Here is a 57,671-nt window from a genome sequence, read left to right as displayed (position 1 = left end):
AACCAAAAGTGGGCGGAGCGGAGCACGCAGGGGCGCGGGCCACGGAGTGCACCACCGGTAATGCCTCCGAGCGCGGGCACCACCTGACGGCGGAACGCGGCGAAAGTCGGCGAGAGTCGGCTTGAGACGTGCACAACGCGTCCAGACGCGGCGGGTCACGGTCGGGATCCGTCACGCGGCGACCGCGCACACGTAACCACCGCACACGCGACCCGTTGGAGGGGGCATGGGCTTCACGATCGGCGGCATCCGGGGGACCAAAGAGCCCCGGTCCGGTGTCCGGGGAACGAAGGACGTCCGGGGGACCAAGCGGACAGGCGCGCCCGACGAGACGGGTGCGAACGGCGCGACGGGCGCGACAGAGGCGGGCGCGGAGGCGCGGGTGCCGCGCGCGGCCAAGGAGGCGCGCGCCGCCAAAGAGGCGAAGGAGCCGCGCTCCGGGTCCCGTCGGCGCTGCCGCTCGGCCGCCGAGGAGTGCACGGCCGTCGCCGAGTACACGGGCCTGTGGGGCTGGGCCGTGGTGCCCGGCGCACGCGCCCAGGACGGCCGGTGCTCCTGCGGTCGTGCCGACTGCGCCGCCCCCGGCGCCCACCCGCTGGACTTCGCCCCGGAGATCGCCGCCGGCGCCACCCTCGACGAGGTGACCGAGGCCTGGTCGCAGGTCCCGGGCGCGTCGGTGATGCTGCCCGTGGGCCGCGCGTTCGACGTGATCGAGGTGGCCGAGGCCGCGGGGCGCCGCGCCCTGGTGCGCCTGGAGCGGATGGGTCTGCCGCTCGGCCCGGTGACGGCCACCCCGGACGGCCGCACGCACTTCTTCGTGGCCCCCGGCGCCGCCGCCGAACTGCCGCAGCTGCTCTACCGCATGGGCTGGGACGACACCGGCCTCGACCTGCACGGCCTGGGCCCCGGCGCGCACATCACCGCCCCGCCGTCCGACCGCGCGGGCCTCGGCCCGGTCCGCTGGCTGCGCTCCCCCGACCCCGAGTCCGTCACGGGCCCGCCGCACGCCCGGCTCCTCCTCGGCACGCTGGCGTACGTCGCCCATCGGTCACCCGCGTGACGCGCGCCCCGCGCGGGGACCACATGACGAAGTGCCCCGCTCCCGGCTGCACCCGGGAGTGGGGCACTTCTTCGCTTCTCCGCTGATCTCCGCCGATCCCCGCTGATCTCCGCTGATCTCCGCTGACGGAGCAGGCCACGCACGGGCGAGGCGCACACGAGCGGGCGGCCGTGCGTAAGCACACCACGACGCCCCGGCTCAGTCCCCGATCAGCGCGTCGACGAACGCCTCGGGCTCGAACGGCGCCAGGTCGTCCGCGCCCTCACCGAGGCCGATGAGCTTCACCGGCACGCCCAGCTCGCGCTGGACCGCGACCACGATGCCGCCCTTGGCGGTGCCGTCGAGCTTGGTGAGGACGATGCCGGTGATGTCGACCACCTCGGCGAAGACGCGGGCCTGCACCAGGCCGTTCTGACCGGTGGTGGCGTCGAGGACGAGCAGCACCTCGTCCAGGGGCGCGTGCTTCTCGACGACGCGCTTGACCTTGCCCAGCTCGTCCATGAGGCCGGTCTTGGTGTGCAGCCGGCCCGCGGTGTCGATGAGGACGACGTCGGCGCCCTCGGCGATGCCCTCCTTGACGGCGTCGAAGGCGATCGACGCCGGGTCGCCGCCCTCGGGTCCGCGGACCGTGCGGGCGCCGACGCGCTCGCCCCAGGTCTGGAGCTGGTCGGCGGCGGCGGCGCGGAAGGTGTCGGCGGCGCCGAGGACGACCGAGCGGCCGTCGGCGACCAGGACGCGGGCGAGCTTGCCGGTGGTGGTGGTCTTGCCGGTGCCGTTGACGCCGACGACCATCACGATGGCCGGGGTCTCCAGGCCCGAATCGGTCTTCACGGTGCGGTCGAAGTCCGTGCCGACCAGCGTGAGGAGTTCCTCACGGAGCAGGGCGCGCAGGTCCTCGGGGGTGCGCGTGCCGAGCACACGGACGCGCTCGCGCAGCCGCTCGACGAGCTCCTGGGTGGGGGCGACGCCGACGTCGGCGGTCAGGAGGGTGTCCTCGATCTCCTCCCAGGTGTCCTCGTCCAGGTGCTCGCGCGAGAGAAGCGTGAGCAGGCCCTTGCCGAGTGCGTTCTGGGAGCGCGAGAGGCGCGTGCGCAGGCGCACGAGGCGGCCCGCGGTGGGCTCGGGGGTCTCGATCTCGGGAGCCGGCGGGGCCGCGGGCTCCTCGGTCGTGACGGGTGCGGACGCCGAGGGTTCGGCGACCGGCAGGTCCACCTCCTCGATCGTGCGGCGCGCTTCGTCGCGCGGCGTCTCGGCCTCGTCGCCGACGTGCGGTTCGGCCGGAGGGGCGGTGATGGTGGGCGTCGCGGAGGGGGCCTTCGCCTCGGGCAGCTGCTTCTTCTTGCGGCTGCCGACGACGAGCCCGCCGATCGCACCGACCACGACCACGGCGATGACTACAGCAAGGATGACGATTTCCATAACTCACCCAGTATCAGTCATGGGCCCTTCGGGCAGGCTCCTTGTGTTTTCCTCCAAAGGACATACGCCACTAGCCGCCATCACTCGGACTAAAGTACGATGGAAGAGGCTGCGTCAACGCGCGTAGAGTCCCATCTGCTGATTCACCCAGCTCACCCCCACCGGCCGGCGACGACGTCGACGCAAGCCGAGCGAGAGGCACGGAACCACCCCTCATGAGCACCACCGCCGAAACGGCCGAACACGAAGGCGCCCTGGAGACCCGAGGCCTTGAGCCCGTCCCGGACTCCGAGCGGCACGGCAGGACCCGCGAGCTGTTCCCCACCTGGGTCGCCGCCAACATCAGCGTTCTGCTCCTGACGATGGGCGCCGGCCTGATCGTCTCGAACAAGCTGAACTTCTGGCAGGTCCTGGTCGTCGCCCTCGTCTCCCCCGTACTGAGCTACGGCCTGGTGGGCCTCGTCTCCATCGCGGGCAAGCGCGGCGGCTCCCCGGGCATGACGCTCTCGCGCGCGGTCTTCGGCCAGCGCGGCAACCTCTTCCCCGGCTCGCTGATCTGGGTCGCCCGCTGGGGCTGGGAGACGATCAACGCGGTCACGGGTGCGTACGCGATCCTCACCGTGCTCGACATCTGCTTCGGGGTGAAGGCGAACACCGCCCTGAAGGTCGTGACGCTGCTCCTCTTCGTCGCCGCGACCTTCCTCATCTCGGGCCTCGGCCGCAAGGTGCTGCACGTCTGCAGCCAGTGGTCGACGTACCTCTTCGGCGCGTTCAGCGTCCTGGTCCTGATCTATCTCCTGACGGACACCGACTGGTCGAACGTCTTCGACAAGCCCGCCGGCTCCACCGCGATGATGATCGCGGGCATCGGCACCATCGCCGCGGGCGGCATCAGCTGGGTGCCCACGGGGCCGGACTTCACCCGCTACCTGCCGCGCAACGCCCCGAACAAGCCGCTGGTCGGCCACGCCGTCGGCGGCGCCGCCATCGTCGTGGTCCCCATGGTCCTGATGGGCGCCGTCATGGCCGTCTCCACGCCGAGCCTGTCCTCGGCGAACGACCCGGTCGCCTTCCTCGGCGACCTGCTGCCGACCTGGATCGCCGTGCCGTACCTGATCATGGCCCTGATCGGCATGCTGCTGATCAACTCGATGTCGATGTACTCCGCGGGCTTCACCGCCATGACGCTCGGCATCAAGGTCCCGCGCGCCTGGGCGGTCAGCGTGAACGCGATCATCAGCCTGATCTTCGGCTACCTCCTGATGAACGTCGCCACCAGCTTCATGGGCTCCTTCATCTCCTTCCTGACCCTGCTCGCGGTCGCGTTCTCCGCCTGGATCGGCGTCTTCGGCGTCGACATGTTCCGCAGGAAGACCTACGACGGCGAAGCGCTGATGGACACCAAGCGCACCAGTGCGTACTGGTACAAGGCGGGCTTCGCCTGGCAGGCCATGGCGGCCTGGGCCCTCGCGCTCGTCGTGGGCCTGCTCTTCACCAAGGTCGACTGGTTCAGCGGCCCGCTCGCCACCTCCTGGATCGGGCGCAACGGCCTCGGCTGGCTCGTCACGATCGTGGTCGCGGGTGCGATGTACGCCCTCCTCCCGCGCCGGCCGCTGCCCGAGACGGCGACGGCCGAGCCCGCTCCCGCCGCCGAGGCCAAGCCCGCCACGGCCAAGGCGTAGCCGCCACCGACCCCGGCCCGCCCCTGGCCATCTGACGAAGCGTCAGCTAACGTCCCCCTTCGCCGCACCCGGCCCGCTGCCCGCGGCTCGCCGTCCCGGTGAAGGGGGACGTTCCGCATGCCCGTCACAGTCGTACGTGTCAACCTCGTCGATCCCGCGGCCACTCCCGACACCCTCAGCGCCCGCTACCGCGCCGCCCTGGAGATGGCCGCGTACGCCGACGACCGCGGCGTGTCCACGATCCAGACCGAGGAGCACCACGGCGTCGCCAACAACTGGCTGCCCTCGCCGTTCGCCTTCGCGGGCGCGGTGTTCGGGGCCACGCGGCGCATCGCGGTGACCGTCTCGGCGATCATCGGGCCGCTGCACGATCCGCTGCGCCTGGCCGAGGACATCGCCGTGCTCGACCTGCTGAGCGGCGGCCGTCTCGTCACGGTCGCGGGGATCGGCTACCGGCCCGAGGAGTACGCGGCGTTCGGCGTCGAGTGGACCCGGCGCGGCAAGCTCCAGGACGAACTGCTCGAGACCCTGCTCAAGGCCTGGACCGGCGAGGAGTTCAGCCACCGCGGCCGCACCGTGCGCGTCACCCCGCGCCCGTACACCCGGCCGCACCCGATGCTCCTGGTCGGCGGATCGTCCCGGGCGGCGGCCCGTCGCGCCGCCCGGTTCGGCCTGCCGTTCTTCCCCAGCGCCCATCTGCCGGAGCTCCAGGCGTACTACGACGGCAAGCGCGCCGAGTACGGCACCGAGGGCTGGACGATGATGCCCGCGCCCGAGACCCCGCTGCTGCACCTCAGCGAGGACCCCGACCGCACCTGGGCCGCGTACGGCGAGCACTTCCTGCACGAGGCCCGCACCTATGCCTCCTGGCAGTCCGACGACATCCGCTCGGCGGTGCGCTCGGCGGCGACGACGGTCGACGAACTGCGTGCCGAGGGCGTGTACCGGATCCTCACGCCCGACGCGTGCGTGGCGCTCGCGGGGTCGGGGGCGAACCTCGTCCTGCATCCGCTCGCCGGCGGGATGCCGGTGGACGAGGGGTGGCGGAGCCTGCATCTGTTCGGCGAGAACGTACTGCCCCGGCTCAAGGACTGACCTTGCGGTCCTCGGGCCGGGGCAGCTTCCTCAAGAGGAGCGGGGCAGCGGGGTTTAGCCCATCTCCTCCAGGGTCTTGCCCTTCGTCTCCTTGACGAACTTGGCGACGAAGGGGATCGAGAGCGCGGCGAACGCGCCGTAGATGATGTACGAGCCGGTCAGGCTCCACTCCGACATGCTCGGGAAGGTCTTGGTGATCGCGAAGTTGGCGAGCCACTGCGCGGAGGCGGCCACGCCGAGCGCGGCGGCGCGGATCTTGTTCGGGAAGATCTCGCCGAGCAGCACCCAGACCACCACGCCCCAGGAGAGCGCGAAGAAGAGCACGAAGGCGTTGGCGGCGATGATCGCGGTCAGGCCCTGGCCCTGCGGCAGCGAGACGTCGTCACCGGAGCCGGTCCGGTAGGAGAACGCCCAGGCCATGGTGAACAGGGCGACGGCCATGCCGGCGGAGCCGATGAGGGCGAGCGGCTTGCGGCCGATCCGGTCGACGAAGATCATCGCGATGACCGTGCCGACGATGTTCACGATCGACGTCTCGAAGGAGTACAGGAACGAGCTGCTCGGGTCGTGGCCGATCGACTGCCAGAGCTGGTTCGAGTAGTAGAAGATCACGTTGATGCCGACGAGCTGCTGGAAGACCGACAGGAAGATGCCGATCCAGACGATCGGCAGGAAGCCGAACTTGCCGCCGAGCAGGTCCTTGAACGTCGACTTGTGCTCGCGGTGCATGGCCAGCTCGATCTCCGCGGCGCGCGCCTCGACATCGACGGAGGTGCCCTCGACCTCGGCGAGCACCTTCTTGGCCTCGGCCTGACGGCCGACGGAGAGCAGGAAGCGCGGGGACTCGGGGATCACGAAGGACAGCAGGCCGTAGAGGACGGCCGGGACGACCATGACGCCGAGCATCCACTGCCAGGCCTCGAGGCCGGCCAGCTTGCCGCGCTGGTCGCCGTCCGCCATGTTCAGGATGCCCCAGTTGACGAGCTGGGAGACGGCGATGCCGACCACGATCGCGGCCTGCTGGAAGGAGGCGAGGCGGCCGCGGTAGGCGGGCGGCGCGACCTCGGCGATGTAGGCCGGGCCGATCACGGAGGCCATGCCGATGCCGATGCCGCCGATGAAGCGCCACACGGTGAGGTCCCACGCGGCGAACGGCAGCGCGGAGCCGACGGCACTGGCCGCGAAGAGGACCGAGGCGATCTGCATGCAGCGGATGCGGCCGATGCGGTCGGCGATGCGGCCCGCGACAGCGGCACCGACGGCACAGCCGAGCAGCGCGGTGGCGATGATCCAGCCCAGCATGTCCGCGTTGACGTCGAACCGGTCCTGGATCGCGACGGTCGCGCCGTTGATCACGGAACTGTCGTAGCCGAAGAGGAACCCGCCCATCGCGGCGGCTGCCGTGATGAAGATGACATGGCCGAGATGGTCCGGATGGGCCTCCCTGGCCCCGGGCTGCGGCGGCTGCGCTGTGCTGGTCACGTGTACTCCTCGGGCCACCGGCTGCGTTGCCGGGGGTGGGGGTGAGAGCCCTTCAAGTGGCGCACAACTTCACGCCGCCCACCACCTGAAGGTAAAAGCAACGTTGCAGAGACTATTCCTTCAAGTTGCGAAGTCAATAGTTCGCTAACTGTGAATCTGAGCCACACGAGACGACACCCCGCGTTCAAGCTCTGAACACGGGGTGGGCCGCTGGAGTGAACCGGGCGAGGGCTAGCGCAGCCGCTGGCTGATCACCTTCGAGACGCCGTCGCCCTGCATGGACACGCCGTACAGCGCGTCCGCGACCTCCATCGTCCGCTTCTGGTGCGTGATCACGATGAGCTGCGAGGCCTCCTGCAGCTCCTGCATGATCCGGATGAGCCGCTGCAGGTTGGTGTCGTCGAGCGCCGCCTCGACCTCGTCCATCACGTAGAACGGGCTGGGCCGCGCCTTGAAGATCGACACGAGCAGCGCCACGGCGGTCAGGGACCGCTCGCCGCCGGAGAGCAGCGAGAGCCGCTTGACCTTCTTGCCGGGCGGCCTGGCCTCGACGTCGACACCGGTGGTGAGCATGTTGTCGGGATCGGTCAGGATCAGCCGCCCCTCACCGCCCGGGAACAGCCTGCTGAAGACCCCCTCGAACTCCCGGGCCGTGTCCCGGTAGGCCTCGGTGAAGACCTGCTCGACGCGCTCGTCGACCTCCTTGACCACCTGGAGGAGGTCGGCCCGGGTCTTCTTGAGGTCCTCCAGCTGCTCGCTGAGGAACTTGTGGCGTTCCTCCAGGGCCGCGAACTCCTCCAGGGCCAGCGGGTTGACCTTCCCGAGCTGCTGGTACGCCCGTTCGGCTGACCTGAGGCGCTTCTCCTGCTCGGCGCGGACGTAGGGCACCGGCCTGTTGCGCGGGTGCTCGGGGTCCTCGGGCAGTTCCTCGCCCTCGGCGGCGGGCGAGGGCGGCACGAGCTGGTCGGGCCCGTACTCGGAGACGAGCCCCGCGGGTTCCACACCGAGTTCCTCCAGCGCCTTGGTCTCCAGCTGCTCGATCCGCAGCCGCTTCTCCGCGCCGAGTACCTCGCCCCGGTGGACTGAATCCGTCAACTTGTCCAGCTCGTCCTTCAGCTCGCGCCCCTGGTTCCGCTCGGCGACCAGGTCCCGCTCCCGCACCTCCTTGGCGCGCTCGGCGGCGGCCCGCTCCTGCTCGGCGCGGACCAGGGAGACCTCGACGTGGGCGAGCAGCTGGCGGGCGCCGGAGGCGACGGACTCGGCGACGGCGGCCTCGTGGCGCAGCCGTGCCCTGCGCTGCTCGGCACGCGCGCGTGCCTCGCGTTCGGCGCGGGCGGCGCGGTCGAGTCCTTCGGCGCGCCCGGCGAGGCCCTTGACCCGCTCCTCGTGCGTGCGCACCTGGAGCCGGGCCTCCATCTCCGTCTGGCGTGCGTTGGCGCCGTCGGCGGCGAGCCGGTCGCGCACGGCGGTGTCGGGCTCCTCGTCGGCCGGCGCCTCCTCGGCGACGGCGAGCCGCTCGGCCAGCTCCTCGACCTCCGCCGCGGCCCGCTCCAGTGCCTCCTGGGCCTTGGCGGCCGCGGCGGCCGACCGCTCCGCCTCCCCGGCGGCGCCGCGCGCCTGCCCGGCGAGGGATCCGAGGCGCTGGGCGACGGCCGACTTCTCCCGGTCGGCGGCGCGCCGCCGCTCCCCCAGCTCCTCGACCAGCGCGGCACACTCCGCGCGCGACTCCCCCGCCCGCTGCTGCGCCCCGGCCAACTCCTCGCACCGCACGTCGAGGTCGGCGAGCTCGGCCGCCGCCTCGTCGACGGACGCCTGCACCTCCAGGAGGCTCGGCGCACCCGCGGACCCGCCCTGCGCGAAGTGCGCCCCGAGCAGATCCCCCTCGGCGGTGACGGCCGTCAGCTCCGGGTGCGCGTAGACCAGGTCCTCGGCGTCCTCCAGCGTCCCGACCACGACGACGTCCCGCAGCAGCCGCCGCACGGCGGGCATCAACTCGGCGGGGCCGCGGACGAGTTCGGCGGCGTACGGAGGGCCGTCGCCCCGCGTTTCCGGCGGTACGACACCGGGGATCTCGTCGGCTCGACCGGCACCCACACCGGTCTCGGCCTCGCCCCTCTCCGTCAAGCCACCGGAAGCGGCGCCCGCCGCCTCGCCGTCCCCCCGGCCGACGGCACCGTCATGTCGCCCGCCCGCGCCGCCGCCGACCGGGCGCCCGGCGCTGCTCCCGGCGCCCCGGCTGACGTCAGGCGCCCCCGCCAGCAACAGCGCGGCCCGCCCCCCGTCCTGCTTGCGCAGCAGGCGGATCGCTTCTGCAGCCGATGCGGGCGTCGACACGGCGATGGCGTCGGCGGCCGCGCCGAACGCGGCCGCCACCGGCACCTCGAAGCCCGGTGCCACGCTGAGGAGTTCGGCGGCGGGGCCGAGCAGCCCGGTGAGCCGGTCGCGGGCGGCGAGCAGCGCGCCCGAGCCGTCCTTGCGGCGCAGGCCGAGGGCGAGGGCGTCGTGCCGGGCGGCGACGGCGGCCCGCTTCCGCTCGGCCGCGGTGACCGCCTCGCGGGCCGCGCCCGCCTCGGCCTCGGCGGCGGCGAGGGCGCGGCGGGCCTCCTCGTGCCGCTCCCCCAGCTCGGCGTCGCCCGCGTCCAGGCCGTCGACCTCCGCCTTGAGCTGTTCGTACTCCTCCTGTGCGGTGACCGCCCGCTCCCGTGCCTCGTCGCGGGCGAGCGCGAGCCGGTCGATCTCGGCCTGCGCGGACGCCGCCCGCGACCGGGCCGCGTTGACCTGGCCGCCGAGCCGCGCGAGCCCTTCGCGCCGATCGGCGATGGCCCGCGCCACGTCCTTCAGGCGCCGCTCCTCGGCGGCGAGGTCGCGCTCCAGCTCCGCGCGGTGGGTGACGGTGTCGTCGAGGGCGTACTGCGCGGCTTCGAGGGCCGCTTCGAGCTCCGCCTCCTGTTCGCGGATGCGGGCGGCCTCGCGCTCCATGTCCTCGGGCTCGCGTCCGCGCCGCTCCTCGGCGGGCGCCGAGCGGGCGCTCTTGATCCGGGCGTCGGCGAGCGAGATCGTCCCGCGCACCCGCTCGGCCAGCTGCGACAGTTCGTACCAGGTCTGCTGGGCCCGCTGCAGGCGCGGGCTGAGCCGCCGCACCTCGTCCTCAAGGACCGCCTCGCGCTGGAGGGCCGTCTTCAGCTCGGCCTCGGCGGCGTCCTTGCGGGCCTTGAGCGCGGCCTCGTCGGCGACCTCGGCGTTCAGGGCCTGCCGCATGCCCACGAGGTCGTCGGCGAGCAGCCGCAGGCGGGCGTCGCGCAGGTCGGCCTGGATGACGGCGGCGCGCCGGGCGACGGCGGCCTGGCGTCCCAGGGGCTTGAGCTGGCGCCGCAGCTCGTCGGTGAGGTCCTGCACGCGCGCGAGGTTGGCCTGCATCGCGTCCAGCTTCCGCAGCGCCTTCTCCTTGCGCTTGCGGTGCTTGAGGACGCCTGCGGCCTCCTCGATGAAGGCGCGGCGGCCCATGGGGTCTGCGTGCAGGACGGAGTCGAGCTGGCCCTGGCCGACGATGACGTGCATCTCGCGGCCGATGCCGGAGTCGGAGAGCAGTTCCTGGATGTCGAGCAGGCGGCAGGTGTCACCGTTGATCTGGTATTCGCTGCCGCCGTTGCGGAACATGATCCGCGTGATGGTGACCTCGGCGTACTCGATCGGCAGGGCGCCGTCGGAGTTGTCGATCGTGAGGGACACCTCGGCGCGGCCGAGCGGGGGCCTGCCGGTCGTCCCGGCGAAGATGACGTCCTCCATCTTGCCGCCGCGCAGCGATTTGGCGCCCTGTTCGCCCATGACCCAGCTCAGCGCGTCCACGACGTTGGACTTGCCGGATCCGTTCGGTCCGACGACGCAGGTGATGCCCGGTTCGAATTTCAGCGTCGTCGCCGACGCGAAGGACTTGAAACCGCGCAGTGTCATGGCCTTGAGGTGCACGCCGCGTGACTCTACCTTTCTCCGTGAGTTCACCGAGGAACGTGCGAGCAGTTTCACGGCGGAAGGTGCAGGGCACATCAGGTGTAAGGCCCCACGGGGGCACGGCGACGGGCAGGGCCCGGGCAGCAGGAGCGGCAAAGCCCGGGGACGGGAGCCACAAAGAAAGAAGGGACGCCGAAGCGTCCCTTGCAGATCTCTCGGATCTATCGCGGATCTCCAGGATCTATTCGATCAAGCAGATCTCTACTTGTTCAGCGGCTTATGACGGGCGGCCCGACCACGCGTGGCAGGAAAGTCCGTTGCCGTGTGCTCGAAGTGGCGTGGGTCAGGTGAGCGCAGGCTCCGCCTGGGGTACGTCGATGCTCTCCAGGAGCGCGTCGTGAGAAGCGGCAGCCGCCAGCGTGTCGTTCTCCGCCTGGATCCTGACGAGCTCGGATTCCAGGTCCTGGACGCGCTGCTGAAGCCGTCGCATCTCGGCGAGGAGTCGCGGGTCGCTGCCGCCGACGTAACCGAGAAGCGCCTTTGCCATGATGAGTGGTCCTCCACACTGAGTGACCGACCGAATCGGTGTGGGTCGTGAGGGAATCGCACCCGCGGTGCCTGGCACTCTTCTGTTCTTGCTGGGTGTTACTTGGCCGTTCTCACATGCCAAACAGCTAGGGTGCGCGGGGCTTCCAGAGTCTCACCAAAAAGTTTGACGGTCAACACGATCACGCCCCGTATTGACGGGCAACCCGGGGGCGCGCGGCCGTGGAACTACGGCGCTGCCTCTGCGGCGGGGCCCTGGGGGCGTCGAGATCATCCTTACCCGCGGAGCCTGCCACGGCAAGCCCTTCTTGGCAATCACCAGGTCTTTCCTGCCTCAGGCAGGTGCCACGGCCACACCCGCCGGGGCACGCCGGAGCGCGTCGGCCGGACCCGCGTCAGCGAATGGCGAACGACTCGTAGCCGCCCCGCGGCGTGTCCCAGATCTCAGTCACACCGTCGACGCGGCCGGGAGTGTCGCCCGCGCGGAGCCAGTCGAGGAGCCGTTGGCAACGCTCGCGTGAACCTTCGGCGACCACTTGCACACGGCCGTCGTCGAGATTGAGAGCAAAACCACTCACGGCTCCGATCTCGAGCGCCTTGGCCCGCGTGAACCAGCGGAAACCCACTCCCTGTACACGGCCGCGCACCCAGGCGGTGAGCCGGACTTCTTCGTTCATAAGGTGCACGCTAACCGGCCAATTGCCCAGGGAGCACTTCGCCCCCTTGCGCCATCGCGTACAGTCGCGACTCGACGAGCCTCACCCGTATGGGTGAGTCACGTCGACGGTCAGAACGACGCCCCGGGCAAGCGCCGGGCGTCAGGACGAAAGGCCAGGAGATGGGACGCCACCGACGCTCCGCCGCCGGCCGCGCCGCCACCGGCCGCGCCGATCATTCCCCCTCTTCCGATCACTCCGAACTTCCCGATCATTCCGCCGGATCCGCCGACCTCACGGGTTCCGACGTTTCGGGCACCGCCGGTGCGGGCTCTTATGAGAACTCTTCCGGCGCGTACGGCTTTTACCGGGGGCACGCGGAATACGACGGATACGCGGGACGCGGGGGAAACGGCGGATTCGACACGTCCTCCTCCGACGCCTATCTCTTCGGCACCTCGACCGCCGAGACGGCCGCGAGCGCCCTGCCCGGCGGCGAGGGCCGTCGGCGCGGCCCCTCTCAGCACCGGCGCAGGCGCCGCGCCTCCGCGCCCGTGCGCACCGGACTGCTCGGCGTCTCCGCGGCGGTCGCGATGGGCGCCGTAGCGGTCGCCTCCGGCCTGGTGCCCGGCGGTGACACCTATTCGCTGGGCGGTGGCGACACCCCCGGCGCGGTCAGGACCGCGGGCTCCCCCTCCGGAATCGACCCCCAGGGCGGCGCCGACGGCACCGCCGAGGGCAACCGCAGCACCCCGGGCCCCGCCTCCGACACCCCGGCCCCGTCGGAGTCGAGCGCCGAGCCGTCGCAGAAGCCGTCCGGCAAGCCCTCGACCACCCCGTCCAAGCCGCAGCACGACGCCGGCGGCAAGGCCGACGGGGGTGACAAGGCCGGGAAGGGCGAGAAGGGCAAGGGGCCCGACAAGGACCGCAAGGACCCGGGCAGGGGCGCCGGCGCGGACAAACCGGACCGGACACCCGCACCGAGCCGTACGACGCCCCAGAAGCCCGCCGCCCCGCCCGCGCCCGCGAAGCCGTCGGCCGACGAGACCGCGGCCGAGGCCGAGGTGCTCGCCCTGGTCAACCAGGAGCGGGCCAACGTGGGCTGCCGGCCGGTGACCGCCGACCCCGGGCTCGCCACGCTGGCCGGGAACTTCAGCGCCGACATGGCCGAGCGGGACTTCTTCGCGCACACCGACCCGGACGGCGCGACCCCGTGGGACCGCGCCGAGAAGGCCGGCATCCAGGACCTGGGGGGCGAGAACATCGCCCGGGGCCAGGCCAACGCCCAGTCCGTCATGGACGCCTGGATGAACAGCCCCGGCCACCGCGCCAACATCCTCAACTGCGACTACAAGACCCTGGGCGTCGGCGCGCACTTCGCGCCGGGCGGCCCGTGGTGGACGCAGGACTTCGGCTTCTGAGCCACGGCTCCGCCGCGCTCGGACCGCTGAGCGCGCCCGGCGCCCTCGAAAGACCGGGTGCCCCGGGCAGCGTCAGGCCGCCACGGCCGCGCGGCCCGCGAGGACGATCCGCGCGGTCTCGGTGACGCGACGGCCGAGGTGCTCGGCCGTGGCGATGTCCGCCTTGTGCACGGCCTCCGGGCCCTCGTCGGAGTTGGTCTGGGCGGCGGCGCCGGAGAAGAAGCCGAGGCGGTTGAGGTCGTTCTCGGAGCCCTCGGTGGAGTTCCAGCCGGGGAGCAGGCCGAGGCTCACCCAGTGCATGCCCTGCTGGGCGGCGAGCGTCTGGAAGTACTGCAGGGTGTGCAGCTTGTCGCCGCTCTTGGACGCGGAGTTGGTGAAGCCCGCGGCGATCTTGTCCTGCCAGGCACGGGTGAACCAGCGCTTCGACGAGGCCTCCGCGAAGACGTGGAAGGCGCCCGATGCGGTGCCCATGTAGGTGGGCGAGCCGAAGACGATGGCGTCCGCCGCGTCCAGGAGCTCCCAGTCGGCCTCGGTGATCTCGTCGACCTTGATCAGGTGCGTGTTCGCACCGGCGTCCTCGGCACCGGCGCGGACGGCCTCCGCGACGACGGCGGTGTGCCCGAATCCGGAGTGGTAGGCGATGGCGACAACGGGGCTGGTCATGGCGGAGTACTCCTCGATGGGGACGGGGGTGGGGAGGCGGCGGCCCGTGGACCGGCCGACAAACGAAAGGAAAGCACTAACTTTTGGTTAGCGCAACCTCATGGTTAGCGCTGCGGGAGAGTACGCTGTCGGTATGGACCCCCTCGTACGCCCCGAGAGCGCCTCCGACGCGGACCTTGCCTACAACGTGTTCGCCCGCGCCTGCCCGTCGCGGACCACGCTGGAGCACGTCACGGGCCGCTGGGGCGCGCTCACGCTGGGCGCGCTGCACGACGGGACGTTCCGGTTCAACGAGCTGCGCCGCCGGGTCGACGGCGTGAGCGAGAAGATGCTGTCGCAGACGCTGCACGCGCTGGAGCGCGACGGTCTGGTGCACCGCGACGCGCAGCCGACGAACCCGCCGCGCGTGGACTACCGCCTCACCCCGCTGGGCGAGCAGATCGCCGAGCGCCTGCTGACCCTGATCCACTTCGTGGAGGGCAACCAGGACGACGTGCTGGCGGCCCAGCGGCGCTACGACGAGAGCCAGGCCGGGCGCTGAGCCGTCACGACTGTCTCAGCGGGCGCCGAGCCGTGCCCGCGGCCTCGGTGGGCGTGAACGCTACGGGAGCCTCGGCGGGCGCTGGCAGCGCGGGCAGAAGTAGCTGGACCTGTTCATCCAGGGTCGCCGCCGCATCGGCGTCCCGCAGCGCCGGCAGGGCTCGTCCTCGCGGCCGTACGCGTCCAGGGAGCGGTCGAAGTAGCCCGACTCGCCGTTCACGTTGACGTAGAGGCTGTCGAAGCTGGTGCCGCCGACGGCGAGGGCCTCGTTCATCACGTCCCGTACGTGGCCGAGGAGTTCGGCGGTGCGGGGCCGGGTGAAGGTGGCCGTCGGGCGTTCGTAGTGCAGCCGGGTGCGCCACAGCGCCTCGTCGGCGTAGATGTTGCCGACGCCGCTGATCAGGGACTGGTTGAGCAGGGCGCGCTTGATGGTGCTGCGGCTGCGGCGCAGGGCCTGGTGGAAGGCCTCGTCGTCGAAGAGCGGGTCGAGCGGGTCGCGGGCGATGTGCGCGATGACGTCCGGCAGGCCGTCCGGGGTGTTCTCGTGCAGGGAGAGGCCGCCGAAGGTCCGCTGGTCGACGAAGCGCAGCTCGGTGCCTGCCGCGTCCGGGGCGGCGGCGCCGAGGTCGTCCGTGAAGCGCACCCGGATCCGCAAGTGCTTCTCGTCCGGGGTCTGTTCGGTCTTGACCAGGAGCTGGCCGCTCATGCCCAGGTGCGCGAGGACGGAGGTGCCGCTGTCCGCGAGGGGCAGCCACAGGTACTTGCCGCGGCGCATGGGGGCGCCGAAGCGGTGGCCCTTGAGGCCGAGCGCGAAGTCCTCGGCGCCCGCGAGGTGCCGTCGGACGGCGCGCGGGTGCAGGACCTCCACGTCGGTGACGGTCCGGCCGCCCACCCAGCGTTCGAGGCCGCGCCGGACCACCTCTACCTCGGGCAGTTCAGGCACGGGGGTCCTCCGGACGGGGTGCGGGGTGGGGGCGTCGGCAGTTTATCGTCCGGCGTGCGCCGGGGCTGAGGCCCTGTCGGCGCTCCGCGCCTCGTCCTCAAACGCCGGACGGGCTATAGACAGCCCCTCCGGCCTCAGAGGCGGCGGAAGAGCCGGGATCAGCCCGCCCCGACAGCAGAACGCCCGTCCGTGGGCCGGAGTACCGGTCACGGGCGGGCGTTCGACTTGCTGTGGGGATCAAGCGGATTCGGCTTCGCCGAACGGCGAATCCGGTGGCGTCGATTCGGCTTCCGCCGCTTCCGCCGCCTTGGCCCGCTCGTCCGCCGCCGCGCGAATGGCGCGCCAGGCGGATTCCGCGGCCTGCTGCTCCGCTTCCTTCTTGCTGCGGCCGGTGCCGGTGCCGTACGAGACGCCTCCGACGCGGGCGGCAGCAGTAAAGGTCTTCTCGTGGTCCGGGCCGCTCTCCGAGACGAGGTACTCGGGCACGCCGAGGTTCTCCGTCGCGGTGAGCTCCTGGAGACTGGTCTTCCAGTCCAGGCCCGCGCCGAGGTTCGAGGACTTCTCGATCAGCGGGTCGAAGAGCCGGTGCACCAGCTCGCTCGCCGCTTCCAGACCCCGGTCCAGATAGACCGCGCCGATCACCGCTTCCAGGGTGTCGGCGAGGATGGAGGCCTTGTCCCGGCCGCCCGTGCCCTCTTCGCCCCGGCCGAGCCGGATGAAGGAGCCCAGTTCGAGCCCGCGGCCCACCTCCGCCAGCGCACGCGAGTTGACCACCGCGGCCCGCAACTTGGCCAGCTGGCCTTCGGGCAGGTCGGGGTGGGTGCGATACAGCGTGTCCGTGACCACGAGGCCGAGCACGGAGTCCCCGAGGAACTCCAGGCGCTCGTTGGTGGGCAGACCGCCGTTCTCGTACGCGTACGAACGGTGGGTGAGCGCGCGCACCAGAAGGGCGGACTCGAGCTGATACCCGAGCCGCCCTTCCAGAAGCGTGTGGGACGAGGCCGCGTTGTTGCTGTCTGCCATCTTGGCGTCTTCCGCCTTCTTCGGGCTAGACACAGCGCCTCTCACCAGCCGCTCAGACCTCGAGGACCTGGCGCTTGTTGTAGGTGCCGCAAGCGGGGCACGCGATGTGCTGCAGCTTGGGCTCCTGGCAACGCTCACACGAAACCAGGGTGGGGACCGCAGCCTTCCACTGCGACCGGCGGTGGCGCGTGTTGCTGCGCGACATCTTCCGCTTCGGAACAGCCACGGCTACTTCTCCTGCTTCTCGTCGACGTGCGCCGTTCGAGGCGCGTCGCCGCTCATCTCGTCCTTCTCGCCGTCCTGGATGGTGCCAGCGAGTCCTTGCAAAGCCGCCCAACGGATGTCGACGGCGTCGTGGTGGTGGTCCGGGTCGTCCGTGAGCCGCACTCCGCACTCGGAGCACAGGCCCTGGCAGTCGTCCTGGCACACCGGCTGCATCGGCAGTGCGAGCACCACCGCGTCCCGCAGCACGGGCTCGAGGTCGAACATGCCGTCCTCGAGGAAAAGCCGGTCCTCGTCGTCCTCGGCGTCGTCGGCCGGTTCCGCGGTGCGGCCCCGGTCGTCGGCGTCAGGGTACGAGAACATCTCCTGGAAGTCCGCGTCGAGCGCGAGCTCGACCGGCTCCAGACACCTTACGCACTCCCCCTTGGCCGATGCACGGGCGGTGCCTGTGACAAGCACCCCTTCCATGACCGACTCCAAGCGGATGTCCAGCTCCACCGGGGCGCCGTCCGGCACTCCGATGACCCCTTCGACACCGAACGGAGCCGGTGAACCGGGGGCTTCGATGGTGCGGGTCACCCGCTGCATGGCACCGGGACGCCGACCCAGCTCGTGTGTGTCGAACACAAGCGGGTTTCGGTGGTCGAGGCGCGTGCTCAGGGGGTTTCCTGCTTTCGAATCCTGGGGGCTTGGCAAGGAGGCCACCGCGCCGGGGCCGCGAGAACGCGGTGTGAGCGGGCAGCTCGGACCGCGGACATACGCGCGACCGAAGAGCCAGGATACTGGACCTTTCGCTCTCGGCCCAATCGGCCGACGCCCGGCCCCGGTGCCCGCGCCTAGCGCCCCTGCTCGTACTGGCGCAGCTGCTCCGCGCTGATCATGGTGGTGTCGAAGAGGCTGGTCTCGTCGAGCACGGCCGGCGCGGGGCCCTGCTGGCCGTAGCCCTGCGGCTGCGGGGCCTGCTGCTGGTTCTGGTCGTAGCCCTGCTGCTGGTACGCGTAGGGGTCCTGCTGGCCATACCCCTGCTGGTACGGATCCGGCTGGCCGTACCCCTGCTGGTAGGCGTACGGATCCTGGCCCGCGTACGGGGCCTGGCCGCCGTACTGGTCCCCGCCCCCGGTGTAGGGGTCCTGGGCGGCCTGTGCGTACGGGGCCTGGACCGGCTGTCCGTACTGGTCCTGCTGGTACGCGTACGGGTCCGGCTCGTGCTGGGGCGGGGCGGGCGCGTAGGGCTGCTGTGCCGGGATCGGCGGCGGGCTCTGGGGCGGGGTCTGCGGGGCGGCCGGGCGGGCGGGGGTCTCGGCCAGGTCCGCCAGGTAGTCCGCGTCGGAGCTGTGCGTCTTGGCGCCGGCCTCGTCCAGCTCGCTGAGCTCGTCCGCCGGGGCACGGCCGTGCAGGGTCTGGCGGCCGCGGCCGACGGCCTCCAGGGTCTTGGCGAGGACCGCCTCGAAGGCGCCGAGCTTCACGTCCACGTACACGTCGGCGTTGCGGCGCAGGGTGTCCGGGTCGTGGCTGCGCTCGGGGGCGTCCTCGTCCTCGTAGCCCTGCTCGTCGACGCCGGGGCCGGTGCCGAGGAGCTTCTCGCGGCCGCGGCCGACGGAGCCGAGGGTCTTGGTGAGGACGACCTCGAAGTTGGCGAGCTTGCTGTCCACGTAGTCGTCCGCCTCCTGGCGGACCTCGGTGGCCTCCTGGCGGGCCTCGGCCAGGATGCGGTCGGCCTCCGCCTGGGAGCGGCGCGCGACCTCCGTGTCGGAGATCAGCGAGCCGCGCTCGGCGTGCGCGCCCTCGATGATCCGCTCGGCCTCCTGGCGGGCCTGCTCGACCAGCTGCTCCCGGCCGCCGATCAGCTCCTGGGCCTGGGCGAGGGAGCCGGGCAGGGCCTGGCGCACCTCTTCGAGCAGCGCCAGGAGCTCGGCGCGGTTGACCACGCACGAGGCGGACATCGGCATGGACTTGGCGCTGCCGACCGTCTCGACGATCTGGTCGATCTTCTTCTGCACGTCCACCGCGGGCTCGCCACTCTCTACAGCTGGTTGGGAGACGGACGGGACGACTGTAGCCCCTGATCAGCCCTTGGCGAGGCGCTTGTTGAGGCCTTCGAGCACGACCGGGGGAACCAGGTGCGCGATGTCGCCACCCCAGGACGCGACCTCCTTGACCAGCGAGGAGGACAGGAAGCTGTAGGCGGGGTTGGTGGGCACGAACAGCGTCTCGACACCCGTGAGGCCGTTGTTCATCTGGGCCATCTGGAGTTCGTAGTCGAAGTCGCTGACCGCGCGCAGGCCCTTGACGATGGCCGGAATGTCGCGTTCCTTGCAGAAGTCGACCAACAGGCCCTGGAACGACTCGACTTCCACGTTGCCGAACTCGGCGGTGACCTGGCGGATCAGCTCGATCCGCTCGTCGATCTCGAACAGGCCCTTCTTCGACTTGTTGATCATCACTGCGACGTGCACGACGTCGTACAGCTTGGAGGCGCGGGCGATGATGTCGAGGTGCCCATTGGTGATGGGGTCGAACGACCCCGGACAGACGGCGCGGCGCAACGGAAGTCCCTCGCTCTCCGGTCGGGTCATGGCGCGATCTCAGACTCTTCGTACGAAGGCTCTTGGTACGAGGAGGCGGCGCGACCGTACCAAAACGTTCCCTCGCCGTAGCGACGGGACCTCAAGGCCTCGAAGCCGTCCGGCCAGGCGAATTCTCCGCCCCTCGTACTGCGTTCAACGGTGACGAGCGCGTCGTCCGTGAGCCACCCTCCCGAGCGGAGTGTGAGCAGGATCTCCCGAAGATCGTCGTCACCGACGGCGTAGGGGGGGTCGAGAAATACCAGGTCATAGGGGGTGGCAGGGGTTGACTCACGGATGATGTGGGCCGCCTTGCCCGCCCTGGCCTCGGCGCCGGGCAGGCCGAGCGCCTTGATGTTCTCGCGGATGGTGCGCGCGGCGCGGGCGTCGGCCTCGACGAGCAGGGCGTGCGCGGCGCCGCGGGACAGGGCCTCCAGGCCGACGGCGCCGGAGCCCGCGTACAGGTCGAGGACGCGGGCGCCGTCGAGGGTGCCCTGGAAGGCCTGCCAGGTGGAGAACAGGCCCTCGCGGGCGCGGTCCGATGTGGGCCGGGTGCCGTTCCCCGGCGGGACGGCGAGGCGGCGTCCGCCGGCCACACCGGCGATCACGCGGGTCATGGGGTCTCTGCGTCCTTCGGCTGGGGGCGGGGGCTCGCCCTCGGGGGTGGGGCTTGTCCTCACGATATGCCGTGCGGGCGCCTCAGCCCTTGTCAGCCCTTCGTCAGCCCTTCGTCAGCCCTTGTCGAGGTACTGCTCGCGTTCCGCGTCCAGGAGGGCGTCCAGGGCGGTGCGCAGCTCCGGCAGGTGCTCCAGGTCGGGGTCGCGGGAGACCACGGCGGTCGCCTCCTCGCGGGCCGCGGCGATGATCTCCTCGTCGTCGATGACGGCGAGCATGCGCAGCGAGGAGCGGACCCCGGACTGGGCCTGACCGAGGACGTCGCCCTCGCGGCGCTGCTCCAGGTCGACGCGGGAGAGCTCGAAGCCGTCGAGGGTGGCCGCGACGGCGTTCAGGCGGGCGCGGGCGGGGCTCGCCTCCGGCATGTCGGTGACCAGGAGGCACAGGCCGGGCGCGGAGCCACGGCCGACGCGGCCGCGGAGCTGGTGCAGCTGCGAGACGCCGAAACGGTCGGCGTCCATGATCACCATGGCGGTTGCGTTCGGGACGTTCACCCCGACCTCGATCACCGTCGTGGCGACCAGGACGTGCGTCTCGCCCGCGGCGAAGCGGCGCATCACGGCGTCCTTGTCGTCGGGCTGCATGCGGCCGTGCAGGACCTCGACGCCGAGGCCGCGCAGGGGGCCGTGGGCGAGCTCTTCGGCGACGTCGAGGACGGCGAGCGGGGGGCGCTTGTCGGCGTCGTCCGCCGCGGCTTCCTCCTTGGCCGCCTTGCCCTTCTTGCCGCCCTTCTTGCTGCCCTCCTTGCCCTTCTTGGGCTCGTCCGCGCCTTCGTCGTCCAGATCGCCGATGCGGGGGCAGACCACGTACGCCTGGTGGCCGTTGTCCACCTCCTCGCGCACGCGCTCCCACGCGCGGGCGAGGAAGTGCGGCTTGTCCTGGGACGGGACGACGTGCGTGGAGATCGGCGAGCGGCCGGCCGGGAGCTGGTCGAGGACGGAGGTCTCCAGATCGCCGAAGACCGTCATCGCGACCGTGCGAGGGATGGGGGTCGCCGTCATCACGAGGAGGTGGGGCGGCTGCTTTCCCTTGCCGCGCAGGGCGTCGCGCTGCTCGACGCCGAAACGGTGCTGCTCGTCGACCACGACCAGGCCGAGGTCGTGGAACTGCACCTTGTCCTCGATCAGGGCGTGCGTCCCGATGACGATGCCCGCCTCGCCCGTGACCAGGTCGAGCAGGGCCTGACGGCGGGCGGCCGTGCCCATGGAGCCGGTGAGCAGCGTGACCTTCGTGGCGTGCTCGGCGCCCCCGAGCATGCCGCCTTCCGCGAGCTCGCCCATCATCTCGGTGATCGAGCGGTGGTGCTGCTGGGCCAGGACCTCGGTGGGCGCGAGCATCGCGGCCTGCCCGCCCGCGTCGACGACGGCGAGCATGGCGCGCAGGGCCACCATGGTTTTTCCCGATCCGACCTCTCCCTGGAGCAGGCGGTGCATCGGGTGTTCGGTGGCGAGGTCGTCGAAGATCTCCTTGGAGACCGTGCGCTGGCCGTCGGTGAGGGTGAAGGGGAGCTTCGCGTCGAAGGCGTCGAGGAGGCCGTCCGGCCGCGGTCTGCGGGCCACCGCGGGGAGCTGGGCGTCGGCGAAGCGGCGGCGGGCCAGGGCGACCTGGAGCACGAACGCCTCGTCCCACTTCAGCCGGTCCCTGGCGGTGGCGATGTCCGCCTTCGCGTGCGGGCGGTGGATCTTCAGGAGGGCTTCGGGGAGCGGGATCAGGCCCCGGCCCTCGCGCAGGGCGGGCGGCAGCGGGTCCAGGGCCTCCTGGGCGCTGGGCAGCACCGCGTCGACGGACTTGGCGATCTTCCAGGACTCCAGCTTGGCGGTGGCCGGGTAGATCGGGATGAGCGCGCCGGCCCAGGAGTCCACCGCGTCCGCGGCCGATTCGCCGTCGCCCCGCAGCAGTTCGTACGCCGGGTGGGCCAGCTGCATCTTGCGGTTGAAGACGGAGACCTTGCCCGCGAACATCGCGCGCGTGCCCGGGAGGAGGTCCTTGTGCGGCTTGTGGATGCCTCGGCCGAAGAAGACCAGCTGGAGCTGGCCGCTGCCGTCCGTGATGGTCACCTCCAGGCGCTGGCCGCTGCCGCCGTTGAACCGCAGCACGCGGGCCGTCGCCACTTGGGCCACGACCGTGACGTGCTCGTCCAGCGGGAGGTCGGAGAGACGGGTCAGCTCGCCCCGCTCCGCGTATCTCCGTGGGTAGTGGTGCAGGAGGTCGCCGACCGTGTGCAGGCCGAGGTGCTCGGCCATCACCTTCGCGGTGGCCTGGCCGAGCGCGTTCTTCAATGGTTCCTGGAGCGCGTGCACGAGATCCATTGCACACCACGGCACTGACATTCGGGGGCAGGGGGCGGGGGCCCTCGCGGGGCGCCCCAGTCCCACCCCTTCTCCGAAACCGGGGGCTGCGCCCCCTGGACCCCGCTGATCGGCGCTTCGCGCCTCGTCCTCAAACGCCGGACAGGCTAGATGGGGGTGGGGGTCTCGGGCGGGAGGCGGTGGGGGTCTCGTGCCGGTGGGACGGGCCTCCGCTGGATCGGCGCTTCGCGCCTCGGCTGCGGACTCGCCCAAACGTTCAGTCAAGGAGCAGGGGGTCCCCACCACGGCTGCGAACTTCGCTGATGTGGGGCAGAAGGTGCCGGGCTGTTGGTCTGCTGGTGCAAGTTTGGGCGGGTGGGTGGGAGATAGCCCGTCCGGCGTTTGAGGACGAGGCGCGGAGCGCCGATCGGCGGGGCCCCGGCCGAGGGGTCACTCCACGCCGATGAGGAGGAGGGCCGACTGGGGCCCGCCCCGGTACAGCACCGTGTCAACGGCCAGGTGGCCGTCGCGTACGTGCTTCTCCAGGAACTCGGCGACCGCGTCGGACACCGCGTCCCCGAGGACGAGCGTCACCATCTCGCCGCCCGCCGCCAGCATCCGGTCGAGCACGGCCGCCGCGGTCCGCGCGACCTCCGGGCCGATCACCGCCACGTCGCCGTCGATGAGGCCGAGCACGTCCCCGGCCTGGCAGATGCCCGCCGTCGTCCAGGACTGCCGCTCGGCGACGGCCAGTTCGGCGTACCGGGTCGCCCCGGCCGCCGAGGTCATCGCGACGACGTCCTCGTCGAACCGGCGGTCCGGCTCGTGCACGGCGAGCGCCGCGATGCCCTGCACGGCCGAGCGGGTGGGGATCAGGGCGACCCGTACGCCTTCGGAGCGGGCCTGTTCGGCGGCCGCCGCCGCGGTGTGGCGCAGCCCGGCGTCGTTGGGCAGCAGCACCACCTCGCGCGCGTGGGCGCGCCGGATCGCCTCGACCAGCTCACCGCTGCCGGGCGGCTCCCCCGCGCGCGCGGGCACCGTGGTCGCCCCGGCCTCGGCGTACAGGGCGGCGAGGCCGTCCCCCGGGACGACGGCGACGATGCCTCGCTGGACCCGCTCCCTGGGCGGCTGCGTCCGTACGGTGTGGGCGTCACCGGCGCCGAAGTGCGTGATCCGGATGCGGTACGGACGGCCCGCCTCCACGCCCGCCTCGACGGCCGCGCCCGCGTCGTCGACATGCACGTGGACGTTCCACAGGCCGTCGCCACCGACGACCACGAGCGAGTCGCCGAGCCCGTCCAGCCTGGCCCGCAGCCGGTCGACGGCCGCGTCGTCGGCTTCCAGGAGGTAGATCACCTCGAAGGCGGGGCCGGCCCCGTCGGCGGCGGCGTCGACGCATGTGGCGGGCTCGGCGGTCGGGGCGGCCGGGGCGGTCCCGGCGGCCTCCCCACGCGCCTGGCCGCCCGCCGCCGCCCGCGGCCGCACGGTCTCCCCCGACAGCGCCCCCACCAGCGCGCCGAGAACCGCCACGAGGCCCCGTCCGCCCGCGTCCACCACGCCCGCGCGCCCCAGCACCGCGAGCTGTCCCGGAGTCGCGTCCAGGGCCGCGCAGGCCCCTTCGTACGCCGCCCGTGCCACCGCGGCGCAGTCCCGCGAGTCCGTCGCGGCGGCGTCGGCCGCCTCGGCCGCGGCCTTGGCCACGGTCAGGACCGTGCCCTCCACGGGGTGCGCGACGGCGCGGTACGCGGACCGGGACGCGCGGCCCAGTGCGAGTGCGAGGCGCACGGCGTCAGCCTCGGCTCCAGCTCCAGCTCCAGCTCCAGCTCCAGCTCCAGCTCCAGCTCCAGCTCCAGCGTGATGTGCGTCACCGGCCCGGTCGGCCCCGTCGGCGCCGCCGCCCTCACCACCCGCTCGACGGCCGTCACCGCTGCCGCCACCATCCGCCGCAAGCACCTGCGCCATCCCCCGCAGCAACTGCGCCAGAATCGTCCCGGAGTTGCCGCGGGCCCCGATCAGCGCGCCGTGCGCCATCGCGCGCACCGCCTCCGCGAGCGCGGGCCTGGCCGGCTCCAGGCCGGTGAAGACCGCGTCGACCGCCTGGGAGGCCGACTCCATCGTCAGATAGAGGTTGGTCCCGGTGTCCCCGTCCGCGACCGGATAGACGTTGATCGCGTCGATCTCCTCGCGGGCCTGCCCCAGCGCGTCCAGAGCGAGTGCGCTCCAGGCGCGGACTGCGACAGCGTCGAGGTACTGCGGCAACTGTCGCCTCCTAGGAGCGTCACGCGACGCGTGTGTCTCGCGTACGGAACGCCTCGTCCTGCGTGCGGGACGCCTCCGTCGTGCGTCTCGGCTGGGACGCAGCGTAGACCTGGGACGGAGGGGAGGCCGGGGCGGGGCCGGGGCGAGACATGGTAGTTTCGTTGTACCGAAGCAGTCGTTGTATGCTGCTCCGGTTGCCCGATACGCATCGGGCCATTCCTCCTGGCAACGCCACTCCGATCATTGCACTGATCCCGGCATGCCGGGTTTAACCGTAAGTGCATCTGAAGTCTTTGGAGTGACCCGTGGCTGCCAACTGCGACGTCTGCGGCAAGGGGCCGGGCTTCGGCAACAACATCTCGCACTCGCACCGCCGTACGCCCCGTCGCTGGAACCCGAACATCCAGCGCGTGCGTGCCGTGGTCGGCGGGACGCCGAAGCGCCTCAACGCCTGCACCTCGTGCATCAAGGCCGGCAAGGTCTCGCGCTGACGCTTCATTGCGCGGCCACCTAGCCGGTTGCTGAAAAGCCGGTCCCCCTTCGGGAGGGCCGGCTTTTTCGTGTGCCCGGACGCTGTCGTACCGCCACACACGTCCGTGTGCCCGCGCGGCCGCCTGCCAGAATCTGGCGGATGCGCTTCGGCATCCTCGGGCCCCTCGACATCCGCACCCCCGACGGCTCCCCCGTCGACCCCGGCGGCCCCCGCCCCCGGGCCCTGCTCACCCTGCTCCTGCTCGACGCCGGCCGGAGCGTCTCCGCCGAGCGCCTGACCGACGGGCTGTACGGGGAGCGGCCGCCCGCCGGTGCCGCGAACGCGCTCCAGTCCCAGGTGTCCCGGCTGCGCAAGCGCATCGGCGTCGGCATCGAGACCACCGCCACGGGCTACCGCCTGGCCGTCTCCCCCGACGACGTCGACGCCCACCTCTTCGCACGCCTGACCCGCGAAGGGCGCCGAGCCCTGTCCTCGGGAGACCACCCCCGGGCCGCCGCCCTCCTCACCGAGGCGCTCGGCCTGTGGCGCGGGCCCGCGCTCGCCGACCTGCCCGGGGCGCACGCCCCCCGCACCCGCCTCGACGAGCTCCGGCTCGCCGCCGTACAGGACCGGGTGGACGCCGACCTGGCGACCGGCGGCGCCCCCGGCCTCGTACCGGAACTGCGGGAACTGGTCGCCGCCCATCCGCTGAGCGAGCGGCTCCACGGGCAGCTCATGCGGGCGCTGCACGCCACCGGGCGGTCCGCGGAGGCCCTCGCGGTGTTCGACGAGGCGCGTGGCGTCCTCGCGCGGCAGCTGGGCGCCGACCCGTCGGCGGAGCTCGCCGCGCTCCACCTGGAGCTGCTGCGCGGCACCGAGCCGCCGCGCACGCCGGCCGTGCCCACGCCGCTCACCCCGCTCGTCGGCCGCACCGCGGAGCTGGCGCGCGTCCACGCCCTCCTCGACGACACCCGCCTCGTGACGCTCACAGGACCGGGCGGCACCGGCAAGACCCGGCTCGCCCTGGAGGCCGCGCGGGAGCGGCAGAGCGGGACTGAGGGCGCACGGGGCGGCGGGCCGGGGAGCGTGTGCTTCGTGGAGCTCGCGCCGCTGGCCGACGGGGAGCGGGTGACGTACGCGATCCTCGGCGCCCTCGGTGTGCGTGACGGGTTCCACGCGCGCGGGGGTGACGCCACCGAGCGGCTGCTCGCCGCGCTGGAGGGGCGTGAGCTGCTGCTCGTGCTCGACAACTGCGAGCACGTGGTCGACGACGCGGCACGGGTCGCGGGGCTGCTGCTCGGCGCCTGCCCCGGTGTCCGTGTCCTCGCCACCAGCCGGGAGGCGCTCGGCATCACCGGGGAGGCGCTGTGCCCGGTGCCGCCGCTGGCCGCCGGGCCCGCCGACCGGCTCTTCCTGGAGCGCGCGGCGGCCGTGCGCCCGGACCTCGCGGGGCGAGCGGGCGGAGCGGAGGGGCGGGCCGACCTCGTGCGTTCCCTGTGCGCCGCGCTCGACGGGCTTCCGCTGGCCATCGAGCTGGCCGCCGCACGCCTTCGCACCCTCACGCTCGACGAGCTGGCCGCGCGCCTCGACGACCGGTTCCGGCTCCTGTCGCGCGGCGACCGCACGAAGGCGCCGCGCCACCGCACCCTGCGCGCCGTCGTCGAGTGGAGCTGGGACCTGCTCGACGAGGAGGAGCGGGAGCTGGCCGCACGGCTCACCGTGTTTCCCGCCGGGGCCACGCCGGCCGCCGTCGAGGCCGTCTGTGAGCTCCCGTACCCGGAGGACCTGCTGGCCTCGCTCGTGGAGAAGTCGTTCGTCGAGGCGGTGGGCGGGCGCTACCGGATGCTGGAGACCATCCGCGCCTTCTGTGCCCTCCGGCTCGCCGAGGCGGGCGACGCGGACAGGCTGCGAGCCGCGCACGCCGCGTACTTCCTGCGCCTCGCCGAGCGGGGCGCGCCGCTGCTGCACGGCGCCGGGCAGCTCCCCTGGCTGGACCGGCTCGCCGCCGACCACGGCAACCTGGACGCCGCCCTGCGCCACCTGGCGCGCACCGACCCGCACGCGGGCCTGCGCATGCTGGCCGCGCTGTCCTGGTACTGGCGGCTGCGCGGCCACTACGGAGAGCGCGTCTCGCTCGCGTCGGGTCTCCTGGCGGCCGTCGGGCCGCGCCCTCCGGAGGGGCTCGCCGAGGAGTACGTCCTGTGTCTGGTCAACACGGTCGTGGGCGACGGCGACGACCCCGCCGAGCCGGAGCGCCTCGCGCGCGCCGACGCCCTCCTGACGTCCCTGGAGGGGCCGTTGCGGCTGCCGTTCCTGATCGTGCTCTGGTCGCTGGTGGGCGGGCCTCGGCGGGCCATGGAGGAGCGGGTGCGCGACCAGGTCGGCGACCACCCCTGGGGGCGCGCCCTCCTTGACCTCGGGCGGGGCTTCCAGGAGCTGTTCGCGGGGCGGCCGCGGGACTCCGAGGCGGCCTTCGCGCGGGCGCTCGCGGCCTTCCGGGAGAACGGCGACCGCTGGGGCACGGCCAACTGCCTGGACCCGCTCGCGATGTTCGCCGACTGGCGCGGGGAACGGGCACGCGCCCTGGAGCTCCTGGACGAGGGCCTCGCCCACGTCGTCGAGCTCGGCGCCCCCGAGGAGACCGGCGACCTGTTGCACCAGCGCGGCACGGTCCTGCTGCACGGCGGCGCCCTGGAGGACGCGGCGGACCACTTCCGGCGGGCGGAGGAGCGGGCCCGCGCCGTCGGCGTGCGCGACAAGGTGGCGACGGCCCGGCGCGGCCTGGGGGACGTGGCCCGGCTGCGCGGCGACACGGCACGCGCGCGTGCGTACTACGAAGACGCCCTCCAGGCGTGCGCCGCCAACTGGTACAGCGTGGCGGAGACCACACGCGTCTTCACCGGCCTCGGCCGCGTCGCGCTCGCCGAGTCCCGCCCGGAGGAGGCCGCCGACTGGTTCGAGCAGGCCCGCGTGCTGGCCGTCGACGCCCCCGGGGTGGGCGAGCTCGCCGAGGTGGCGGAGGCGTTGGCGGCGGCCGCGGCGCTCCCCCGGGACGCCGCCCGGCTCCTGGGCGCCGCCGCGGGCATCCGGGGCACGCTGATCGAGGGTCACCCCGACGTCGTACCGGTCCAGGAGGCGGCTCGCGCGCGCCTCGGCCCGGCGGCGTACGAGGAGGCGTTCGCGGCGGGCCGCGGGGAGGGGGCGAGGGCGGTCGGCCGCGGCTGAAGGACATCGGTGGTCAGGCGCTGTCAGCCGACGGTACGCCCCCGGTAAGCGCCCCCGCCGAGGCTCGGGGCATGACGAACACGACGCACACGACGCACACCCCGCGGCCCGCCGGCCCGCTCGCCCGCCTCGACGTCCTCATCTCCGGCGCCAGCGTCGCCGGGCCCTCGCTCGCCCTGTGGCTGTCCCGGTACGGCGCCCGGGTCACCGTCGTGGAGAAGGCGCCCGCCCTGCGCGAGGGCGGCTTCGCGGTGGACTTCCGGGGCCATGCCCATCGCACCGTCCTGGAGCGCATGGGCATCCGGGACGAGGTGCACCGCCGCCAGACCCACATGGGACGCCAGATCATCGTCGACGCCGACGACCGGGAGCGGGTGGACCTGCCCGCCTTCCTGATGAGCGGCGACGTGGAGATCTTCCGCGGCGAGCTCTCCAAGATCCTGTACGAGCGCACCCGCGACCAGGTGTCGTACGTCTTCGGGGACTCGGTGGCGAGCCTCTCCGAGGCCCCCGAGGACACAGGCGGCGTCGACGTCACCTTCGAGCGCGGCGCGCCCCGCCGCTTCGACCTCGTCGTCGGCGCGGACGGCCTGCACTCGCACACCCGCCGTCTCGTCTTCGGCGACGAGTCGCAGTACCTGCGCTTCCTCGGCCACTACGTGGCGGGCTTCAGCATGCCCAACCACCTGGGCCTGGACCGCACGGCGCGGATCCACAGCGAGCCCGGCCGCATGATCGACATCTGCAACTACGACGGCGATCCACAGCGGGCGGGCGTGGGCCTCGTCTTCCGGTCCGAGCAGCTGGACGACGTGCGCCACGACGTCGCGCGGCAGAAGCGGATCCTCGCCGAGACGTACGCCGGCTCGCGCTGGCGGCACGCGCCGCTCGTCCTGAAAGCCCTGGAGGAGGCCGACGACCTGTACTTCGACGCGATCGCCCAGATCCACATCGACCGCCTGTCCAAGGGCCGCGTCGTGCTCCTCGGCGACGCCGGGTACGGCGCCACGATGGGCGGGATCGGCACGGGCACGGCACTCGTGTGCGCGTACGTGCTCGCCGGCGAGCTGGCCCTCGCGCGCGGGGACCACCGGACGGCCTTCGCGGCGTACGAGACGGAGGTCCGGGACTTCGCGAAGGGCTGCCAGAAGACCTCCGGCAACGCGGGCCCCTTCCTCGCGCCGGCCACGGAGAAGAAGATCCGCAGCCGCGACCGGGCCTACCGGATGCTGAGCTCCCGCTTCCTCGCGGGCTTCTTCAAGCGCCTCACGGAGAAGGCCGCCAACGGAATCGACCTCAAGGACTACGGGGCGCTCGTGCCGTCCCCGAACCGCCAGCCGTGATCCACGGGCCCGATCCCGCCGCCGAGCGCGAACCCTGCGGCGATGGCCCCGGTGACGTACTCCTTGGCGGCCGCCACGGCCTCCGGGACGGGCTGCCCCTTCGCGAGCTGCGCCGCGACGGCGCTGGCGAGGGTGCAGCCCGTGCCGTGCGTATGGCGGTTGTCGTGGCGCGGGGCGCGCAGCCAGTGCTCCTCGGAGCCGTCGGTGAGCAGGTCCACGGCGTCGCCGCTGAGGTGGCCGCCCTTGATGAGCGCCCACCGCGGCCCGTACGCGAGGACGGCGGCGGCCGCGCGCCGCATGTCGTCCTCCGATCCGACGTCGACGCCGGTGAGTTGGGCGACCTCGTCGAGGTTGGGGGTCGCGACCGTGGCGACCGGAAGCAGCTTCGTGCGCACCGAGTCCAGGGCGGACGCCGCGAGCAGCGCGTCCCCGTGCTTGGAGACGCCGACCGGGTCGACGACGGCGGGGGCGTCCGTGCCGGCGATCAACTCCGCGACCGCCTCGACCAGTTCGGCGGAGGCCAGCATCCCCGTCTTGACGGCCTGGACGCCGATGTCGTCGACGACGCTGCGGTACTGCGCCCGCACCGCCGCCACCGGCAGCTCCCAAGCGCCCTGCACGCCGAGGGAGTTCTGCGCGGTGACGGCCGTGACGACGCTCATGCCGTGCGTGCCGAGGGCGAGCATCGTCTTCAGGTCGGCCTGGATCCCGGCCCCGCCCCCGGAGTCGGAGCCCGCGACGGTGAGCACCCGCGGCGGCGCCGTCCCGGCCGCCCGGGCCGTGCGCGCTGTGCCCGCCGCGCTCACGCGTCGCCGCCGTTCTCCCCGAAGTGGTCCCAGCCCTTGCTGGTCCAGGGCGCGCCGTCGACCGTGACCTGCGGCTGCGCGGAGGGGTTGAGGACCTCGCCGATGACCTTCCAGCGGGCGGGCAGCTTCACGTCCGACGGGAACGTCGCCACGATCGCGTGGTCCTCGCCGCCGTTGAGCACCCACTGCAGCGGGTCGACGCCGACGGCCTGCCCGATGTCGTTCATCTGCGAGGGCACGTCGACGTCGCCGGAGCGGATGTCGATGCGCACCTTGCTGGCCTCGGCGATGTGGCCGAGGTCGGCGATCAGGCCGTCGCTCACGTCGGTCATGGCGGTCGCGCCGAGCCCGGCGGCGGCGGGGCCGGCGTGGTAGGGCGGCTCGGGCCTGCGGTGGGCCTCCACGAAGGCGCGCGGCGAGCGGAAGCCGCGGGAGAGCACGGCGTGCCCGGCGGCGGACCAGCCGAGCCAGCCGGTGACGGCGACGGCGTCGCCGGGCTGGGCGCCCGCGCGCGTGACGGGTTCGTGGTTGCGCAGGTCGCCGAGCGCGGTGATCGAGACGGTGATCGTGTCGCCGCGTACGACATCGCCGCCGACCACGGCCGCGCCCGCGACCTGGCACTCGTCGCGCAGCCCGTCCATCAGCTCGATGGGCCAGCTCGCGGGGAGCTCGGCGGGCACCACGAGGCCGAGCAGGATCGCGGTGGGCACGGCGCCCATGGCGGCGATGTCGGCGAGGTTCTGGGCGGCGGCCTTGCGGCCGACGTCGTAGGCCGTGGACCAGTCGCGGCGGAAGTGCCTGCCCTCCAGGAGGATGTCGGTGCTGGCCACGACCCTGCGGTCCGGGGCGGCCACGACGGCGGCGTCGTCGCCGGGGCCGAGGCGTACGGCCGGGGTGGAGGTGAGCCGCGAGGTGAGCTCCTTGATGAGCCCGAACTCGCCCAACTCGCCGACGGTGCCCTTCATGCGCGTGCTGCTCCTTCTGCCACGGTCGCCGCGGTCCGCTTGCGGTCGCGAGCCGTCCCTGTCGTCGGTACGGTCGACGGAGCCGTCAACCTGTGTTGTCCGTCCGCCGCGATGTGTGCGCCACAGCTCCCCCGGGTCTCCCCGTGGCGAGCGGCGACGCGGTACCGTGGCGTCCCTTCTCCCCACATGATCCTCGTGGCCGCCCTGGAGGTTCCGTGGTACAGGCGTACATCCTGATCCAGACCGAGGTCGGCAAGGCGTCGACCGTCGCCGAGCTGATCGGCAAGATCCCGGGAGTGATCCAGGCCGAGGACGTGACCGGTCCCTACGATGTCATCGTGCGCGCGCAAGCGGACACGGTCGACGAACTCGGCCGCATGGTGGTTGCCAAGGTCCAGCAGGTGGACGGCATCACCAGAACGCTGACCTGCCCGGTCGTGCACTTGTAGCCCCCGTCTACCCTGGCCCGGTGAACATCCCCCGTCTCCGGCGCCGCTGCCTCATCAGTGCGGCCGCTTGCGCGACGCTGATCGCGTCAACGGCCTGCTCATCAACGGACGACACAGCGTCGGTGGTGGTTCCGTCCCCGGCCGCGAAGGCCGCGGGGCTCTGCCGGGATCTGCGCGCGCAGCTCCCGAAGAAGGTCGACGGTCTCGAGCGCACCGACCCCGGACCGAAGTCGGAGTTGACCGCCGGGTGGGGAGACCCGGCGATCATACTGCGCTGCGGTGTGGAGCGGCCCCCCGAGATGTCCGATCCCGAGGTGGCCAAGTCGGACGGCGTGAAGGTCAACGACGTGGCCTGGCTCCTGCAGAAGCGCGACGACGGCAGTTACGTCTTCACCACCGCGCTGCGTCTCGCCTACGTGGAGGTGACGCTGCCGAAGGAGCGGACGGGGGGCGGCCTGGGTCCGCTCACGGACTTCGCGGCCCCCATCAAGAAGGCCATCCCCAAGGGCGTGGCCTAGCCCCCGCCCCGAAAGGGGCGCGGGGAACCGCGCGACCAGCCACAGCGGGCCCGCAGTTCCCGGAGAGACAGAAGCCCCGCAGCCGGCGCGTCAGCGCAACCCGGTGGACCGGGAGAGCGCCGCCTGAATCAGGCGGTCCACCAGCTCCGCGTACCCGACGCCGCTCTTCTCCCACATCTGCGGGTACATGGAGATCGGCGTGAAGCCCGGCATCGTGTTGATCTCGTTGATGACGAACCGGCCGTCCTCGGTGAGGAAGAAGTCCGCGCGCACCAGGCCCTCGCAGGACGTCGCCTCGAAGGCCTCGACGGCGAGCCGCTGCACCTCGGCGGTCTCCTCCGGCGTCAGCGGGGCGGGGACCAGGCCGGGCGTCGAGTCGATGTACTTCGCCTCGAAGTCGTAGTAGTCGTGCGCCTGCACCGGCGGGATCTCGGCGGGCACGCTGGCGCGCGGGCCGTCCTCGAACTCCAGGACGCCGCACTCGATCTCGCGGCCGCGCAGCAGCGCCTCCACGATGATCTTCGGGTCGTGGCGCTGCGCCTCCTCGATGGCCTCGTCGAGGCCGTCGAAGGAGTCGACCTTGGTGATGCCGATCGAGGAGCCCGCGCGCGCGGGCTTGATGAACAGCGGCCAGCCGTGCTCGCCGGCGAAGTCCGCGACGCGCTGCCGGGCCTTCTTCTCCTCGCGCTGCCACTCGCGGGGCCTGATCACCAGGTACGGACCGACGGGCAGCCCGAAGGAGGTGAAGACCCGCTTCATGTACTCCTTGTCCTGGCCGACGGCCGAGGCGAGCACGCCCGCGCCCACGTACGGCACGCCGGACAGCTCCAGGAGGCCCTGGAGGGTGCCGTCCTCGCCGTAGGGGCCGTGCAGCATCGGGAAGACCACGTCGACCTCGCCGAGCGCCTTGGGCACCGCGCCGGGCTCGCTGTAGACGACCTCGCGGTTGCCCGGGTCGACGGGCAGGACGACGCCGCCGTCGGCGGAGTCGGCGAGCTCGGCGACGCTCGGGACCTTGCGGTCGGCGATGGCCATCCGGTCGGGGTCGTCCGCGGTCAGCGCCCAGCGCCCGTCCGTCGTGATGCCGATCGGCAGCACGTCGTACTTGGTCCGGTCGATGGCGCGCAGTACGGCACCGGCGGTGACGACGGAGATGCCGTGCTCCGAGCTGCGGCCGCCGAACACGACGGCCACACGCGGCTTGCGGGGGCTCTGGGGGAGGTTCTCGCTGCTCATATCGCGTTGAGCGTACCCGCTGGCCCCAGCGGAGTCAGTGTGCCGCCCGTGACCTGGGGTCAGCGGCGTTCCGGCTTGGCGCTGCGGGACATCAGCTCCTTGAGCGCCACCAGCGGCGGTGTGCCCTCGTGCACGATGCCGACGACCGTCTCGGTGATCGGCATGTCGACGCCGTGCCTGCGGGCCAGGTCGAGGACGGACTCGCAGGACTTGACGCCCTCCGCGGTCTGCTTGGTGACCGCGATGGTCTCCTGCAGGGTCATGCCCTTGCCGAGGTTGGTGCCGAAGGTGTGGTTGCGCGAGAGCGGCGAGGAGCAGGTGGCCACCAGGTCGCCGAGGCCCGCGAGCCCCGAGAACGTCAGCGGGTCGGCGCCCATGGCGAGGCCGAGCCGGGTGGTCTCGGCGAGCCCGCGGGTGATGAGCGAGCCCTTGGTGTTGTCGCCGAGCCCCATGCCGTCCGCGATGCCGACGGCGAGCCCGATGACGTTCTTCACGGCACCGCCCAGCTCGCAGCCGACGACGTCGGTGTTGGTGTACGGCCGGAAGTACGGCGTGTGGCAGGCGGCCTGGAGGCGCTGGGCGACCGTCTCGTCGGTGCAGGCGACCACGGACGCGGCGGGCTGGCGGGCGGCGATCTCGCGGGCCAGGTTGGGCCCGGTGACGACGGCGATCCGCTCGGCGGGGGCCTTGGTGACGTCCTCGATGACCTCGCTCATGCGCATGGCGGAGCCCAGCTCGACGCCCTTCATCAGTGAGACGAGCACCGTGTCGGGGGCGAGCAGCGGGGTCCAGGCGGCGAGGTTGCCGCGCAGGGTCTGCGAGGGCACGGCGAGCACGGTGAAGTCGGCGCCGGCCGCGGCGGCGGCCGGGTCGGTGGTGGCGGTCAGGTTCCGCGGCAGCCCGACGCCCGGCAGGTAGTCCGGGTTGGTGTGGGTGGAGTTGACCGCGTCGGCGAGTTCTTCGCGGCGGGCCCACAGGGTGACGTCGCAGCCGGCGTCGGCGAGGACCATCCCGAAGGCCGTCCCCCACGAGCCGGTTCCGAAGACGGCGGCCTTCAGGGATCGGGTCACTTGCTCTCCTCCGAACTGCCTTGCTCTGTACGGCTGCTGGCGGCGGAGCCCTCGTCGGCGGAGATCTCCTTGGCCTTGCGGCGCTGCGCGAGACGAACCTCACGCGGGTCGTAACGCTTCTGCGGGGCCTGCTCGCCGCGCAGCTCCTGCAGGAGCTCGGTGATGGCCGCCATGATGGCCTCGGTCGCCTCCTTCAGGAGGTCCGGGGTCATCTCCTTGTCGTAGAAGCGCGCCAGGTCCACCGGCTCGCCGGCGAGCACGTGGTGCGTCTTGCGGGGCAGCACGTCGGGCTTCTTCGCGTACGGCGGCAGGACGTGGTTGGCGCCCCACTGGGCCACCGGGATGACCGGGCACTTGGTCTGCAGGGCCACGCGCGCGACGCCCGTCTTGGCCGTCATGGGCCACAGGTCGGGGTCGCGGGTGAGGGTGCCCTCGGGGTAGAACGCCACGCATTCGCCGCGCTCGACGGCCTCGATGGCGGCCCGGAAGGCGCTCAGCGCGTTGGTGGTCTCGCGGTAGACCGGGATCTGTCCCGTGCCCCGCATGAACGCCCCGACGAAGCCCTTCTTGAAGAGCCCGTGCTTGGCGAGGAAACGCGGGACCCGCCCGGTGTTGTACTGAAAGTGGGCGTACGCGAACGGGTCGAGATGGGAATTGTGGTTCACGGCGGTGATAAAACCGCCGTCGGCCGGAATGTTCTCCATTCCCCGCCAGTCCCGCTTGATCAGAACCAACAGCGGCGGTTTAGCGATGACCGCCGCCAAGCGGTACCAGAAGCCGATTCTGCGGCGGGACACTCGGACACCTTCCTCCATGAGCCTGGTCGGCCGCACAAGTGTCGCCCCGGGCTGCCGTCCTGTCGAGAACACCGTACGCCCACCCGTCCGCCACCTCGCCGTCACGCCCCGCCTGGCCCGTCCGCGCCGGGCACCGGCCCGCCGCACCGGCGGCCACCCCCGCACCCCACCTCCCTTCCGTCCCCTTCCCCCAGGTCACAATGGGCTCACGCGAAGGACGGAGCCGGGCGTGCAGTGGACCGTGGTGATACCGCTCAAGCCCCTGGAGCGGGCCAAGAGCCGTCTCGCGCCCGCCGCCGGGGACGGTCTGCGGCCCGCACTCGCCCTCGCGTTCGCGCAGGACACCGTGGCCGCGACGGTGGCCTGCCCGTCGGTGCGGGATGTGGTGGTCGTCACGGACGACGTCCGCGCGGGCCGCGAACTGGCCGCGCTCGGCGCCCACGTCGTCCCCGACACCCCGGGGGACGGCCTCAACGCCGCGCTGGCGCACGCGGCCCGCCAGGTGCGCTCCCGGCGCCCCGAGGCGCCCGTGGCGGCTCTCAACGCCGATCTGCCCGCGCTGCGCCCCGGCGAATTGGCCCGCGTCCTCGATGCCGCGGTGCCATTCCCGCGCGCTTTCCTGCCGGACGCGGCGGGAATCGGCACGACGCTGCTCACCGCGGGTCCCGGCACGGAATTGCGCCCTCAATTCGGCGGGCCGTCCCGGGCCCGGCACCGGGACTCGGGCGCGGTGGAACTCGACGACATCGGGTACGCCGGTTCCGTACGCCAGGACGTGGACACCGGCGACGACCTGCGGGCCGCGCTCGCCCTGGGCGTGGGCCCGCACACGGCGGCGGCCGCGGCGGGGCTGCTGATCCCGGACTGAGTACGCTTCCCCCATGCAGGCCACCGCGTACACGTACGACTCCGACACCCGCACCGGCAGTGTGCTCCTCGACGACGGCACCCCGGTGCCCTTCGACGCCCCGGCGTTCGACGCCGGCGGCCTGCGGCTGCTCAGGCCCGGCCAGCGGGTGCGCATCGAGGTCGCCGGGGAGGGCGAGGGGCGCCGGATCACGCTGGTGACGCTGCAGACGTTCTGATCCCCCCGAGTCCCCTGGGCCTTCTGAGTCCCCTGAGTACCTCGGGTCCCCTGAGCCCCCCCCCGGGTCCCCGAACACGCCGCGGGCCGGGCTCCCCCTAGGGAGCCCGGCCCGGCGCGTGAGTGCCCTCTGCCCTTACTTCTTGCGGGCGGTGGCCTTCTTGGCGGTGGTCTTGCGCGCCGTGGACTTCTTGGCGGGCGCCTTCTTGGCCGTGGCCTTCTTGGCGGGCGCCTTCTTGGCGGCGGCCTTCTTGGCGGTGGTCTTCTTCGCCGTGGCGGCCTTGGCCGTCTTCTTGGCCGTGGTCTTCTTGGCCGTGGCCGTCTTCGCCGCCTTCTTGGCGGTGGTGGCCTTCTTGGCCGTCGTCGCCTTCTTGGCGGTGGTGGCCTTCTTGGCGGCGGTGGTCTTCTTCGCCGTCGTCTTCTTCGCCGTGGCCTTCTTGGCGGTGGCCTTCTTGGTGGCCGCCTTGGCGGTGGTCTTGGTGCCGCCCGAAAGGCTGCCCTTGGGCGCCTTCTTGACCGCCACGTCGTTCTTCGGGAGCTTCTTCGAGCCGCTCACCAGGTCCTTGAAGCCCTGGCCCGCGCGGAAGCGCGGCACCGAGGTCTTCTTGACCCGAACGCGCTCCCCGGTCTGCGGGTTGCGGGCGTACCGAGCCGGGCGGTCGACCTTCTCGAACGAGCCGAAGCCGGTGACCGAAACACGGTCTCCACTGACGACGGCACGGACGATGGCGTCCAGAACCGCGTCCACGGCGTCGGCGGCCTGCTGACGGCCACCGACCTTGTCGGCAATCGCTTCTACGAGCTGCGCCTTGTTCACGTCTTCCCCTTCGGAGACATTGCCTGAGCGAATGTGCCAGGCTTTTTCGCACGTTAGGCAGATATATACCGCAAATCAAACACGAAACGGGCTAATCACCCTTGTGCCGCAACGACCTGGGCTCTCGAGGAGTTCCTCGAAGGTCCGTTGAGGCCCGTCGCGGCCCAGCAGGCCCGTTCAGGCCTGCCACTCAGTCGTCTTCAGGGATTCGGCCCTCGTCGCCGTCGTCGAGGTACGCCATCAACCGCTCCAGACGCCTTGCCGCATCGGCGAGATCGTGTTTGGCCGCGGCCGTAATGACCAGCAGCTTCCGGGTCAGCGCCATCCGTACGCCCTCCGGGACTTGCAGTGCGCGCACTCGGGAGTGCGCTTCCTTCAACTGGTCCGCCACGAGTCCGTAGAGCTCGAGTTGGTCGTCGCGTCCCATGCACCGATTGTGCCATCTGGGGCGAGTTGTCGCCTCCGCAGGGGGTAACTACCCTCCTCCGGCGCCCATCTGAGGATAACCGCAACCTCGGGGTGCAAGTGGATTTCCGGCCTCTTCTTCCCTTCAGATCAAGGCAGTTGAGACCACCCGTTCAGGTCATCGGGGGGCATACGGGGGCCGGACACAGATGTACCCCCAACCGTCCACGATTGGGGGTACATCGGGTGCCGGGGCACTCCCGGGCAACTCGCGAAGGCGCGCTGGGCCGCCCGGGGGAAGCGGGTCAGACGGCCTGCACGGTGCGCGGCTTGTGCGCGGGGCGCCGGGACTCGTAGACGGCGATGTCCTGCTCGTTCTGGAGGGTGATGCTGATGTCGTCCAGGCCGTTCAGGAGCCGCCAGCGGGCGTTCTCGTCCAGCTCGAAGGAGGCGGTGACGCCGGGGGCGCGGACCTGGCGTTCGTGCAGGTCGACGGTGATCTCGACGGTCGGTTCTGCCTCCGTCAGGGCCCACAGCTCGTCCACGGTCGACTGCTCCAGAACCACCGTGAGCAGGCCGTTCTTGAGCGAGTTCCCACGGAAGATGTCGGCGAAGCGGGACGAGATGACGGCCTTGAAGCCGTAGTTCTGCAGCGCCCAGACGGCGTGCTCGCGGGAGGATCCGGTGCCGAAGTCGGGCCCGGCGACCAGGACCGTGGCGCCCTGTCGCTCCTGCTTGTTGAGCACGAAGTCGGCGTCCTTGCGCCAGGCCTCGAAGAGCCCGTCCTCGAACCCGTCCCTGGTGACCTTCTTCAGCCAGTGGGCGGGGATGATCTGGTCGGTGTCGACGTTGCTGCGGCGCAGCGGCACGGCCCGGCCGGTGTGGGTGGTGAAGGCTTCCATGGCTGATCAGACTCCGGCGGTCGTGGGGGCGTCGGCGAGGTCGGCGGGCGACGCCAGGTGGCCGGTGACCGCGGTGGCGGCGGCGACCTGCGGCGACACCAGGTGGGTGCGTCCGCCCTTGCCCTGGCGGCCCTCGAAGTTGCGGTTGGACGTGGACGCGGAGCGCTCGCCGGGGGCGAGTTGGTCGGGGTTCATGCCCAGGCACATCGAGCAACCCGCGTGCCGCCATTCGGCGCCGGCCGCGGTGAACACCTTGTCCAGGCCCTCCTCGACCGCCTGCAGGGCGACCCGCACCGAGCCCGGCACGACCAGCATCCGTACGCCGTCGGCGACTTTGCGCCCGCCGAGGACGGCGGCGGCCGATCGGAGGTCTTCGATACGGCCGTTGGTGCAGGAGCCTACGAAGACGGTGTCCACCTTGATGTCCCGCAGCCGCTGTCCGGCGCTCAACCCCATGTACTCCAGGGCCTTTTCGGCGGCGAGCCGCTCCGAAGCGTCTTCGTACGAAGCCGGGTCGGGGACGTGTCCCGACAGGGGCAGACCCTGGCCCGGGTTGGTGCCCCAGGTGACGAACGGCGAGAGCTCGGCGGCGTCGATGTAGACCTCGGCGTCGAAGACGGCGTCGTCGTCGGTGCGCAGCGTCTTCCAGTACGCGACGGCCTCGTCCCAGTCCGCGCCCTGCGGGGCGTGGACGCGGTCCTTGATGTACGCGAAGGTCGTCTCGTCGGGGGCGATCATGCCCGCGCGGGCGCCGGCCTCGATGGACATGTTGCAGATGGTCATGCGGGCCTCCATCGAGAGCTTCTCGATGGCCGGGCCGCGGTACTCCAGGATGTAGCCCTGGCCGCCGCCGGTGCCGATCCGGGCGATGATGGCGAGGATCAGGTCCTTGGCGGTCACGCCGTCGGGCAGTTCGCCGTCGATGGTGATGGCCATGGTCTTCGGGCGGGCCAGCGGCAGTGTCTGGGTCGCGAGGACGTGCTCGACCTGGGAGGTGCCGATGCCGAAGGCCAGCGCGCCGAAGGCGCCGTGCGTGGAGGTGTGGGAGTCGCCGCAGACCACCGTGGTGCCGGGCTGGGTCAGTCCCAGCTGCGGTCCCACCACGTGGACGACGCCCTGCTCGACGTCGCCGAGCGGGTGCAGCCGGACGCCGAACTCGGCGCAGTTCTTGCGCAGGGTCTCCAGCTGGGCGCGCGACACGGGGTCGGCGATCGGCTTGTCGATGTCGAGGGTCGGGGTGTTGTGGTCCTCGGTGGCGATGGTGAGATCGAGGCGCCGCACCTGGCGCCCGGCCTGCCGGAGGCCGTCGAACGCCTGCGGGCTGGTCACCTCGTGCAGCAGGTGCAGATCGATGAAGAGGAGGTCGGGCTCGCCTTCGGCGCGCCGGACGACGTGGTCGTCCCAGACCTTCTCCGCGAGAGTCCTACCCATCGCTTTCCCTCCGACCGGCGTCGTGCGCCGGCCCAACTAGAGAATCGGTTCGCCGACGCCGTACCCCTCGTGACTGCGTGCCGGACGACGGCTGCGAATCCGTTGGTCTGCGGACCGCTCCTACAGAGTGGCGGGTTCCCGGATTTTTTGAACTTGCGTTTCACAGAGTGAGACGCGAGTATCGTTGCATGGACAACTCTAGCGGCGTAGGCGTTCTCGACAAGGCAGCCCTTGTCCTGAGCGCCCTGGAGTCCGGTCCCGCCACCCTTGCCGGGTTGGTCGCGGCCACCGGGCTCGCACGACCCACGGCCCATCGCCTGGCCGTGGCTCTGGAACACCACCGGATGGTGGCGCGGGACATGCAGGGCCGTTTCATCCTGGGCCCGCGCCTGGCCGAGCTGGCCGCGGCGGCGGGCGAGGACCGGCTGCTCGCGACGGCCGGCCCGGTGCTCACGCATCTGCGGGACGTGACGGGCGAGAGCGCGCAGCTGTATCGCCGCCAGGGCGACATGCGGATCTGCGTGGCCGCGGCGGAGCGTCTCTCGGGTCTTCGGGACACGGTTCCGGTCGGTTCGACGCTCACGATGAAGGCGGGTTCGTCGGCGCAGATCCTGATGGCCTGGGAGGAGCCGGAGCGACTGCACCGGGGCCTGCAGGGGGCGCGGTTCACGGCGACGGCTCTGTCGGGTGTGCGCCGCCGGGGCTGGGCGCAGTCGATCGGTGAGCGGGAGCCGGGGGTGGCGTCGGTGTCGGCGCCGGTGCGCGGTCCTTCGAACCGGGTGGTGGCGGCCGTCTCGGTCTCCGGGCCGATCGAGCGTCTGACGCGGCACCCGGGCCGGATGCACGCCCAGGCCGTCATCGACGCGGCCGGCCGTCTGTCCGAGGCGCTGCGCCGCACCAGCTGAGACGTCCCACCCCTCATCTCCGGCCCGCGACTCCAACGCCGCAGCGGCGGGCGGGAGTTGGGGGGTGTCGTATGTCCGCGCACCCGCGCACACAAGAAGAAGCCCTCCCCGACCGGGAAGGGCTTCTTCTTCGCTGTACCCCCGACCGGATTCGAACCGGCGCTACCGCCTTGAGAGGGCGGCGTGCTAGGCCGCTACACAACGGGGGCTAGCTGGTGCTGCTGTACTGCGCTGGGCTACCAGGACTCGAACCTAGAACAAAGGAACCAGAAACCTTCGTGTTGCCAATTACACCATAGCCCATAGGTGGTCTATACCAGACCACAGTACCCCCGACCGGATTCGAACCGGCGCTACCGCCTTGAGAGGGCGGCGTGCTAGGCCGCTACACAACGGGGGCCCTAGCGATCCTGCATTGAAGTCAGTGGGTGCGACCCGAACTGTCCTCACGGGAAGGATCTGTACCCCCGACCGGATTCGAACCGGCGCTACTGCCTTGAGAGGGCAGCGTGCTAGGCCGCTACACAACGGGGGCTTTGCGGATCGTGATCCGCGGTTGCAGATGAGCTCTGCGAGCTGGCCTACCAGGACTCGAACCTAGACTAACGGAACCAGAAACCGTCGTGCTGCCAATTACACCATAGGCCATCAAAGCGCAACCCCCGACGGGGGCTTTGTTTGACTTGCGCTTCCCGGGCCGGACCTTTCGGCCCTCTCGGGCGGCGCAGGAAGAACATTACCCGAAGGTGGACGGCGCTCCAAAACGGGTATCGGCCAGCAACAGCGCGGGCAGCTCGGCGAGGCCGGCGATGCGGTGGACGCCCGACGGGCCTTCCTGGGCCGAGCCGTTGCGGTCGAGCCAGATGCCGAGCAGACCCGCGTCACGGGCGCCGCGGGCGTCGATCTCCGGCTGGTCCCCGACATAGGCGATCTCCCCGGGAGCGAGGCCGAGCTCCGCGCACACGGCGTGGAACGCCTCCGCCGCGGGCTTGGAAACGCCCAGGTCGGCGGCGCACAGGACGGCCTCGAAGCGGTCGCGCACGCCGAGGGTGCGGAGCTTGTGGTCCTGCACGACGTGGGCGGAGTTGGACAGGACCGCGTGCCGGTAGCGGTCGGTGAGGGCGTCCAGGGTCGGCAGGGTGTCCGGGAAGAGGGTCCAGGCGGCCTCGTAGTGCGCGCGGTAGCGGGCGAACCAGGCGTCGGCCTCGGCGTCGTCGAGCGCCGCGCCCACGAAGTCACGCACGCGGTCGCGGCGCTGCGTCTCGAAGTCCACCTCGCCCGCGCCGAAGCGGGCCCAGTGGCGCTCGGTGGTCCGCTTCCACAGCGCGAGGGCGTCCTCGGCGGTCCCGTACCCGGCCAGGAGGTCCTCGGCGACGAGGTGGGCGCGTATGCCCTCGGTGTCGGCGTGCGCGTAGTCGAAGATCGTGTCGTCGATGTCCCAGACGACGGCCTTGATGGTCGTGCCGCGCGTGATCGTCATGCTGTGAACGTACGGGAAGGGCCCGGGAGCCGTGTCGGCTTCCGGGCCCTTCCCGTGTGACGTACCCGTGCGGTTACGCGGCGAGCTTCGCCAGGGCCGCGTCCACGCGGGCCAGTGCCTTGTCCTTGCCCAGGATCTCCAGGGACTCGAAGAGCGGCAGGCCGATCGTGCGGCCGGTGACGGCGACGCGGACCGGGGCCTGCGCCTTGCCGAGCTTCAGGCCGTGCGCCTCACCGGCGGCGAGGACGGCCTCCTTGAGGGACTCCGCCGAGGTCCAGTCGGCCGCGTCCAGCTTCTCGCGGGCCGTGCGGAGCAGGGCGTCGCTGCCCTCCTTCATCGCCTTCGTCCAGGACGCCTCGTCGAAGACCGGCTCCGGCAGGAACAGGAAGTCGACGTTGTCCGTGATCTCGGAGAGGACCTTGATGCGGGTCTGGGCGTGCGGCGCGATCGCGTCCCACTTCTCCTGGTCGAAGGCGTCCGGCGCCCAGGGCGCGTGCGGGGCCTTGAGCCAGGGGGCGCAGGCCTCGGCGAAGGCCTTCACGTCCAGCATCCGGATGTGGTCGGCGTTGATCGCCTCGGCCTTCTTCAGGTCGAAGCGGGCCGGGTTGGCGTTCACGTCCGCGAGGTCGAACTTCGCGACCATGTCGGGGATCGAGAAGACGTCCTGGTCGGCGGAGAACGACCAGCCGAGGAGGGACAGGTAGTTCAGCAGGCCCTCGGGCAGGAAGCCGCGCTCGCGGTACAGGTTCAGGGACGCCTGCGGGTCGCGCTTGGAGAGCTTCTTGTTGCCCTCGCCCATCACGTACGGGAGGTGGCCGAACTCGGGGATCGCCTTGGCGACGCCCAGGTCGATCAGCGCCTTGTAGAGGGCGATCTGGCGCGGCGTCGAGGACAGCAGGTCCTCGCCGCGCAGCACGTGGGTGATCTCCATCAGGGCGTCGTCGACCGGGTTGACCAGCGTGTACAGCGGGGCGCCGTTGGCGCGCACGATGCCGTAGTCGGTGACGTTCTCGGCCTGGACGGTGATCTCGCCGCGCACCAGGTCGGTGAAGGTGGTGGCCTCGTCGGGCATCCGGAAACGCACGATGTGGCTGCGGCCCTCGGCCTCGTACGCCTGCTTCTGCTCGGCGGAGAGGTCGCGGCAGTGGCCGTCGTAGCCCGACGGCTTGCCGGCGGCGCGGGCCGCCTCGCGGCGGACGTCCAGCTCCTCGGTGGTGCAGTAGCAGGGGTAGGCGTAGCCGCCGTCGAGGAGCTTGGCCGCGATGTCGCGGTAGATGTCCATGCGCTGCGACTGCCGGTACGGCGCGTGCGGGCCGCCGATCTCGGGGCCCTCGTCCCAGTCGAAGCCCAGCCAGCGCATCGAGTCGAGCAGCTGCTCGTAGGACTCCTCGGAGTCACGGGCCGCGTCGGTGTCCTCGATGCGGAAGACCAGGGTGCCCTCGTTGTGCCGGGCGTAGGCCCAGTTGAACAGGGCGGTGCGGACCAGGCCCACGTGGGGGTTGCCGGTCGGCGATGGACAGAAACGTACGCGTACCGCGTTAGCCACGCTTGATCACCTTGTTGGTGAGAGTGCCGATGCCTTCGATGGTGACGGCGACCTCGTCGCCGACGTTGAGGGGGCCGACCCCTGCCGGGGTGCCCGTGAGGATCACGTCGCCGGGGAGCAGCGTCATGGCCTCGGTGATGTGGACGATGAGGTCCTCGATGGGACGGATCATGTCCGCGGTGCGGCCCAGCTGGCGCTGTTCGCCGTTGACCGTGCACTGCACGGTCAGGTCGGCGGCGCGGGCCAGGTCCATGCCGGTCTCCACCCAGGGGCCGAGCGGGCAGGAGGTGTCGAAGCCCTTGGCCCGCGACCACTGGTTCTCGCGCTGCTGGATGTCCCGCGCGGTGACGTCGTTGGCGCAGGTGTAGCCGAGGATGACGTCGGCGACGCGCTCGCGCGGCACCTCGCGGCACATCCGGCCGATGACCACGGCCAGCTCGGCCTCGTAGTGCACTTCCTGCGAGAACGAGGGGTACTCGACGGGGTCGCCGGGGCCGCACACGGAGGTGGACGGCTTGAAGAAGGCGACCGGGGTGTCGGGGATCTCGTTGCCGAGTTCCTTGGCGTGGTCCGCGTAGTTGCGGCCGATGCCCACGATCTTGTTGGGAAGGACCGGCGGGAGCAGGCGCACCTTGTTCAGCGGGACCTTCGTGCCGGAGAGCTCGAAGTCGGCGAACGGGATGCCTTTGATGATGTCGAGGACGAGCCCCTCGGTGCTCCCGGGGGGAGCTTCGCCCTCGACCGCGCCGAAGGCGACATTGCCGTCGATGGAGAATCTGGCGATGCGCAACGGGGCCCCTTGCGTGTGGGTGGAGTGTGACGCGTCGAGTCTATGGGGCTTCGCCGCTGTCCTCTTTGTTACTGCGGCACGTCCATGAGGGTGGTGCGCTTGGGGTTGGCCGTCTGGGCCGGCAGTTCCGCGGTGTGCTCCGGCTGCTCCGTCGCGGCCTGCACCTCGTCGGCGTCCTTGAGGTGCGCGAGGGTGGTGCGGCGCGGGTTGGCTATGTTGCGGAACATCAACGTGGACTTCATCTGCCGTTTCGACCCTGTCGGTTGGGGCGTCGCTCGGTGGACGCCGGTTGTCGGTTTCGCCATCCCTGTAAAGCGTCAGGCTAAACATGCAATTCCCGACCAAAGTCCAGAAGAGGCCATGATCTTCATGTGAGTTTGCTCACTTAGTAGTGGGCAAAAGGGTCAATTCCGGCTCGCGGTCCAACCATTGAAAACGGACATTGCCCGCCTGAAGCGCCCATTCCGCTCCTGATCATGAAGACTGGGACACCTGCTGCGCCCGGCGTTCTCGTATGGAAAAGTCCGTTATGGGAGACTTCACTTTCTACGTCTCGTAACGCGCCAATCACGTGGTGTCACGGAGTTCATGGGCTGACCCACGGGCCTTGTTGGAGATCCTGCACTGTGCTGGAATTCCCGGGACCGCCGCGGGATCGAACCGGCGCACAGGGGCGCAACGCAGCGCCGAGTGGCGGCGGGAAGGGGGAGAGCAGCGCCGGTCTCACGACCACCAAGGGGTGCCTGGCGCCCCGAGACGCCGACACCGTCCCGCCGTCCACGCGGCAGGACGCCTGGTCCAGAGGTTGCGACGCTAGTGCAGGGACGTTTCAAGAGGGATGGCAAGGGGTCTCCCCAGGCCGGTCGCGGCCGAGGGGATGCTTCGGCGGAGCCGGAGCGCGGCGGAAGTGACCGCGGCTCCTCGGCCCAGCACGCCCAGAACGCCGGACAGGTGCAGTCCGGTGACGGCGGCACGGGCGCTTCCGGGCCCGCCGCGGGCGGAGCCCTGCCGAAGGGATCCAAGACACCCCCGGGTCCCGGCCCGCGAATAGCCCTGCGCAACTGGCGCATCTCCACCCGTCTGGTCTCGCTCCTCGCGCTCCCCGTCATCGCCGCGACCTCGCTGGGCGCGCTGCGTATCAACTCGTCCCTCGACGAGATCGAGCAGCTCGACAACATGAAGCTGCTGACCGACATGACGAAGCAGGCCACCGACCTGGCCGCCGCGCTCCAGGAGGAGCGCGACCAGTCGGCGGGCCCCCTCGCGCACGGCGCGAAGGACTCGGACTTCGCCGTCAAGGGCACCCGGGTCAAGACGGACCGCGCGTACCGCACCTTCCTGCGCGGCACCCAGCAGCTGGAGGACAGCGACAACGACAAGGGTCTGCTCGGCGTCCGCCAGAGCACGATCCAGATCACCCGGCAGCTGCAGAAGATCAACGAGGTGCGCCGCAACGCGTACGCCGACGACAAGTCCTTCTCGCAGACGGTCGACGCCTACAGCCAGCTCATCGAGCAGCTCCTGAAGCTCTCCCAGGACATGGCGCAGGCGACCAGCAACCCGGACATGATCCAGCGCACCCGCGCGCTGTCCGCGTTCTCCTCCGCCAAGGAGTACGCGTCCGTGCAGCGCGCCATCATCGCGGCCGCCCTGCCCGCGAACAACCGCGAGTTCGGCAAGCTCTCCGAGACCGACCGCCGCTACGCCTTCTCCGCCCTGGACAAGGAGGGCTCGGAGCTCCAGTCCTTCAACCGGATCTACACCGGTGACCGCGAGAAGCTCCTCAAGCCCATCAGCGAGGGCAACTCCGCCATCCAGGCCGCCAACTCCTACGCCAAGCGCGTCCTGGAGCAGGAGGGCGGCATCAAGCTCCGCGGCAAGCGCTCCTACAAGGACTGGGTGGACGCCGACTCCACCAAGATCTCGGAGATGTCCAAGATCGAGCTGACGCTGCTCGACGAGATGGAGCAGAAGGCCCGTTCGCTCAGGAACGAGTCCGAGCAGCAGGCGATCCTCAACGGTGCGCTCATCCTGCTCGTCCTCGGCGTCTCGCTCGTCGGCGCCTTCGTCGTGGCCCGGTCCATGATCCGCTCCCTTCGCCGGCTCCAGGACACCGCCACCAAGGTCGCCCAGGACCGCCTGCCCGAGCTGGTCAAGCAGCTCTCCGAGTCCGACCCGCAGGACGTCGACACGTCCGTGGAGTCGGTCGGTGTGCACTCCCGGGACGAGATCGGCCAGGTGGCCGCGGCCTTCGACGACGTGCACCGTGAGGCCGTCCGCCTCGCCGCCGAGCAGGCCCTCCTGCGGGGCAACGTCAACGCGATGTTCACCAACCTCTCGCGCCGCTCCCAGGGCCTCATCCAGCGCCAGCTCTCGCTCATCTCCGAGCTGGAGTCCCGCGAGGCCGACCCGGACCAGCTGTCCTCGCTGTTCAAGCTCGACCACCTCGCGACCCGCATGCGCCGTAACGGCGAGAACCTCCTCGTCCTCGCCGGTGAGGAGCCGGGCCGTCGCTGGACCCGTCCCGTCCCCCTCGTCGACGTGCTGCGCGCCGCCGCGTCCGAGGTGGAGCAGTACGAGCGCATCGAGCTGTCCGCGGTGCCCTCGACCGAGGTCGCGGGCCGCGTCGTCAACGACCTCGTGCACCTCCTCGCCGAGCTGCTCGAGAACGCGACCTCGTTCTCCTCGCCGCAGACCAAGGTCAAGGTGACCGGTCACGCGCTGCCCGACGGCCGCGTGCTCATCGAGATCCACGACACCGGCATCGGCCTCTCCCCCGAGGACCTCGCCGCGATCAACGAGCGGCTCGCCTCGCCGCCCACCGTGGACGTCTCCGTCTCCCGCCGCATGGGTCTGTTCGTGGTCGGCCGCCTCTCGCAGCGCCACGGCATCCGCATCCAGCTGCGCCCCTCCGACTCCGGTGGTACGACCGCGCTGGTCATGCTGCCCGTCGATGTCGCCCAGGGCGGCAAGAAGGTCCCGAGCAAGGCGGGCGGGCCCGCACCGACCGGCGGTCCCGCCGCGGCCCAGGCGGCCGCGGGTGCCGCCGCCGCCCGGCGTGGCGGTGGCGTGGCGGCCGGTCTCGGCGGTGCCGCACGCGCCCGTGGCCAGGTCGGCCCCGGCGCGAGTGCGCAGCGCGGCCAGGTGCCCTCCGGTCCCGGACCGCGCGCGGCACTGCCCGCACGCGGCGGCAACCAGGGTCCGTCGGCCGGGTCCCCGGTGGCGCCGGGCGGTCTCGCGGGGGCCGGTGCGTCCGGGCCCGGCGGGGGTGCCGGTGCGAACGGTCCCGCCGGCCTCGCCGGTCCCTCGGCGCCGAACGGCCCCGGCGGCGCCCAGCGTCCGCAGGCGCCGCAGCTGCCGCAGAGCCCCCAGACCCCGCAGGGCGGCCGGAGCGGCTTCTCCCAGGGCAGCCGCCCCGGTGCCGGCATGGCGCAGCCTCCGGTGCCCCAGCAGCGTACGAACGACCCCGGCGCCGGCGAGCAGGGCCGGCGGCCGCAACTGCCGCCGCGGCCGGGCTCCGGTCAGCGCGGCAACGCCCCGCGCGCCGAGCTGCCGGGCGGCAACCCTCAGCCCCGTACGCCCAGTTGGAGCGACGAGAACGCGCAGCCGCAGGTCTCCCGCGAGCCGTTCGACGCCCCCCGCGGCCACGAGGAGCCCGAGTCCACCGGCCAGTTCGCGGTCCCCGCGGGCCTCGACGACCGCCAGGGCCCCGGCTCCACCGCGCAGTTCGACCGCCCCGACTTCGACGGCCCGCCCCCGGGCCAGTCGTCCGGCCAGAACGGCGCCGGTCAGGGCGGCCAGAACACCGGCGAGTTCGTGCGCTCCGACGTCTTCGGCGGCCCCGCCCAGGGTGCCCCGCAGGGCGGCCAGAGCGGTCAGGGCGGCCAGACCCCGCACGGCACCGGCGAGTTCTCCGTGCCGCGTCCGCCCGCGCCGCGCCGCGGCCAGGGTCCGGGCGAGGGACAGCGCGGCGACCGCCAGGGCGCCCCGCAGCAGCCCCAGGGCGCCCAGCCGCCCGCCCCGCAGCGCCCGCAGGCCCAGTTGCCCGAGGCCCCGCAGGCCCCGCAGCAGTCCGAGCCGGAGGCCCTGCCGCCCGCGTCCGGACCGCTGGACGGCCGCACGCCGCTGTACGACACGCTGGAGACCAACTGGTTCTCGCAGCAGGCCCAGGAGCAGGCCGAGCAGGAGCGCCAGGCGCAGGAAGAGCGTCAGGCGCAGGCGCAGCAGGCCCAGGCCCAGCAGGCGCAGCAGCAGGCCGAGCGCGACCGGCAGTCCGAGCAGCGCCACCCGGGCCTGCCGCAGCGCCCGCAGCCGCGCCGCAACCAGCAGCCGCAGGCCCCGCAGCGCGGCAACGGCGCCGAGCCCGGGCACCGCCCGGAGCCGGTCCGCCGTCCCGACGCCGGTCCCGCGCAGCAGCCGCTTCCGCAGCGCGAGCAGCCGCAGCGTCCGGCGCCCGACCAGGGCCGCGCGGGTGGCCTCGGCACGCCCCCGCTGCCCCAGCGTCCCGGCGGCTCCCCGGCCCCGGCCGGGGCTCCGACCGCGGGCAACGGCAACACGAGCAGCACCACCGGCAACACCAGCAACACCGCTTGGCGTACATCGCCGAACGACGAACTCGGTCGCCAGGCCGAGCGCGTCCGGCAGCCCTCCGCGGGCGGCGTCACCACTTCCGGGCTGCCGCGCCGGGTGCCACGGGCGAACCTCGTGGCGGGCACCGCACAGCAGGCTCAGGAGAGCGCGGGACCGCAGGTCTCCCGTGCGCCCGACGACGTGCGCGGCCGGCTGACCAATCTCCGTCGGGGCATTCAGCAGGGTCGCCAGGCCGGTACCGGCCAGACCGGCAGTTTCCCCACTCACCAGCAGGAGCGTTAGTTGAGTCCGATGAGCCAGGCGGCACAGAACCTGAACTGGTTGATCACCAACTTCGTGGACAACACCCCCGGGGTGTCCCACACGGTCGTGGTCTCCGCCGACGGCCTGCTTCTCGCGATGTCCGAGGGCTTTCCGCGCGACCGCGCCGACCAGCTCGCGGCCGTCGCCTCCGGCCTGACCTCCCTCACCGCCGGGGCCTCCCGGATCTTCGAGGGCGGGGCGGTCACGCAGACCGTGGTGGAGATGGAGCGCGGCTTCCTGTTCATCATGTCCGTCTCCGACGGATCGTCCCTCGCCGTCCTCGCCCACCCCGAGTGCGACATCGGCCTCGTCGGCTACGAGATGGCTCTCCTCGTCGACCGTGCGGGCACCGTCCTCACCCCGGACCTGCGCGCCGAACTCCAGGGCAGCCTGCTCCACTAGGCCTCCCCCACGGCCCGCCGCCCGCCCTCGCCCGGCCGCCCCACCGTCCGAGCGAGCCGACCGAACGTACCGACTCACCGTCCGGCCGCCAGTCATGCCCCCACCCGGCTCTGTCAGACGGAACGCAGACAACTGCTGTCCCGCCCGGAGGATCCATGAACCCGCCCACCGCCTCTCACGACCCGTACGGCGCAGCCCATGCCGGGTACGGAGTTGAGGGCGACCAGCCGCTGGTGCGTCCGTACGCGATGACCGGCGGCCGGACCCGGCCCCGCTACCAGCTCGCGATAGAGGCGCTGGTGAGCACCACGGCCGACCCGGCCCAGCTGATGGGGCTGCTCCCCGAGCACCAGCGGATCTGCCACCTGTGCCGTGAGGTCAAGTCGGTGGCCGAGGTCTCCGCGCTGCTCTCGATGCCGCTCGGTGTGGCCCGCATCCTCGTCGCCGACCTGGCCGAGGCCGGGCTCGTCGCCATCCACCAGCCCGGCGGCGACGAGAACGCCGGCGGCCAGCCCGACGTGACACTGCTCGAAAGGGTGCTCAGTGGACTTCGCAAGCTCTAACGGGGGCGGCTTCGCGGGCTCCGACGCCGGTGGCGGCCGGTCCACCACGTCCGCCAAGATCGTGGTGGCCGGCGGCTTCGGCGTCGGCAAGACCACGTTCGTCGGCGCTGTCTCGGAGATCAACCCGCTGCGCACCGAGGCCGTGATGACGTCCGCGTCCGCGGGCATCGACGACCTCACGCACACCGGTGACAAGACCACCACGACGGTGGCGATGGATTTCGGCCGCATCACGCTCGACCAGGATCTGATCCTGTACCTGTTCGGCACGCCCGGGCAGGACCGCTTCTGGTTCATGTGGGACGACCTGGTGCGCGGCGCGATCGGCGCCGTCGTGCTCGTCGACACCCGGCGTCTGGCCGACTGTTTCCCGGCCGTGGACTACTTCGAGAACTCGGGCCTGCCCTTCGTCATCGCCCTGAACGGCTTCGACGGCCACCAGCCGTACACCCCCGACGAAGTGCGCGAAGCACTGCAGATCGGACCGGGCACGCCCATCATCACCACCGATGCCCGGCACCGTGCGGACGCAAAGAGTGGCCTGATCACACTGGTTGAGCACGCATTGATGGCACGCCTCAAGTAGGCGAGGGCATACGGAAGTTGCCGTAGAGCACACGGAACGATCTGTGTCCTTTGACACGGACGGCTGCCGTGTTCATAACGTTTCGACAGAGAATTGTGCCGACCCCGCCACACATCGCGGTCGGCTGGTCTCGCTGTGCTCACATGGGCCCCGCCTTTTGGCGGGGCTCGCTCTTTATGACCGATTTATCTGAGGCTTACACCACTCGGAACTGTTCTTTCCTACTGTTTGGAAGAGCACTGCCTGACGTGCTGGAATGCGCTGAACTGCCCAGTAGCACGGGCCTTTGGAGACGACAGCGGCACACCAGCGCGGGAGCCGCCGCCGAGAGGTTGTTGGTCGAGTGAGGCGAAGCAAGACGAGCCCCGCATCCCCGGACCGGGACACGCGGGGCAACTTCACCCCGCCGCCGCGCGCCGCGGCACCCGCCGCGGACGCGCCCGGCAACGAGCCGGGGGCCGCCTCCGGCGGTCGGATGTCGCCCAGGAACTGGCGCGTGCCGACCCGCCTGAACGCGATCCTCCTCATACCCGTGCTCGTCGGCCTGGTCATGGGCGGCTTCCAGGTGAAGGGAGCCATCGACACCTGGGACGAGGCCCGCGACGCCGAGGCCACCGCCCGCCTGGTGCGCGCCTCCCTCGACTACGGCAACCGCCTCATCGAGGAGCGCGACGTCTCCGCCGCGCCGCTGCTCAAGGGCAAGAAGAACAGCCCGGCGGTCGTCAAGGCCCGCAAGGCCACCGACGCCGCGGCGACCGCGTTCAACGACGCCGCCAAGGACATGCCGGACAAGGAGGGCCTCAAGCGCCGCCTGGACGGCTTCCGCAAGGTGGAGCCGAAGCTGGCGGGCCTGCGCGAGGCCGCGTACACCAGCAAGCTCCCCGGCGTCCAGACCGAAGAGGCCTACGTCGGCATCCAGCACCCGCTGATGGAGTTCGCCAACGAGCTGGGCCTCGGCACCGGAAACATCACCTCCTACGGCCGCACCGTCTACGCGGTGTCCCTGGCCAAGGCGGCCCTCTCGCTGCAGCGCTCCATCGGCACCCACATCCTGACGAAGCCGGGTCCGACCCAGTCCGACCTGTCCCGGCAGAAGATCGCCTTCTCCTCGTACGTGTACCTGGAGAACATCGCGATCCAGGAGTACACCGGCGGCGGCACGCCCCAGGACGTGCGCAAGCTCGACGACGCGAAGAAGAAGCTGACCGCCGCGGGCGAGAAGCAGTCCGAGGAGGCCGCGGCCGCGGCCCGCGCCCAGGGCAAGAAGTACGTGCCGATGCCGAGCGGCGAGAAGTCCGTCGCCCTCATCTCGGCCCTGCCCTCGACCCAGCCGAGCGCGCTCGTCGCCCTCGCGGGCAAGGGCGTCACCGCCCCCGCCCTGTGGAACGCCACCAGCCTGAAGTTCGACGCCTACCGCGCCATCGAGGCGGACCTCGCGGACAAGGCCGTGAACGAGGCGTCCGACATCGCCGACAACGCCAAGACCGACGCCTTCATCACCGGCGCCGTCGTCGTGGTCGCGCTGCTCGCCGCCTTCATCCTGGCCGGCCTCATGGCCCGCCAGATGAGCCGCTCGATGCGCAGCCTGCGCACCGCCGCCTTCGGCATCGCCGAGCAGCGCCTGCCGATGCTCGTCGACCAGCTCTCGCGCACCGACCCGGGCCGTGTCGACACCCGGGTGCAGCCCATCCCGATCACGTCCACCGACGAGATCGGCGAGGTCGCCCGCGCCTTCGACCAGGTCCACCGCGAGGCCGTCCGGCTCGCCGCCGAGCAAGCCCTGCTGCGCGGCAACATCAACGCGATCTTCACCAACCTGTCGCGCCGCAACCAGTCCCTGATCGAGGGCCAGCTGACCCTCATCACCGACCTGGAGAACAACGAGGCCGACCCGGACCAGCTGGAGAACCTCTTCCGCCTGGACCACCTCGCGACCCGTATGCGCCGCAACGGCGAGAACCTCCTGGTGCTCTCCGGCGAGGAGCCCGGCCGCCGCTGGGACCAGCCGGTGCCGCTGGTGGACGTCCTGCGCGCGGCCTCGTCCGAGGTGGAGCAGTACGAGCGCATCGAGCTGTCCGGCGTCCCCGAGGCCGAGATCCACGGCCTGGCCGTGACCGACCTCGTGCACCTGCTCGCCGAGCTGCTCGAGAACGCCACGGCGTTCTCCTCGCCGCAGACCAAGGTCAAGGTCACCGCGACCCGTCTCCCCGACGGCCGCGTGATGGTCGAGATCCACGACAAGGGCATCGGCCTGACCGCCGAGGACTTCGCGGACATCAACCACCGCCTGGCCAACCCGCCGACCGTGGACGCCGCGATCTCCCAGCGCATGGGCCTGTTCGTGGTCGGCCGCCTCTCCGACCGGCACGGCATCCGGGTCCAGCTGCGCCCCTCGGGCGAGCAGGCGGGCACCACCTCGCTGGTCATGCTCCCGGACAACATCACCCACGGTGGCGGTGGCGAACTGCAGGGGCACGACTCCGAGTTCACCGTCTCCTCGATCATCCCGGAGCAGCACGTCCCCGAGGTCGAGCCGCTGCGCACGGCCGCCGAGCTGGGCTTCGACGACAGCCGCTACCACGCGGACGGCACCGAGACGGGCGGTCAACTCGACCCCGTGGACCGCTCGTTGATGCGTGAGGAGCGCCGCGCCGCGCTCGAGGCGCAGGCCCACTCGGGCCAGGGTCCCCAGCCCGGCGCCGAGCGCCCGCTGTTCCGCGACGAGGTCCAGGGCGGCCAGGAGACGTACGAGCAGCCGTCCGGCTACGACTACCCGGACCAGCGGGGCGGGTACGAAAGCGGGACGGACGGGGCGGTGCCGCACCCGGCGTACGACGACCAGCACACCGCGTACGACCCCGCGGGGGCCTCCTACGACGGGCAGCAGACGCCCGGATACGACCAGGACCAGTCCGGCTACGACGCGGGACAGAGCTTCGACCAGGGCGCGCAGGCGTACGACGAGTCGTACTACACGACCCAGGACGGCTATCAGGAAGCCGCCTATACGGAGTCCGGCCAGGGTGGTCACGACGCTCGTACGGGCGGTGTCCAGGAGCCGTTCGCCACGTACCCGGAGCGTTCCCACCAGGACGACTGGCCGTTGCGGGACGGATACCAGGGCGAGTACCAGGACGGCTACGCTCCCGAAACGGAACCCGCACCGGCGACTGACGCGGGTGAGCGGGAGCGCGTAGGCTTCGACCGTCCGGGACCTGCCGCGTCCATGCCGCCGGCTCCGTCCGCCGCCCACGAGCTCACCGACGCGGGCCTTCCGCGCCGCGGCAGCGCGACGGCGAACGGCAACGGCGCCGCCCCCGCCGCGCAGCGCCCGGAGAGCCACAGCGGCGACAGCCACGACGGCGACCTGCGGGGCGACGCCCAGCAGGACGAGCAGCAGAGCTCCGCCTTGCGTTCGTCCAACGACGACCGCTGGCAGCGCGCCGAGCAGCTGCGGGAGCCCAAGGCGGGCGGGGTCACCTCGTCCGGACTTCCGCGGCGGGTGCCCAAGGCCAACCTGGTCGAGGGCACCGCGGAGCAGACCCCGCAGGGCGGCCCCCAGGTCTCCCGCGACCCCGAGGAAGTGCGGGGCAGGCTGAGCAACCTGCGCCGCGGCGTCCAGCGGGGCCGCAGCGCGGGCAGTGACACGAATGGCCAGGGCTTCAGCCCTGATAGCACCTACAACCAGGAGCGTTAGTGTGAGCCCGATGAGCCAGGCGGCGCAGAACCTGAACTGGTTGATCACCAACTTCGTGGACAACACCCCCGGGGTGTCCCACACCGTGGTGGTCTCCGCCGACGGACTCCTTCTGGCGATGTCCGAAGGTTTCCCGCGCGACCGAGCCGATCAGCTCGCGGCCGTCGCGTCGGGCCTGACCTCCCTCACGGCCGGGGCCTCCCGGATCTTCGAGGGCGGCTCTGTGACCCAGACCGTTGTGGAGATGGAGCGAGGATTTCTCTTCATCATGTCCATCTCCGACGGATCGTCCCTCGCCGTACTCGCCCACCCAGAGGCGGACATCGGTCTCATTGGGTACGAGATGGCACTTCTCGTCGACCGAGCGGGCACAGTCCTCACTCCGGACCTGCGCGCGGAGCTTCAGGGGAGCCTGCTCAACTGACAGACAGACGGTGCGTATTCGCGTCCCGGGGTCGTAAGGTTTCGGGACGCGGCTCCACAGTGATGGTGCCGGGCACAGTTTCGGAGGAGGAGTACGTGGCTGCAACACCCCCAGACGGTTCGTCTTCGGCCAACTGGCCTTCCGGCCACGGCCAGGGCCAGGGTGACGGTTCGCAGAACCGGTACAACTTCCCCTCCGCGCCCAGCCACCGCCGCCAGCCGCAGTACCGGCAGCCGGGCCCCCAGGCGCCCGGCCCCAGCCCGTACGACCAGCCCTACGCACCCCGGATCCAGCCGGTGCAGCCGCAACGCCGCTCCCCGGAGCCGGCGCCCGCACCGGCCGCGTCCAACCCCCTGGTGCGCCCGTACGCCATGACGGGCGGCCGCACCAGGCCCCGCTACCAGCTCGCCATCGAGGCGCTGGTGCACACCACCGCACAACCGCATCAGCTGCAGGGACAGTTGCCTGAACACCAGCGCATCTGCAACCTGTGCCGCGAGATCAAATCGGTGGCCGAGATCTCGGCCCTGCTCTCCATCCCCCTCGGCGTTGCCCGGATCCTCGTCGCCGACCTGGCGGAGGCCGGACTTGTCGCCATCCATCAGCCCGGCGGCGACGAGACCGCCGGCGGCCAGCCAGACGTGACACTGCTCGAAAGGGTGCTCAGTGGACTTCGCAAGCTCTAGCGGCGGAGCAACAGCCCGCTCCACCACCAGCGCGAAAATCGTGGTGGCGGGCGGCTTCGGCGTGGGCAAGACCACGTTCGTCGGGGCGGTCTCTGAGATCAACCCGCTGCGCACCGAGGCCGTGATGACGTCCGCGTCCGCGGGCATCGACGACCTCACCCACACCGGGGACAAGACGACGACCACCGTCGCCATGGACTTCGGTCGCATCACCCTGGACCAGGACCTGATCCTGTACCTGTTCGGCACGCCCGGACAGGACCGTTTCTGGTTCATGTGGGACGACTTGGTCCGTGGCGCCATCGGCGCGGTCGTCCTGGTCGACACGAGGCGGCTCGCCGACTGCTTCCCCGCCGTCGACTACTTCGAGAACTCCGGTCTGCCCTTCGTCATCGCCCTCAACGGCTTCGACGGCCACCAGCCGTACACCCCCGACGAGGTCCGCGAGGCCCTGCAGATCGGCCCGGACACGCCGATCATCACGACGGACGCCCGCCACCGCGCCGACGCGAAGTCCGCTCTGATCACGCTGGTCGAGCACGCGCTGATGGCCCGCCTGCGGTAGCACCGCCGAAACCCTCGCCAGGCGGGGCCCGTTTGCCGGATCTCGCCGGAACGGGCCCCGCCGGTGTGTGTGTTCGCCCACAATTGCGCGCATGAGCGCGGAGGCGGCGGCGATACGGCTGGGCAGCACGGTGGCGACGAGGGCGGTGGGTCTGTGGCTCGCCCCCAGGGAGCGCGCGCAGCAGGCGCAGTCGTCCATGGGCGAGCTGATCCGGGTGCGGGTGCCGGGGCTGCGGGCGCGGCGGGGCGTGGAGCGGCAGTTCGAGCAGATCGCGGACGCCGTCGCCGGGCGCGTGCAGCCCCTCCTGGAGCACGAGTTCCGCGGGCTGACCGAGGACGGCCGCCAGGCGGTGCTCACGGCGGTCACCGACGCCTTCGTCCGCGCGGACCTCTCCGACGAGGCCGTGCTCGGCTCGGACGCGGATCCGGCCGAGCTGACCCGGCGGGTGCGCGCGGCGGTGCCGGTGCCGGACGGGTTCTCCGAGGTGGAGACCCGGTTCCACGAGATCGTCCTCGCCGAGTGCTGCGACTGCTACGTCCGGGTCCTGCGCAGGCTGCCGGTGTTCACCGAGCGCGCCGTCACCGACCTCCTGGCCCGGTCGACCTCCCTCGCCGACGAGCTCCAGAAGGTCCTGGAGCGCCTCCCGGCCCGCTCCCTGTACGCGCCGCAGGGCACCGGCGAGGACGAGGCGTTCCGCAACCAGTACCTGAGCCTGGTGAGCAAGTCCCTGGACGAGATCGAGCTGTTCGGCCTCGGCCCGTCCGACCGCGCGCCGCGCACCAAGCTGTCCGTGGCGTACGTCAGCCTGCGCACATCGGAGGACGGCGGGTCCCGTCGCCGGGACCGGCCGCGGCCCGCGCTGGGGTCCGGCGACCAGGACTGGGAGCCGCGCGAGGCCGAGCGGTCCTCCAGCATGCGGGTGGAGGCGGCGCTGCGGGACGCGCCCCGGGTGCTGCTGCGCGGCGAGGCCGGTTCCGGCAAGACGACACTGTTGCAGTGGCTCGCGGTGACGGCGGCGCGCGGCGCCTTCACCGGGGACCTCGCCGAGTGGAACGGCCTGATCCCGGTCCTGGTCAAGCTCCGGCAGTACGCGGGGAGCCCGCCGCCCGCGCCGGAGGCGATGCTGGA

50 protein-coding genes and 5 tRNA genes (1 of these 55 only partly in view) are annotated in these 57,671 nt (G+C 71.7%); 22 read left to right on the top strand and 33 right to left on the bottom strand.

The features are described 5' to 3' along the window. The first annotated feature begins 382 nt into the window (after positions 1-382). Positions 383-1,060 carry a bifunctional DNA primase/polymerase gene (locus tag AB6L24_RS33640; RefSeq protein ID WP_405663512.1) on the top strand — a complete coding sequence of 226 codons (678 nt, stop codon included), beginning with the start codon at positions 383-385 and terminating at the stop codon, positions 1,058-1,060. A 198-nt stretch (positions 1,061-1,258) separates the two neighbouring features. On the opposite strand, the gene ftsY is transcribed toward AB6L24_RS33640, so the two are convergent. Further along, complete coding sequence (ftsY, locus tag AB6L24_RS33635) at positions 1,259-2,479, bottom strand: signal recognition particle-docking protein FtsY (RefSeq protein WP_405661681.1); 1,221 nt, start codon at positions 2,477-2,479, stop codon at positions 1,259-1,261. Between the two features lie 215 nt (positions 2,480-2,694). Between ftsY and AB6L24_RS33630 the strand changes: the two genes are divergently transcribed. Continuing rightward, positions 2,695-4,161, top strand: coding sequence for a purine-cytosine permease family protein (locus AB6L24_RS33630; protein ID WP_405661679.1), 1,467 nt, complete (start codon positions 2,695-2,697; stop codon positions 4,159-4,161). Between the two features lie 117 nt (positions 4,162-4,278). After that, positions 4,279-5,256 carry an LLM class flavin-dependent oxidoreductase gene (locus AB6L24_RS33625; protein WP_405661677.1) on the top strand — a complete coding sequence of 326 codons (978 nt, stop codon included), beginning with the start codon at positions 4,279-4,281 and terminating at the stop codon, positions 5,254-5,256. A 54-nt stretch (positions 5,257-5,310) separates the two neighbouring features. On the opposite strand, the gene AB6L24_RS33620 is transcribed toward AB6L24_RS33625, so the two are convergent. From AB6L24_RS33620 to AB6L24_RS33605, 4 genes are all read right to left on the bottom strand, one after another. Then, a complete protein-coding gene (locus AB6L24_RS33620; RefSeq protein WP_405661675.1) occupies positions 5,311-6,738 on the bottom strand; it encodes a sugar porter family MFS transporter in 1,428 nt (475 codons plus the stop codon). A gap of 231 nt (positions 6,739-6,969) precedes the next feature. Further along, positions 6,970-10,704 carry an AAA family ATPase gene (locus AB6L24_RS33615; RefSeq protein ID WP_405661673.1) on the bottom strand — a complete coding sequence of 1,245 codons (3,735 nt, stop codon included), beginning with the start codon at positions 10,702-10,704 and terminating at the stop codon, positions 6,970-6,972. Between the two features lie 325 nt (positions 10,705-11,029). Then, on the bottom strand, positions 11,030-11,233 hold the full coding sequence (locus AB6L24_RS33610) for a hypothetical protein (RefSeq protein WP_030361962.1): 204 nt from the start codon (positions 11,231-11,233) through the stop codon (positions 11,030-11,032). A 394-nt stretch (positions 11,234-11,627) separates the two neighbouring features. Next, positions 11,628-11,909, bottom strand: coding sequence for an acylphosphatase (locus tag AB6L24_RS33605; protein WP_030361961.1), 282 nt, complete (start codon positions 11,907-11,909; stop codon positions 11,628-11,630). A 161-nt stretch (positions 11,910-12,070) separates the two neighbouring features. Between AB6L24_RS33605 and AB6L24_RS33600 the strand changes: the two genes are divergently transcribed. Next, a complete protein-coding gene (locus AB6L24_RS33600; RefSeq protein ID WP_405661670.1) occupies positions 12,071-13,309 on the top strand; it encodes a CAP domain-containing protein in 1,239 nt (412 codons plus the stop codon). Positions 13,310-13,381: 72 nt separating this feature from the next. Here the strand turns inward: AB6L24_RS33600 and AB6L24_RS33595 are convergent, their stop codons facing one another. After that, complete coding sequence (locus AB6L24_RS33595; protein WP_405661667.1) at positions 13,382-13,972, bottom strand: flavodoxin family protein; 591 nt, start codon at positions 13,970-13,972, stop codon at positions 13,382-13,384. A 133-nt stretch (positions 13,973-14,105) separates the two neighbouring features. Between AB6L24_RS33595 and AB6L24_RS33590 the strand changes: the two genes are divergently transcribed. Beyond that, on the top strand, positions 14,106-14,513 hold the full coding sequence (locus AB6L24_RS33590; protein WP_405661665.1) for a winged helix-turn-helix transcriptional regulator: 408 nt from the start codon (positions 14,106-14,108) through the stop codon (positions 14,511-14,513). A gap of 60 nt (positions 14,514-14,573) precedes the next feature. Here the strand turns inward: AB6L24_RS33590 and mutM are convergent, their stop codons facing one another. The 9 genes from mutM to AB6L24_RS33545 all read right to left on the bottom strand — a co-directional run bounded on the left by mutM (position 14,574) and on the right by AB6L24_RS33545 (position 24,486). Beyond that, a complete protein-coding gene (gene mutM / locus AB6L24_RS33585; protein ID WP_405661663.1) occupies positions 14,574-15,455 on the bottom strand; it encodes a bifunctional DNA-formamidopyrimidine glycosylase/DNA-(apurinic or apyrimidinic site) lyase in 882 nt (293 codons plus the stop codon). Between the two features lie 237 nt (positions 15,456-15,692). Continuing rightward, the gene (rnc, locus tag AB6L24_RS33580; RefSeq protein WP_380847141.1) at positions 15,693-16,523 is read right to left on the bottom strand and encodes a ribonuclease III; all 831 of its coding nucleotides are present in this window, start codon (positions 16,521-16,523) and stop codon (positions 15,693-15,695) included. Between the two features lie 7 nt (positions 16,524-16,530). Next, entirely contained in the window at positions 16,531-16,704 is a 174-nt protein-coding gene (gene rpmF / locus AB6L24_RS33575; RefSeq protein ID WP_030361955.1) for a 50S ribosomal protein L32, read from the bottom strand. A gap of 2 nt (positions 16,705-16,706) precedes the next feature. Next, positions 16,707-17,360: a YceD family protein gene (locus tag AB6L24_RS33570; protein ID WP_380848199.1), complete on the bottom strand. Its 654-nt coding sequence runs from the start codon at positions 17,358-17,360 to the stop codon at positions 16,707-16,709. 176 nt (positions 17,361-17,536) lie between these two features. Continuing rightward, positions 17,537-18,706: an ATP synthase F0 subunit B gene (locus AB6L24_RS33565; protein ID WP_405661660.1), complete on the bottom strand. Its 1,170-nt coding sequence runs from the start codon at positions 18,704-18,706 to the stop codon at positions 17,537-17,539. Between the two features lie 60 nt (positions 18,707-18,766). Then, on the bottom strand, positions 18,767-19,246 hold the full coding sequence (gene coaD, locus AB6L24_RS33560; RefSeq protein WP_193560590.1) for a pantetheine-phosphate adenylyltransferase: 480 nt from the start codon (positions 19,244-19,246) through the stop codon (positions 18,767-18,769). A gap of 26 nt (positions 19,247-19,272) precedes the next feature. Continuing rightward, a complete protein-coding gene (gene rsmD, locus AB6L24_RS33555; RefSeq protein WP_405661658.1) occupies positions 19,273-19,881 on the bottom strand; it encodes a 16S rRNA (guanine(966)-N(2))-methyltransferase RsmD in 609 nt (202 codons plus the stop codon). Positions 19,882-19,995: 114 nt separating this feature from the next. Further along, positions 19,996-22,248, bottom strand: a complete 2,253-nt coding sequence (gene recG / locus AB6L24_RS33550) for an ATP-dependent DNA helicase RecG (RefSeq protein WP_405661656.1) — start codon at positions 22,246-22,248, stop codon at positions 19,996-19,998. A gap of 429 nt (positions 22,249-22,677) precedes the next feature. Then, entirely contained in the window at positions 22,678-24,486 is a 1,809-nt protein-coding gene (locus tag AB6L24_RS33545; RefSeq protein ID WP_405661653.1) for a DAK2 domain-containing protein, read from the bottom strand. Positions 24,487-24,791: 305 nt separating this feature from the next. Between AB6L24_RS33545 and rpmB the strand changes: the two genes are divergently transcribed. The 3 genes from rpmB (at position 24,792) to AB6L24_RS33530 (ending at position 29,526) form a co-directional block, all read left to right on the top strand. Beyond that, positions 24,792-24,977, top strand: a complete 186-nt coding sequence (gene rpmB, locus AB6L24_RS33540; RefSeq protein ID WP_030195073.1) for a 50S ribosomal protein L28 — start codon at positions 24,792-24,794, stop codon at positions 24,975-24,977. 140 nt (positions 24,978-25,117) lie between these two features. Continuing rightward, complete coding sequence (locus AB6L24_RS33535) at positions 25,118-28,183, top strand: BTAD domain-containing putative transcriptional regulator (RefSeq protein WP_405661651.1); 3,066 nt, start codon at positions 25,118-25,120, stop codon at positions 28,181-28,183. A gap of 71 nt (positions 28,184-28,254) precedes the next feature. After that, positions 28,255-29,526, top strand: coding sequence for an FAD-dependent monooxygenase (locus AB6L24_RS33530; RefSeq protein WP_405661649.1), 1,272 nt, complete (start codon positions 28,255-28,257; stop codon positions 29,524-29,526). On the opposite strand, the gene thiD is transcribed toward AB6L24_RS33530, so the two are convergent. Together thiD and AB6L24_RS33520 are read right to left on the bottom strand one after the other, a co-directional pair. Further along, positions 29,487-30,332, bottom strand: coding sequence for a bifunctional hydroxymethylpyrimidine kinase/phosphomethylpyrimidine kinase (gene thiD / locus AB6L24_RS33525; protein ID WP_405661647.1), 846 nt, complete (start codon positions 30,330-30,332; stop codon positions 29,487-29,489). The genes AB6L24_RS33530 and thiD overlap by 40 nt on opposite strands. Continuing rightward, on the bottom strand, positions 30,329-31,297 hold the full coding sequence (locus AB6L24_RS33520; protein ID WP_030361945.1) for a thiamine-phosphate kinase: 969 nt from the start codon (positions 31,295-31,297) through the stop codon (positions 30,329-30,331). Before AB6L24_RS33520 ends, thiD begins: the two co-directional genes overlap by 4 nt. 215 nt (positions 31,298-31,512) lie before the next feature. Between AB6L24_RS33520 and AB6L24_RS33515 the strand changes: the two genes are divergently transcribed. Next, on the top strand, positions 31,513-31,746 hold the full coding sequence (locus tag AB6L24_RS33515) for an Lrp/AsnC family transcriptional regulator (protein WP_016642988.1): 234 nt from the start codon (positions 31,513-31,515) through the stop codon (positions 31,744-31,746). Between the two features lie 20 nt (positions 31,747-31,766). Next, positions 31,767-32,264 carry a DUF3515 domain-containing protein gene (locus AB6L24_RS33510; RefSeq protein ID WP_405661646.1) on the top strand — a complete coding sequence of 166 codons (498 nt, stop codon included), beginning with the start codon at positions 31,767-31,769 and terminating at the stop codon, positions 32,262-32,264. A 90-nt stretch (positions 32,265-32,354) separates the two neighbouring features. Here the strand turns inward: AB6L24_RS33510 and AB6L24_RS33505 are convergent, their stop codons facing one another. Genes AB6L24_RS33505 through AB6L24_RS33495 form a run of 3 tightly spaced genes read right to left on the bottom strand, consistent with a single transcriptional unit; the run spans position 32,355 to position 35,367 of the window. After that, positions 32,355-33,500, bottom strand: a complete 1,146-nt coding sequence (locus tag AB6L24_RS33505) for a D-alanine--D-alanine ligase family protein (protein WP_405661644.1) — start codon at positions 33,498-33,500, stop codon at positions 32,355-32,357. 59 nt (positions 33,501-33,559) lie between these two features. Continuing rightward, entirely contained in the window at positions 33,560-34,570 is a 1,011-nt protein-coding gene (locus AB6L24_RS33500) for an NAD(P)H-dependent glycerol-3-phosphate dehydrogenase (protein ID WP_405661642.1), read from the bottom strand. Continuing rightward, a complete protein-coding gene (locus AB6L24_RS33495) occupies positions 34,567-35,367 on the bottom strand; it encodes a lysophospholipid acyltransferase family protein (protein WP_405661639.1) in 801 nt (266 codons plus the stop codon). Before AB6L24_RS33495 ends, AB6L24_RS33500 begins: the two co-directional genes overlap by 4 nt. 229 nt (positions 35,368-35,596) lie before the next feature. Between AB6L24_RS33495 and cofC the strand changes: the two genes are divergently transcribed. Together cofC and AB6L24_RS33485 are read left to right on the top strand one after the other, a co-directional pair. Continuing rightward, entirely contained in the window at positions 35,597-36,235 is a 639-nt protein-coding gene (gene cofC, locus AB6L24_RS33490; RefSeq protein ID WP_405661637.1) for a 2-phospho-L-lactate guanylyltransferase, read from the top strand. Between the two features lie 13 nt (positions 36,236-36,248). Beyond that, positions 36,249-36,452 carry a hypothetical protein gene (locus tag AB6L24_RS33485; protein WP_385710424.1) on the top strand — a complete coding sequence of 68 codons (204 nt, stop codon included), beginning with the start codon at positions 36,249-36,251 and terminating at the stop codon, positions 36,450-36,452. A gap of 135 nt (positions 36,453-36,587) precedes the next feature. Here AB6L24_RS33485 and AB6L24_RS33480 read toward each other — a convergent pair whose 3' ends face one another. From AB6L24_RS33480 to leuC, 4 genes are all read right to left on the bottom strand, one after another. Next, positions 36,588-37,268, bottom strand: a complete 681-nt coding sequence (locus AB6L24_RS33480; RefSeq protein WP_030361938.1) for an HU family DNA-binding protein — start codon at positions 37,266-37,268, stop codon at positions 36,588-36,590. Between the two features lie 190 nt (positions 37,269-37,458). Beyond that, on the bottom strand, positions 37,459-37,695 hold the full coding sequence (locus AB6L24_RS33475; protein WP_030361937.1) for a hypothetical protein: 237 nt from the start codon (positions 37,693-37,695) through the stop codon (positions 37,459-37,461). A gap of 283 nt (positions 37,696-37,978) precedes the next feature. Further along, complete coding sequence (gene leuD, locus AB6L24_RS33470; RefSeq protein WP_405661635.1) at positions 37,979-38,575, bottom strand: 3-isopropylmalate dehydratase small subunit; 597 nt, start codon at positions 38,573-38,575, stop codon at positions 37,979-37,981. A 6-nt stretch (positions 38,576-38,581) separates the two neighbouring features. Beyond that, positions 38,582-40,006 carry a 3-isopropylmalate dehydratase large subunit gene (gene leuC, locus AB6L24_RS33465; protein WP_405661632.1) on the bottom strand — a complete coding sequence of 475 codons (1,425 nt, stop codon included), beginning with the start codon at positions 40,004-40,006 and terminating at the stop codon, positions 38,582-38,584. 188 nt (positions 40,007-40,194) lie between these two features. On the opposite strand from leuC, the gene ndgR reads away from it, so the two are divergent. After that, on the top strand, positions 40,195-40,911 hold the full coding sequence (gene ndgR, locus AB6L24_RS33460; protein ID WP_030361934.1) for an IclR family transcriptional regulator NdgR: 717 nt from the start codon (positions 40,195-40,197) through the stop codon (positions 40,909-40,911). 136 nt (positions 40,912-41,047) lie between these two features. Here ndgR and AB6L24_RS33455 read toward each other — a convergent pair. The 9 genes from AB6L24_RS33455 to AB6L24_RS33415 all read right to left on the bottom strand — a co-directional run bounded on the left by AB6L24_RS33455 (position 41,048) and on the right by AB6L24_RS33415 (position 44,969). Beyond that, positions 41,048-41,120, bottom strand: a tRNA-Glu gene (locus tag AB6L24_RS33455). Between the two features lie 22 nt (positions 41,121-41,142). After that, a tRNA-Gln gene (locus tag AB6L24_RS33450) sits at positions 41,143-41,214 on the bottom strand. Between the two features lie 24 nt (positions 41,215-41,238). Next, positions 41,239-41,311, bottom strand: a tRNA-Glu gene (locus AB6L24_RS33445). 62 nt (positions 41,312-41,373) lie between these two features. Next, positions 41,374-41,446 (bottom strand) — tRNA-Glu (locus tag AB6L24_RS33440). 41 nt (positions 41,447-41,487) lie between these two features. After that, positions 41,488-41,559: transfer RNA gene (locus AB6L24_RS33435), tRNA-Gln, on the bottom strand. A gap of 88 nt (positions 41,560-41,647) precedes the next feature. Further along, entirely contained in the window at positions 41,648-42,391 is a 744-nt protein-coding gene (locus AB6L24_RS33430; RefSeq protein WP_405661630.1) for an HAD family hydrolase, read from the bottom strand. A gap of 73 nt (positions 42,392-42,464) precedes the next feature. Next, positions 42,465-43,937, bottom strand: coding sequence for a glutamate--tRNA ligase (gltX, locus tag AB6L24_RS33425; protein WP_405661627.1), 1,473 nt, complete (start codon positions 43,935-43,937; stop codon positions 42,465-42,467). Continuing rightward, positions 43,930-44,727, bottom strand: a complete 798-nt coding sequence (locus tag AB6L24_RS33420) for a fumarylacetoacetate hydrolase family protein (RefSeq protein ID WP_405661625.1) — start codon at positions 44,725-44,727, stop codon at positions 43,930-43,932. Before AB6L24_RS33420 ends, gltX begins: the two co-directional genes overlap by 8 nt. A gap of 68 nt (positions 44,728-44,795) precedes the next feature. After that, entirely contained in the window at positions 44,796-44,969 is a 174-nt protein-coding gene (locus AB6L24_RS33415; protein WP_405661623.1) for a hypothetical protein, read from the bottom strand. A gap of 574 nt (positions 44,970-45,543) precedes the next feature. Between AB6L24_RS33415 and AB6L24_RS33410 the strand changes: the two genes are divergently transcribed. The 9 genes from AB6L24_RS33410 to AB6L24_RS33370 all read left to right on the top strand — a co-directional run. Next, positions 45,544-49,599 carry a nitrate- and nitrite sensing domain-containing protein gene (locus tag AB6L24_RS33410; RefSeq protein WP_405661621.1) on the top strand — a complete coding sequence of 1,352 codons (4,056 nt, stop codon included), beginning with the start codon at positions 45,544-45,546 and terminating at the stop codon, positions 49,597-49,599. Positions 49,600-49,608: 9 nt separating this feature from the next. After that, positions 49,609-50,022, top strand: a complete 414-nt coding sequence (locus AB6L24_RS33405) for a roadblock/LC7 domain-containing protein (protein WP_030361929.1) — start codon at positions 49,609-49,611, stop codon at positions 50,020-50,022. A gap of 155 nt (positions 50,023-50,177) precedes the next feature. Then, complete coding sequence (locus AB6L24_RS33400) at positions 50,178-50,585, top strand: DUF742 domain-containing protein (protein ID WP_030361928.1); 408 nt, start codon at positions 50,178-50,180, stop codon at positions 50,583-50,585. Beyond that, positions 50,566-51,171 carry an ATP/GTP-binding protein gene (locus AB6L24_RS33395; RefSeq protein WP_030361927.1) on the top strand — a complete coding sequence of 202 codons (606 nt, stop codon included), beginning with the start codon at positions 50,566-50,568 and terminating at the stop codon, positions 51,169-51,171. The genes AB6L24_RS33400 and AB6L24_RS33395 overlap by 20 nt, the downstream gene beginning before the upstream one ends. Positions 51,172-51,514: 343 nt before the next feature. After that, a complete protein-coding gene (locus AB6L24_RS33390; protein WP_405661617.1) occupies positions 51,515-54,868 on the top strand; it encodes a nitrate- and nitrite sensing domain-containing protein in 3,354 nt (1,117 codons plus the stop codon). A 10-nt stretch (positions 54,869-54,878) separates the two neighbouring features. Further along, positions 54,879-55,292, top strand: coding sequence for a roadblock/LC7 domain-containing protein (locus AB6L24_RS33385; RefSeq protein WP_030361925.1), 414 nt, complete (start codon positions 54,879-54,881; stop codon positions 55,290-55,292). A gap of 62 nt (positions 55,293-55,354) precedes the next feature. Next, positions 55,355-55,978, top strand: a complete 624-nt coding sequence (locus AB6L24_RS33380; RefSeq protein WP_125261851.1) for a DUF742 domain-containing protein — start codon at positions 55,355-55,357, stop codon at positions 55,976-55,978. Then, positions 55,959-56,543, top strand: a complete 585-nt coding sequence (locus tag AB6L24_RS33375) for an ATP/GTP-binding protein (RefSeq protein WP_030361923.1) — start codon at positions 55,959-55,961, stop codon at positions 56,541-56,543. Before AB6L24_RS33380 ends, AB6L24_RS33375 begins: the two co-directional genes overlap by 20 nt. Positions 56,544-56,634: 91 nt before the next feature. Beyond that, positions 56,635-57,671, top strand: partial view of an NACHT domain-containing protein gene (locus tag AB6L24_RS33370; protein ID WP_405661615.1) — the 5' portion only. Its footprint extends 1,942 nt past the window's final position; 1,037 of the gene's 2,979 nt are visible here — the first part of the coding sequence; its start codon is at positions 56,635-56,637; its stop codon lies off the right edge, out of view.

The organism is Streptomyces sp. RK9, from assembly GCF_045070545.1.
GTDB lineage: Bacteria > Actinomycetota > Actinomycetes > Streptomycetales > Streptomycetaceae > Streptomyces > Streptomyces alboflavus.
This window is presented reverse-complemented; position numbering and strand designations above follow the sequence as displayed.

Coding starts and splice junctions, on each gene's coding strand:
- AB6L24_RS33520 (WP_030361945.1), bottom strand. CDS start 31,297: ATGAAGGGCACCGTCGGCGAGTTGGGCGAGTTCGGGCTCATCAAGGAG.
- AB6L24_RS33475 (WP_030361937.1), bottom strand. CDS start 37,695: ATGGGACGCGACGACCAACTCGAGCTCTACGGACTCGTGGCGGACCAG.
- ftsY (WP_405661681.1), bottom strand. CDS start 2,479: ATGGAAATCGTCATCCTTGCTGTAGTCATCGCCGTGGTCGTGGTCGGT.
- AB6L24_RS33625 (WP_405661677.1), top strand. CDS start 4,279: ATGCCCGTCACAGTCGTACGTGTCAACCTCGTCGATCCCGCGGCCACT.
- recG (WP_405661656.1), bottom strand. CDS start 22,248: ATGGATCTCGTGCACGCGCTCCAGGAACCATTGAAGAACGCGCTCGGC.
- AB6L24_RS33415 (WP_405661623.1), bottom strand. CDS start 44,969: ATGAAGTCCACGTTGATGTTCCGCAACATAGCCAACCCGCGCCGCACC.
- AB6L24_RS33405 (WP_030361929.1), top strand. CDS start 49,609: ATGAGCCAGGCGGCACAGAACCTGAACTGGTTGATCACCAACTTCGTG.
- AB6L24_RS33590 (WP_405661665.1), top strand. CDS start 14,106: ATGGACCCCCTCGTACGCCCCGAGAGCGCCTCCGACGCGGACCTTGCC.
- AB6L24_RS33400 (WP_030361928.1), top strand. CDS start 50,178: ATGAACCCGCCCACCGCCTCTCACGACCCGTACGGCGCAGCCCATGCC.
- AB6L24_RS33430 (WP_405661630.1), bottom strand. CDS start 42,391: ATGACGATCACGCGCGGCACGACCATCAAGGCCGTCGTCTGGGACATC.
- ndgR (WP_030361934.1), top strand. CDS start 40,195: ATGGACAACTCTAGCGGCGTAGGCGTTCTCGACAAGGCAGCCCTTGTC.
- AB6L24_RS33385 (WP_030361925.1), top strand. CDS start 54,879: ATGAGCCAGGCGGCGCAGAACCTGAACTGGTTGATCACCAACTTCGTG.
- AB6L24_RS33600 (WP_405661670.1), top strand. CDS start 12,071: ATGGGACGCCACCGACGCTCCGCCGCCGGCCGCGCCGCCACCGGCCGC.
- AB6L24_RS33610 (WP_030361962.1), bottom strand. CDS start 11,233: ATGGCAAAGGCGCTTCTCGGTTACGTCGGCGGCAGCGACCCGCGACTC.
- rsmD (WP_405661658.1), bottom strand. CDS start 19,881: ATGACCCGCGTGATCGCCGGTGTGGCCGGCGGACGCCGCCTCGCCGTC.
- AB6L24_RS33535 (WP_405661651.1), top strand. CDS start 25,118: ATGCGCTTCGGCATCCTCGGGCCCCTCGACATCCGCACCCCCGACGGC.
- AB6L24_RS33595 (WP_405661667.1), bottom strand. CDS start 13,972: ATGACCAGCCCCGTTGTCGCCATCGCCTACCACTCCGGATTCGGGCAC.
- AB6L24_RS33605 (WP_030361961.1), bottom strand. CDS start 11,909: ATGAACGAAGAAGTCCGGCTCACCGCCTGGGTGCGCGGCCGTGTACAG.
- AB6L24_RS33630 (WP_405661679.1), top strand. CDS start 2,695: ATGAGCACCACCGCCGAAACGGCCGAACACGAAGGCGCCCTGGAGACC.
- AB6L24_RS33530 (WP_405661649.1), top strand. CDS start 28,255: ATGACGAACACGACGCACACGACGCACACCCCGCGGCCCGCCGGCCCG.
- AB6L24_RS33485 (WP_385710424.1), top strand. CDS start 36,249: ATGCAGGCCACCGCGTACACGTACGACTCCGACACCCGCACCGGCAGT.
- leuC (WP_405661632.1), bottom strand. CDS start 40,006: ATGGGTAGGACTCTCGCGGAGAAGGTCTGGGACGACCACGTCGTCCGG.
- AB6L24_RS33505 (WP_405661644.1), bottom strand. CDS start 33,500: ATGAGCAGCGAGAACCTCCCCCAGAGCCCCCGCAAGCCGCGTGTGGCC.
- leuD (WP_405661635.1), bottom strand. CDS start 38,575: ATGGAAGCCTTCACCACCCACACCGGCCGGGCCGTGCCGCTGCGCCGC.
- AB6L24_RS33380 (WP_125261851.1), top strand. CDS start 55,355: ATGGTGCCGGGCACAGTTTCGGAGGAGGAGTACGTGGCTGCAACACCC.